At 27.0% G+C, this 56,844-nt stretch carries 64 protein-coding genes (2 of these 64 running past the window's edge); 34 read left to right on the forward strand and 30 right to left on the reverse strand.

Annotation, left to right across the window (positions count from 1 at the left end; translation table 11 throughout):
- Positions 1-222 carry the 3' portion of a holo-ACP synthase gene (acpS, locus tag AAQM_RS01425; RefSeq protein WP_129094481.1) on the forward strand. Its footprint begins 129 nt before the window's first position, so the window shows 222 of its 351 coding nt (coding positions 130-351); its start codon lies beyond the left edge, outside the window; it ends in the stop codon at positions 220-222.
- Here the strand turns inward: acpS and ruvX are convergent.
- Together ruvX and AAQM_RS01435 are read right to left on the reverse strand one after the other, a co-directional pair.
- Positions 214-603, reverse strand: coding sequence for a Holliday junction resolvase RuvX (ruvX, locus tag AAQM_RS01430; protein ID WP_129094480.1), 390 nt, complete (start codon positions 601-603; stop codon positions 214-216). The genes acpS and ruvX overlap by 9 nt on opposite strands.
- The gene (locus AAQM_RS01435) at positions 600-1,511 is read right to left on the reverse strand and encodes a methylenetetrahydrofolate reductase (protein ID WP_129094479.1); all 912 of its coding nucleotides are present in this window, start codon (positions 1,509-1,511) and stop codon (positions 600-602) included. The genes ruvX and AAQM_RS01435 overlap by 4 nt, the downstream gene beginning before the upstream one ends.
- 81 nt (positions 1,512-1,592) lie before the next feature.
- Here AAQM_RS01435 and serB point away from each other — a divergent pair, with 81 nt between their 5' ends.
- The 4 genes from serB to AAQM_RS01455 all read left to right on the forward strand — a co-directional run bounded on the left by serB (position 1,593) and on the right by AAQM_RS01455 (position 5,718).
- Positions 1,593-2,216: a phosphoserine phosphatase SerB gene (gene serB / locus AAQM_RS01440; RefSeq protein ID WP_129094478.1), complete on the forward strand. Its 624-nt coding sequence runs from the start codon at positions 1,593-1,595 to the stop codon at positions 2,214-2,216.
- Between the two features lie 154 nt (positions 2,217-2,370).
- Positions 2,371-3,363 carry a transaldolase gene (locus AAQM_RS01445; protein WP_129094477.1) on the forward strand — a complete coding sequence of 331 codons (993 nt, stop codon included), beginning with the start codon at positions 2,371-2,373 and terminating at the stop codon, positions 3,361-3,363.
- Between the two features lie 65 nt (positions 3,364-3,428).
- Positions 3,429-4,790 carry a class II 3-deoxy-7-phosphoheptulonate synthase gene (locus tag AAQM_RS01450; protein ID WP_129094476.1) on the forward strand — a complete coding sequence of 454 codons (1,362 nt, stop codon included), beginning with the start codon at positions 3,429-3,431 and terminating at the stop codon, positions 4,788-4,790.
- An 88-nt stretch (positions 4,791-4,878) separates the two neighbouring features.
- A complete protein-coding gene (locus AAQM_RS01455) occupies positions 4,879-5,718 on the forward strand; it encodes a nucleoside-specific channel-forming Tsx family protein (RefSeq protein ID WP_129094475.1) in 840 nt (279 codons plus the stop codon).
- 22 nt (positions 5,719-5,740) lie between these two features.
- Here AAQM_RS01455 and AAQM_RS01460 read toward each other — a convergent pair whose 3' ends face one another.
- From AAQM_RS01460 to tgt, 3 genes are all read right to left on the reverse strand, one after another.
- Positions 5,741-6,085, reverse strand: coding sequence for an arsenate reductase family protein (locus tag AAQM_RS01460; protein WP_129094474.1), 345 nt, complete (start codon positions 6,083-6,085; stop codon positions 5,741-5,743).
- Between the two features lie 9 nt (positions 6,086-6,094).
- Positions 6,095-6,385 (reverse strand): Asp-tRNA(Asn)/Glu-tRNA(Gln) amidotransferase subunit GatC, encoded by a 291-nt coding sequence (gene gatC, locus AAQM_RS01465; protein ID WP_129094473.1) that lies wholly within the window; start codon positions 6,383-6,385, stop codon positions 6,095-6,097.
- Positions 6,386-6,540: 155 nt separating this feature from the next.
- On the reverse strand, positions 6,541-7,662 hold the full coding sequence (tgt, locus tag AAQM_RS01470; RefSeq protein ID WP_129094472.1) for a tRNA guanosine(34) transglycosylase Tgt: 1,122 nt from the start codon (positions 7,660-7,662) through the stop codon (positions 6,541-6,543).
- Positions 7,663-7,767: 105 nt separating this feature from the next.
- On the opposite strand from tgt, the gene AAQM_RS01475 reads away from it, so the two are divergent.
- The 4 genes from AAQM_RS01475 to murC are packed head-to-tail and all read left to right on the forward strand — an operon-like array spanning position 7,768 to position 12,227.
- Positions 7,768-9,195 carry a COG3400 family protein gene (locus AAQM_RS01475; protein WP_129094471.1) on the forward strand — a complete coding sequence of 476 codons (1,428 nt, stop codon included), beginning with the start codon at positions 7,768-7,770 and terminating at the stop codon, positions 9,193-9,195.
- A gap of 19 nt (positions 9,196-9,214) precedes the next feature.
- Positions 9,215-10,345 (forward strand): succinyldiaminopimelate transaminase, encoded by a 1,131-nt coding sequence (locus tag AAQM_RS01480; protein WP_129094470.1) that lies wholly within the window; start codon positions 9,215-9,217, stop codon positions 10,343-10,345.
- A complete protein-coding gene (locus tag AAQM_RS01485; RefSeq protein WP_129094469.1) occupies positions 10,338-10,919 on the forward strand; it encodes a hypothetical protein in 582 nt (193 codons plus the stop codon). The genes AAQM_RS01480 and AAQM_RS01485 overlap by 8 nt, the downstream gene beginning before the upstream one ends.
- The gene (murC, locus tag AAQM_RS01490) at positions 10,920-12,227 is read left to right on the forward strand and encodes a UDP-N-acetylmuramate--L-alanine ligase (protein ID WP_129094468.1); all 1,308 of its coding nucleotides are present in this window, start codon (positions 10,920-10,922) and stop codon (positions 12,225-12,227) included.
- A gap of 7 nt (positions 12,228-12,234) precedes the next feature.
- On the opposite strand, the gene AAQM_RS01495 is transcribed toward murC, so the two are convergent.
- The 3 genes from AAQM_RS01495 to ilvC form a co-directional block, all read right to left on the reverse strand.
- Positions 12,235-13,008, reverse strand: coding sequence for a DNA-processing protein DprA (locus AAQM_RS01495; protein ID WP_129094467.1), 774 nt, complete (start codon positions 13,006-13,008; stop codon positions 12,235-12,237).
- A 41-nt stretch (positions 13,009-13,049) separates the two neighbouring features.
- Positions 13,050-14,114 (reverse strand): divergent polysaccharide deacetylase family protein, encoded by a 1,065-nt coding sequence (locus AAQM_RS01500; protein WP_171920636.1) that lies wholly within the window; start codon positions 14,112-14,114, stop codon positions 13,050-13,052.
- Between the two features lie 175 nt (positions 14,115-14,289).
- Positions 14,290-15,312, reverse strand: coding sequence for a ketol-acid reductoisomerase (gene ilvC, locus AAQM_RS01505; RefSeq protein ID WP_129094465.1), 1,023 nt, complete (start codon positions 15,310-15,312; stop codon positions 14,290-14,292).
- 119 nt (positions 15,313-15,431) lie between these two features.
- Here ilvC and AAQM_RS01510 point away from each other — a divergent pair, with 119 nt between their 5' ends.
- Positions 15,432-17,279, forward strand: coding sequence for an RNB domain-containing ribonuclease (locus tag AAQM_RS01510; protein ID WP_129094464.1), 1,848 nt, complete (start codon positions 15,432-15,434; stop codon positions 17,277-17,279).
- Here AAQM_RS01510 and fliW read toward each other — a convergent pair.
- Positions 17,269-17,643 carry a flagellar assembly protein FliW gene (fliW, locus tag AAQM_RS01515; protein ID WP_129094463.1) on the reverse strand — a complete coding sequence of 125 codons (375 nt, stop codon included), beginning with the start codon at positions 17,641-17,643 and terminating at the stop codon, positions 17,269-17,271. The genes AAQM_RS01510 and fliW overlap by 11 nt on opposite strands.
- Positions 17,644-17,704: 61 nt before the next feature.
- On the opposite strand from fliW, the gene holA reads away from it, so the two are divergent.
- The 5 genes from holA to AAQM_RS01540 all read left to right on the forward strand — a co-directional run bounded on the left by holA (position 17,705) and on the right by AAQM_RS01540 (position 20,209).
- Positions 17,705-18,685, forward strand: a complete 981-nt coding sequence (holA, locus tag AAQM_RS01520) for a DNA polymerase III subunit delta (protein ID WP_129094462.1) — start codon at positions 17,705-17,707, stop codon at positions 18,683-18,685.
- An 82-nt stretch (positions 18,686-18,767) separates the two neighbouring features.
- A complete protein-coding gene (rpsF, locus tag AAQM_RS01525) occupies positions 18,768-19,124 on the forward strand; it encodes a 30S ribosomal protein S6 (RefSeq protein WP_129094461.1) in 357 nt (118 codons plus the stop codon).
- 19 nt (positions 19,125-19,143) lie between these two features.
- Positions 19,144-19,656, forward strand: coding sequence for a single-stranded DNA-binding protein (locus AAQM_RS01530; RefSeq protein ID WP_129094460.1), 513 nt, complete (start codon positions 19,144-19,146; stop codon positions 19,654-19,656).
- A gap of 14 nt (positions 19,657-19,670) precedes the next feature.
- The gene (gene rpsR, locus AAQM_RS01535; protein ID WP_014473094.1) at positions 19,671-19,937 is read left to right on the forward strand and encodes a 30S ribosomal protein S18; all 267 of its coding nucleotides are present in this window, start codon (positions 19,671-19,673) and stop codon (positions 19,935-19,937) included.
- 74 nt (positions 19,938-20,011) lie between these two features.
- A complete protein-coding gene (locus AAQM_RS01540) occupies positions 20,012-20,209 on the forward strand; it encodes a hypothetical protein (RefSeq protein ID WP_129094459.1) in 198 nt (65 codons plus the stop codon).
- Here the strand turns inward: AAQM_RS01540 and cysS are convergent.
- Positions 20,204-21,607, reverse strand: a complete 1,404-nt coding sequence (cysS, locus tag AAQM_RS01545; protein ID WP_129094458.1) for a cysteine--tRNA ligase — start codon at positions 21,605-21,607, stop codon at positions 20,204-20,206. The two genes, AAQM_RS01540 and cysS, sit on opposite strands and share 6 nt — an antisense overlap.
- Positions 21,608-21,612: 5 nt before the next feature.
- On the reverse strand, positions 21,613-22,782 hold the full coding sequence (gene nusA / locus AAQM_RS01550) for a transcription termination factor NusA (RefSeq protein ID WP_129094457.1): 1,170 nt from the start codon (positions 22,780-22,782) through the stop codon (positions 21,613-21,615).
- 152 nt (positions 22,783-22,934) lie between these two features.
- Here nusA and AAQM_RS01555 point away from each other — a divergent pair, with 152 nt between their 5' ends.
- Genes AAQM_RS01555 through AAQM_RS01570 form a run of 4 tightly spaced genes read left to right on the forward strand, consistent with a single transcriptional unit; the run spans position 22,935 to position 26,731 of the window.
- Positions 22,935-23,177, forward strand: coding sequence for an HP0268 family nuclease (locus AAQM_RS01555; RefSeq protein ID WP_128986950.1), 243 nt, complete (start codon positions 22,935-22,937; stop codon positions 23,175-23,177).
- A gap of 23 nt (positions 23,178-23,200) precedes the next feature.
- On the forward strand, positions 23,201-24,508 hold the full coding sequence (miaB, locus tag AAQM_RS01560) for a tRNA (N6-isopentenyl adenosine(37)-C2)-methylthiotransferase MiaB (RefSeq protein WP_129094456.1): 1,308 nt from the start codon (positions 23,201-23,203) through the stop codon (positions 24,506-24,508).
- Between the two features lie 2 nt (positions 24,509-24,510).
- Positions 24,511-25,122, forward strand: coding sequence for a lysophospholipid acyltransferase family protein (locus AAQM_RS01565; protein ID WP_129094455.1), 612 nt, complete (start codon positions 24,511-24,513; stop codon positions 25,120-25,122).
- Positions 25,123-25,141: 19 nt separating this feature from the next.
- Positions 25,142-26,731 carry a hypothetical protein gene (locus AAQM_RS01570; RefSeq protein WP_129094454.1) on the forward strand — a complete coding sequence of 530 codons (1,590 nt, stop codon included), beginning with the start codon at positions 25,142-25,144 and terminating at the stop codon, positions 26,729-26,731.
- A 7-nt stretch (positions 26,732-26,738) separates the two neighbouring features.
- Here the strand turns inward: AAQM_RS01570 and mqnE are convergent, their stop codons facing one another.
- From mqnE to AAQM_RS01610, 8 genes are all read right to left on the reverse strand, one after another.
- The gene (gene mqnE / locus AAQM_RS01575) at positions 26,739-27,800 is read right to left on the reverse strand and encodes an aminofutalosine synthase MqnE (RefSeq protein WP_129094453.1); all 1,062 of its coding nucleotides are present in this window, start codon (positions 27,798-27,800) and stop codon (positions 26,739-26,741) included.
- A 6-nt stretch (positions 27,801-27,806) separates the two neighbouring features.
- Positions 27,807-28,124, reverse strand: a complete 318-nt coding sequence (locus tag AAQM_RS01580) for a hypothetical protein (protein WP_129094452.1) — start codon at positions 28,122-28,124, stop codon at positions 27,807-27,809.
- Positions 28,114-28,767, reverse strand: a complete 654-nt coding sequence (locus AAQM_RS01585) for a carbonic anhydrase (RefSeq protein ID WP_129094451.1) — start codon at positions 28,765-28,767, stop codon at positions 28,114-28,116. Before AAQM_RS01585 ends, AAQM_RS01580 begins: the two co-directional genes overlap by 11 nt.
- The gene (locus AAQM_RS01590) at positions 28,754-29,857 is read right to left on the reverse strand and encodes an aminotransferase class I/II-fold pyridoxal phosphate-dependent enzyme (protein ID WP_129094450.1); all 1,104 of its coding nucleotides are present in this window, start codon (positions 29,855-29,857) and stop codon (positions 28,754-28,756) included. Before AAQM_RS01590 ends, AAQM_RS01585 begins: the two co-directional genes overlap by 14 nt.
- A 181-nt stretch (positions 29,858-30,038) precedes the next feature.
- Positions 30,039-30,371 (reverse strand): YraN family protein, encoded by a 333-nt coding sequence (locus AAQM_RS01595; RefSeq protein WP_129094449.1) that lies wholly within the window; start codon positions 30,369-30,371, stop codon positions 30,039-30,041.
- A 17-nt stretch (positions 30,372-30,388) separates the two neighbouring features.
- A complete protein-coding gene (gene thiS, locus AAQM_RS01600; RefSeq protein WP_129094448.1) occupies positions 30,389-30,589 on the reverse strand; it encodes a sulfur carrier protein ThiS in 201 nt (66 codons plus the stop codon).
- A 52-nt stretch (positions 30,590-30,641) separates the two neighbouring features.
- A complete protein-coding gene (locus tag AAQM_RS01605) occupies positions 30,642-31,649 on the reverse strand; it encodes an SAM-dependent methyltransferase (RefSeq protein WP_129094447.1) in 1,008 nt (335 codons plus the stop codon).
- Positions 31,646-32,371, reverse strand: a complete 726-nt coding sequence (locus AAQM_RS01610) for an OmpA family protein (RefSeq protein ID WP_129094446.1) — start codon at positions 32,369-32,371, stop codon at positions 31,646-31,648. The genes AAQM_RS01605 and AAQM_RS01610 overlap by 4 nt, the downstream gene beginning before the upstream one ends.
- A 134-nt stretch (positions 32,372-32,505) precedes the next feature.
- On the opposite strand from AAQM_RS01610, the gene pyk reads away from it, so the two are divergent.
- Complete coding sequence (pyk, locus tag AAQM_RS01615) at positions 32,506-33,966, forward strand: pyruvate kinase (protein ID WP_129094445.1); 1,461 nt, start codon at positions 32,506-32,508, stop codon at positions 33,964-33,966.
- Between the two features lie 29 nt (positions 33,967-33,995).
- On the opposite strand, the gene AAQM_RS01620 is transcribed toward pyk, so the two are convergent.
- The 3 genes from AAQM_RS01620 to AAQM_RS01630 all read right to left on the reverse strand — a co-directional run bounded on the left by AAQM_RS01620 (position 33,996) and on the right by AAQM_RS01630 (position 38,759).
- A complete protein-coding gene (locus AAQM_RS01620; RefSeq protein WP_171920637.1) occupies positions 33,996-35,189 on the reverse strand; it encodes a TolC family protein in 1,194 nt (397 codons plus the stop codon).
- Entirely contained in the window at positions 35,161-36,360 is a 1,200-nt protein-coding gene (locus AAQM_RS01625) for an aspartate aminotransferase family protein (protein WP_129094444.1), read from the reverse strand. Before AAQM_RS01625 ends, AAQM_RS01620 begins: the two co-directional genes overlap by 29 nt.
- 71 nt (positions 36,361-36,431) lie before the next feature.
- The gene (locus AAQM_RS01630; RefSeq protein WP_129094443.1) at positions 36,432-38,759 is read right to left on the reverse strand and encodes a fatty acid cis/trans isomerase; all 2,328 of its coding nucleotides are present in this window, start codon (positions 38,757-38,759) and stop codon (positions 36,432-36,434) included.
- 97 nt (positions 38,760-38,856) lie between these two features.
- Between AAQM_RS01630 and AAQM_RS01635 the strand changes: the two genes are divergently transcribed.
- The 3 genes from AAQM_RS01635 to AAQM_RS01645 are packed head-to-tail and all read left to right on the forward strand — an operon-like array spanning position 38,857 to position 41,288.
- Positions 38,857-39,735: an aspartate carbamoyltransferase catalytic subunit gene (locus AAQM_RS01635; RefSeq protein WP_129094442.1), complete on the forward strand. Its 879-nt coding sequence runs from the start codon at positions 38,857-38,859 to the stop codon at positions 39,733-39,735.
- A 3-nt stretch (positions 39,736-39,738) separates the two neighbouring features.
- Positions 39,739-40,704, forward strand: coding sequence for an aminodeoxychorismate synthase component I (locus tag AAQM_RS01640; RefSeq protein ID WP_129094441.1), 966 nt, complete (start codon positions 39,739-39,741; stop codon positions 40,702-40,704).
- A gap of 11 nt (positions 40,705-40,715) precedes the next feature.
- Positions 40,716-41,288 (forward strand): aminotransferase class IV family protein, encoded by a 573-nt coding sequence (locus tag AAQM_RS01645; RefSeq protein WP_129094440.1) that lies wholly within the window; start codon positions 40,716-40,718, stop codon positions 41,286-41,288.
- On the opposite strand, the gene AAQM_RS01650 is transcribed toward AAQM_RS01645, so the two are convergent.
- Positions 41,270-41,911: a transglutaminase-like cysteine peptidase gene (locus AAQM_RS01650; RefSeq protein ID WP_129094439.1), complete on the reverse strand. Its 642-nt coding sequence runs from the start codon at positions 41,909-41,911 to the stop codon at positions 41,270-41,272. The genes AAQM_RS01645 and AAQM_RS01650 overlap by 19 nt on opposite strands.
- 41 nt (positions 41,912-41,952) lie before the next feature.
- Here AAQM_RS01650 and AAQM_RS01655 point away from each other — a divergent pair, with 41 nt between their 5' ends.
- From AAQM_RS01655 to AAQM_RS01665, 3 genes are read left to right on the forward strand one after another with little or no spacing between them, the layout of a single operon-like run.
- Positions 41,953-42,387: a hypothetical protein gene (locus AAQM_RS01655; protein WP_129094438.1), complete on the forward strand. Its 435-nt coding sequence runs from the start codon at positions 41,953-41,955 to the stop codon at positions 42,385-42,387.
- An 11-nt stretch (positions 42,388-42,398) separates the two neighbouring features.
- Positions 42,399-43,085, forward strand: a complete 687-nt coding sequence (locus AAQM_RS01660) for an AzlC family ABC transporter permease (protein WP_129094437.1) — start codon at positions 42,399-42,401, stop codon at positions 43,083-43,085.
- A complete protein-coding gene (locus tag AAQM_RS01665) occupies positions 43,078-43,401 on the forward strand; it encodes a branched-chain amino acid transporter permease (RefSeq protein WP_129094436.1) in 324 nt (107 codons plus the stop codon). The genes AAQM_RS01660 and AAQM_RS01665 overlap by 8 nt, the downstream gene beginning before the upstream one ends.
- Positions 43,402-43,419: 18 nt before the next feature.
- Here the strand turns inward: AAQM_RS01665 and AAQM_RS01670 are convergent, their stop codons facing one another.
- The 6 genes from AAQM_RS01670 to AAQM_RS01695 form a co-directional block, all read right to left on the reverse strand.
- Positions 43,420-44,418: a beta-ketoacyl-ACP synthase III gene (locus tag AAQM_RS01670; protein WP_129094435.1), complete on the reverse strand. Its 999-nt coding sequence runs from the start codon at positions 44,416-44,418 to the stop codon at positions 43,420-43,422.
- Between the two features lie 27 nt (positions 44,419-44,445).
- A complete protein-coding gene (gene plsX, locus AAQM_RS01675; protein ID WP_129094434.1) occupies positions 44,446-45,450 on the reverse strand; it encodes a phosphate acyltransferase PlsX in 1,005 nt (334 codons plus the stop codon).
- Positions 45,450-45,602, reverse strand: a complete 153-nt coding sequence (rpmF, locus tag AAQM_RS01680; RefSeq protein WP_128985221.1) for a 50S ribosomal protein L32 — start codon at positions 45,600-45,602, stop codon at positions 45,450-45,452. The genes plsX and rpmF overlap by 1 nt, the downstream gene beginning before the upstream one ends.
- A gap of 11 nt (positions 45,603-45,613) precedes the next feature.
- Positions 45,614-45,991 carry a hypothetical protein gene (locus tag AAQM_RS01685; RefSeq protein WP_129094433.1) on the reverse strand — a complete coding sequence of 126 codons (378 nt, stop codon included), beginning with the start codon at positions 45,989-45,991 and terminating at the stop codon, positions 45,614-45,616.
- Positions 45,992-46,017: 26 nt separating this feature from the next.
- Positions 46,018-46,431 (reverse strand): nucleoside-diphosphate kinase, encoded by a 414-nt coding sequence (gene ndk, locus AAQM_RS01690; RefSeq protein WP_129094432.1) that lies wholly within the window; start codon positions 46,429-46,431, stop codon positions 46,018-46,020.
- Between the two features lie 107 nt (positions 46,432-46,538).
- Complete coding sequence (locus tag AAQM_RS01695; RefSeq protein ID WP_128985223.1) at positions 46,539-46,811, reverse strand: NADH-quinone oxidoreductase subunit I; 273 nt, start codon at positions 46,809-46,811, stop codon at positions 46,539-46,541.
- 246 nt (positions 46,812-47,057) lie between these two features.
- On the opposite strand from AAQM_RS01695, the gene AAQM_RS01700 reads away from it, so the two are divergent.
- From AAQM_RS01700 to AAQM_RS01735, 8 genes are all read left to right on the forward strand, one after another.
- Positions 47,058-47,654: a peroxiredoxin gene (locus AAQM_RS01700; protein ID WP_129094431.1), complete on the forward strand. Its 597-nt coding sequence runs from the start codon at positions 47,058-47,060 to the stop codon at positions 47,652-47,654.
- Positions 47,655-47,808: 154 nt separating this feature from the next.
- A complete protein-coding gene (rho, locus tag AAQM_RS01705; protein ID WP_128985225.1) occupies positions 47,809-49,137 on the forward strand; it encodes a transcription termination factor Rho in 1,329 nt (442 codons plus the stop codon).
- 127 nt (positions 49,138-49,264) lie between these two features.
- Positions 49,265-50,617 (forward strand): NADP-specific glutamate dehydrogenase, encoded by a 1,353-nt coding sequence (gdhA, locus tag AAQM_RS01710; RefSeq protein WP_129094430.1) that lies wholly within the window; start codon positions 49,265-49,267, stop codon positions 50,615-50,617.
- 114 nt (positions 50,618-50,731) lie between these two features.
- Complete coding sequence (gene murI / locus AAQM_RS01715; RefSeq protein ID WP_129094429.1) at positions 50,732-51,517, forward strand: glutamate racemase; 786 nt, start codon at positions 50,732-50,734, stop codon at positions 51,515-51,517.
- Entirely contained in the window at positions 51,514-53,460 is a 1,947-nt protein-coding gene (locus AAQM_RS01720) for a DNA polymerase III subunit gamma/tau (RefSeq protein ID WP_129094428.1), read from the forward strand. Before murI ends, AAQM_RS01720 begins: the two co-directional genes overlap by 4 nt.
- 63 nt (positions 53,461-53,523) lie before the next feature.
- The gene (locus AAQM_RS01725) at positions 53,524-54,357 is read left to right on the forward strand and encodes a DsbA family protein (RefSeq protein ID WP_129094427.1); all 834 of its coding nucleotides are present in this window, start codon (positions 53,524-53,526) and stop codon (positions 54,355-54,357) included.
- Positions 54,358-54,375: 18 nt separating this feature from the next.
- On the forward strand, positions 54,376-55,314 hold the full coding sequence (gene hemC / locus AAQM_RS01730; protein ID WP_129094426.1) for a hydroxymethylbilane synthase: 939 nt from the start codon (positions 54,376-54,378) through the stop codon (positions 55,312-55,314).
- 23 nt (positions 55,315-55,337) lie between these two features.
- Positions 55,338-55,880, forward strand: a complete 543-nt coding sequence (locus tag AAQM_RS01735) for a hydrolase (protein WP_129094425.1) — start codon at positions 55,338-55,340, stop codon at positions 55,878-55,880.
- 6 nt (positions 55,881-55,886) lie between these two features.
- Here AAQM_RS01735 and AAQM_RS01740 read toward each other — a convergent pair whose 3' ends face one another.
- A protein-coding gene (locus tag AAQM_RS01740) for a GGDEF domain-containing protein (RefSeq protein WP_129094424.1) crosses the window boundary here: on the reverse strand, positions 55,887-56,844 show its 3' portion. Its footprint extends 47 nt past the window's final position; only the last 958 of its 1,005 coding nucleotides appear in the window; its start codon lies beyond the right edge, outside the window; the stop codon is at positions 55,887-55,889.

The raw sequence follows: 56,844 nt of genomic DNA on the forward strand, positions 1-56,844 counted from the left end.
GGATTTTGGGCTGCAAAAGAAGCAGCCTCTAAAGCACTTGGAACGGGAATTGGCTCATCTTGTGGTTTTCATGATATAAAAATATCAAAAGGAGAACTTGGAAATCCAAAGATTAAATATAGAAAAAAAGTTAGAAAAGCTTTTGGAATAAAAGATTCTTATCTTTCAATTACACATGATGCAGGTTTTGCAATAGCTGTTGTTGTAAATGTTTTAAAGTGAGGTTTTTTTAGCTAAGAATCTCTCAAGTATGATTTTAGCAGCAAGGCTATCAACTCTTCCATCTCTTTTATATTTTATTTCACCTTTTATCATCTCTTCTGCTTCTATTGAACTCATATTTTCTTCTTGAAATTCAAAAGGGATTTTAAGTTCAAGTAAATTTACAAAATGTTTTATTCTATTTTGTGTATCTTCAGAAGAGCTAGGAAATCCAACAATTAGTTTTTCAATTTCCCACTCTTTTAAAAAAGTATTTACATCGTTTGCAGCTTGATTTCTATTTTTTCTTAAAATTGCATTTTGAGGAGTTACAATATTTGAAGTTAAGCAAATAGCAACTCCAATTCTTTTAAGTCCAATATCAATAGAAGCTAATTTCAAGAGATAATCTCATTTGCTATATCAAATCTATTTGCAGTCATAAGATGAATTTTTGGATGAAGTTTGTTTATCTCTTTAAATAAATCAGAACTTAGTTGTAGACCTACTTTATGCTCTTCTTCTTCAGAAATATTATGTGCATTTTCAAGAGCATCAATCCAAAACTGAGGTACATGAATACCTGGAACTTGTGCAGATAAAAATAGAGCAGTTCGTAGTTTTGTTACTGGAAATAATCCAAAAATAAGTTGAGCTTTTTGTTTATCTCCTTCTACGTCTTGTTTTGCAATATTAAATGATTCTAATAATTTTTTTGCATTTTCAATATCAAAAACAGGTTGAGAGATTATTCCAATTGCTCCATTTTGAATTTTTTGATTCATTTTTCTTTCAAGAGTTGAAAAATTTTTTGCATAAGAGTTTACAACTGCAAATGGAAAAATTTGTTTAGGTTCTATTTTAAAAGGACGCCCTGCAAAATCCATACCATAATTAAATGATTTTATAATTTTTAAAAGCATTAAAGAGTTTGCTTCAAAAACTCCTTTTGCATGAGGTTGGTCACTCATTTTTGCAGGATCTCCTGTTAGAGCCAAAATTGCTCTAACATCGAAATCATTTGCTCCCATTAAATCTGATTGTAATGCAATTTTATTTCTATCTCTCATACTCATTGTTGCAATTACTGGTTTATTAAACTCTTGTTGTAATTTTAATGAAGCAAAAAGTGCGTTATATTTTAATTTTGCTAAGGGATTATCTGTACAAGAAAAACCATCAACTTTTTCATGTAATTTAAATTTTTTTATTCTTTCAATAATATTGTGCATTGATGGTTCATGTTGAGGTGTTGTTTCAAGTGTTAAGTATTTATCTTCTTGAAGTTTTTGTATAAGTGTTTCAAACATTGAAAAAAAGTTTCCTTTTTAGATATTTAGTTAAATTTAGATAATATTATACCTTTAAAAGACTAAAACTAGGGAAAATTAATGAAATTAGCTGTTTTTGATTTCGATTCAACTTTAATGGATGGAGAAACTATAGATTTTTTAGCTGAAGAGCTAGGTATTGGTGATGAGGTTAAGAAAATTACAGAAGAAGCAATGAGTGGAAGATTAGATTTTTTTGAATCTTTAACTACGAGAGTTGCACTTTTAAAAGGAATGGATTATCAAAAAGTTGTTGATATTTGCTCAAATCTTCCTTTAATGCCAGGAGCTGTAGAGCTTGTTCCACAATTACAAAAAATGGGTTATAAAGTAGTTTGTTTTTCAGGTGGATTTAGATTAGGAACAACACCAGCACGTGAAAAGTTAGGATTAGATGCTGATTTTTCAAATGTTTTACACGAAAAAGATGGAAAATTAACTGGGCTTATTGGTGGAGATATGATGTTTGGATATTCAAAAGGTGATATGCTTCAAAGAATTCAAAGTTTAATGGGTATTACAAGAGCTGAAACTTTAGTTTGTGGAGATGGAGCAAATGATTTATCTATGTTTGCACATGCTGATACAAGAGTTGCATTTTGTGCAAGAGAAGTTTTGAAAAAAGAGGCAAATATAATAATTGATGAAAAAGATTTAACAAAAATTTTAGATTATATTAAATAGGCTTTATTCTTAAAGCCCTTTAGAGTTTGCTTCTTTAGATGAAATTTATTTTCATCGCTTTTCATAGCGTAGTCTTGTGACAAACGAAGTGAAGGCAAAAAGAAGTTAAAAATAGATAGGTCCCTTTAAAATGGGACATTTTAAAGGAATAAAAATGGGATTAAAAGAAGATATTAACTACTCTTTATGGTGTGATTTTATTGAAAGAGATTTTTTAGAAACAAGATTTAAAGAGATTATTAAAAAAGGGATAATTCAAGGTGCTACTTCAAATCCTGCAATTTTTGAATCATCAATTACTAACTCTGTTGCATATAAACAACAACTTGATATGTTACAAGCAAATAATGCAAAAACTATTTATGAAGAATTAGCTTTAACAGATATAAAAAGAGCAGCTTTTTTATTAGATGATTTGCATAAAAAAGATGCAGATGATGGGTTTATTTCTATAGAAGTTGATCCATTATTATGTGATGATGCAGCTGGGACTATTGATGAGGGAGTTAGACTTTATTCTTTAATAAATGCTGATAATGTAATGATAAAAGTTCCAGCAACTGAAGCTGGATATATAGCAATGAGAGAATTAACTTCAAAAGGAATAAATGTAAATGCAACTTTAATTTTTTCACCATCTCAAGCTATAAAATGTGCTCAAGCATTAGATGAAGGAATTAAAGATTCAAATAAAGATATTAAAGCAGTTATTTCAGTATTTGTGTCAAGACTTGATAGATTAACTGATGCTGATTTCGTGTTAAAAGGTTTACAACCATCAAAACTTGGAATTATAAATGCAACTAAATGTTATCATGAAGTTAATAAGTTTCAAAATCCTAATATAAGAACATTATTTGCAAGTACAGGAGTTAAAGGAAATGAATTGAGTCCTAGTTATTATGTTGATAACTTAATTTATCCAAATTCAGTAAACACAGCACCACTTGCTACTATTGAAGATTGGTTAAAAGAGGGTTCTAAAGTAGAAACTCCATTAATGAGTGAAACGGATTGTGATAAATATTTTGAGCTTTTAAAAAATAAAGGAATCAAAATGGAATCAGTTTATGATAAACTACTTATTGATGGTTTAGAAGCATTTAAAGTTTCATTTAGAGATTTACTTTCTAAACTAGTAAATTAAAAAAGATTTAAGATTTATTGGATAAAATTTTTCCAATGATAAAATAATAATAAAAGGTTAATAATATGAATAAATGGACTCCAAATAGCTGGAGAGATTTCCCAATAAAACAACAACCAACATATAATGATTTAGAAAAATTAGCAAAAGTAGAATCAGAATTAGCTTCTTATCCTCCATTGATTTTTGCAGGGGAAGCTTTAAATCTAAAAAAACAATTAGCAGATGTTGTAAATGGAAAAGCTTTTTTACTTCAAGGTGGAGATTGTGCTGAATCATTTGCTTCATTTAATGCACAGAATATAAAAGATTTATTTAAAGTTATGATGCAAATGGCAGTTGTTTTAACTTTCTCAGGTGGTTGTCCTGTTGTAAAAGTTGGACGAGTTGCTGGACAATTTGCAAAACCAAGAAGTGATGATTTTGAAAATAAAGATGGAATATCTCTACCTTCATATAGAGGAGATATCATAAATGATATAGATTTCAATGAAAAATCAAGAAATCCAAAAGCTAAAAAGTTATTAAAAGCATATAACCAAAGTGCAGCAACAATGAATCTTTTAAGAGCTTTTTCAAGAGGTGGAATGGCTGATTTAAATCAAGTTCATTTATGGAATTTAGATTTTGTTAAAGATAATTATTTAGGTGCAAAATATGAAGAGCTTGCAAATAAAATAAGTGAAAGTTTAACATTTATGAAAGCTTGTGGAATTACAAGTGAAAATACTCCACAATTAAATCAAACAACACTATTTACTTCACATGAAGCATTGTTGTTAAACTATGAACAAGCACTTACAAGACGAGATTCAATAACAGGTGATTGGTTTAACTGTGCTGCTCATATGTTATGGATTGGTGATAGAACAAGAGATTTAAAAGAGGCTCATATTGAGTATTTTAGAGGGATAAATAATCCAATTGGTTGTAAAGTTGGTCCTTCTATGAAAGAGGATGAATTAATAAAATTAATTGATGCTCTAAATCCAAATAATGAAGCTGGAAGATTGAATCTTATTGTTAGAATGGGTGCAAACAAAGTTGGTGATTTCTTCCCAAAACTTTTACAAAGAGTAAAAGCAGAAGGTAAAAATGTACTTTGGTCAAGTGATCCAATGCATGGAAATACAATAAAAGCTGATAATGGATATAAAACTAGAGATTTTGAAGCAATTTTAAGTGAAGTAAAACAATTCTTTGAAATTCATAGAGCTGAAGGAACATATGCAGGTGGAATTCATCTTGAAATGACAGGTCAAAATGTAACTGAATGTACAGGAAGTGCATCTTCTGCTGTTACACAAGAGAGTTTATCAAGTAGATATCATACTCAATGTGATCCAAGATTAAATGCAGACCAAGCTTTAGAGTTATCATTTATGATAGCAGATACTTTAAAAGAGGCAAGAAAAAATCTAATATAATTTTATTAGAATAAATAAGTTTTAAAAAGGAGAAAGTATTTTACTTTCTCCTTTTTTTATGATTAAAAAAATGGGGGAATAGTTTTTTATGAGTAATTTGATTTTAAAAATATTAGTTATTGTGACTTTTTTTACTCTAAATATTTTTGCAAAAGATATTAATAATATAAATAATTCACAATGGGCAAATTTACATCTTTATAAAGGAGTAAATCAAAGAGGTGGACCATTTGTTTTTGATGATACTTATGTAGAGTTTGAATTTGGAGGAAGATATGAATGGCTTGATTTATATGGATATGTAGATTTTATAGATGCTTTAAATAGTAAAAGTAGTGATAAACATGGAGGGAATAATTTTTTTATAGATATAGAACCTAGAGTTTCTATTGATTATTTACTCAATAAAGATTTATCTTATGGAGCATTAAAAGAGTTGTTTTTTGCTTTTGATATCTATTATGCAGATGAACCAAATGCAAATGGTTTAAAAGTTATATGGATGGGATTAGGAAGTGATATTGACATTCCTTGGCTAGGAGTTAGTGGAGTGAATTTTTATACAAGATTTATAGAAGAAAATTATGGAGCAAGTAATGAAAATAGTTTTGATGGTTATGTTGCTCATATAAATTGGTTTAAACCAATTTATAATTTTTCAGAAAATAGATTTTTATCTTTTCAAGGATATTTAGATTATGAATTTGGAAGTGATTTAGATAATAATAGTTTTGAAAGACAATACAGAACAAGTGATTCTTTTCAATCTTATTTAGGGTTTTGGTTACACGATAAAAAATGGGCTTTGGGATATGGCTTAAAAGTTTATAAAGATATGACTCAATGGAAAAATGGTGAAATTTTAAATAATAGAAAAACTGACACAACAGGTGTTGCACATTATTTTAATGTGGCTTATAAATTCTAAAATAGGGTAGAAATTTTCTACTCTATTTTAAAAAAGTATTTTTATAAACTTCTTCATCCCAAGCAACTACTAATTTGTCACCAAATTCAATAACAGGTCTTTTAAATAAAAGAGGTTCTTTACAAAGCCACTCATATTTTCCATTTGAATCAAGGTTTAACTCTTTTAGATTTAGAGTTTTATATTTTGTTCCTTTATTATTAAAAAGAATATTTATATCAGCTTTTGTAGTCCAATCTTTGATTTTTTTTGCACTTGGAGTTTCTTTCTTGAAATCAAAAAATTCAACTTCTATGTTATTATCTTTGAAAAATTTCAAAGCATTTCTAACACTTCCACAAGTTTTTATTCCGTAAACTGTAATCATGAAATTTTCCTATTCAATAATTTTTGGAACTATAAAATAACCATCCTCAGATTTTGGAGCATGTTTTAAAATATGGTTTGATAGTTCTAAATCTTGATTTGAAATATCTTCTCTTAAAGGAGTTCCACCTTCAATTGTACTAAATGTAGCTTCAATTCCTGAAACATCAATTTCGTTTAGATTTTCAACAAAGTTTATGATATCACCTAATTCTGATTTTAATTTTTCTTTTCTTGAGTCATCTATTTCTAAGCTTGAAAGTTTTGCTAATTTTGCTATTAAGTTATCATCAACAGTCATAATATAATCCTTTAAAAGGTTACCCTTTAAAAGGGAACCAAAATATTTTACTACTACTTTTCAACGTTGAAATAAATTCAACTAAAAGTAGCAAAATCCTAAAGAGAACAAAGAATTGTTCTTTTTTATTTGTTGATATTTTATCCAAAAAGAGTTTATTTACTTCTTTTAGCGTAAAACTCTTTTTTAAATTCAACCCAATTATCATTTAAAATTGCGGTTCTTGCTTGTTTCATTAGGTTTAAATAGTAATGAATATTATGGATAGAACCAAGTCTGAAATATGTAATTTCTCCTGCTCTATATAGATGATTTAAATAAGCTCTTGAAAAGTTTTTACAAGTGTAACATTCACATTCACTATCAATTGGATTTTCATCCTCTTTAAATTCTGCTTTTTTTATATTCAATCTTCCAAAACTTGTGAAAAGCGTACCATTTCTTGCATTTCTTGTTGGCATCACACAATCAAACATATCAACACCACGTTCGATATTTTCTATTAAATCCTCAGGTGTTCCAACTCCCATAAGATATCTAGGTTTATTTTTTGGCATAAATTGTGTTGTCCACTCAACTGTATCATACATATCTTGATTTGGTTCACCAACACTTAATCCACCTATTGCAAAACCATCATAATCACTTAATGCACAAAGTTGTTCAGCACTCATTTTCCTAAACTCTTTGTCTGTTCCACCTTGAATAATTGCAAAAATATTTTGATTTACTCCAATACCTTTTTCTTTTTGAGACATATGGTATTCAATAGCTTCTTTAGCCCATTTAGTTGTTCTTTCTATTGATTTTTGGATTCTCTCTTTTGTATTTGGAAGAGCTACTAAATCATCTAAAATCATCATAATATCAGAACCTAAATCATATTGTGTATCTAAAACACTTTGTGGTGTAAAGTAGTGTTTACTTCCATCAATATGAGATTTGAACATAATTCCATTTTCATCAGGTTTACTATTGTCACTTAGTGAAAATGCTTGAAAACCTCCACTATCTGTTAAAAATGAGTTTGGAAATTTTGAAAAACCATGAAGTCCCCCAAATTTTTTGATTAGTTTGCTTCCTGGTCTTAAATATAAGTGATAAGTATTACCAAGTATTATTTTTGCTCCAAGTTCTAACATATCATTTGCATCAAGAGCTTTTACAGTTCCTTGAGTTCCAACTGGCATGAAAACAGGAGTTAATATTGTACTATGAGCTGTCTTTATTGTACAAGCTCTAGCACCTTGTGAAGTTGCGTCTATTTTAAATTCCATAAATATAAAAAACCTTTTTTTAGATAATTAATATTGTATCTAAACTTAGATTTATATCTAGTAATTCAAATCTACAATTAATTTTTTTAGGATATAATTTTAGCCATGAAAAAAATATTGATTATACTAGATGGTATTGTTGCAAAAAAATTAATGCAAAGAATTATTGAAGCTAATACAGGTGACAATAGTTATGATGTGATATATGTAAGTGATGCTATTTTACCTGTACAAAAACCTTCAAATTTTACATTTTACAAATTTGACCCAACATCAAAATCTAAGCTTGCAATGGTTTTAGATAAAAATATTCATACTGAAGTTTTAATTGCTCTTAACTCAAAAGATGAGATGTTAAATGTAATTAAAATTATTAGAGAACATACAAAAAATCTTCAAATGACAGTACTTGATTATTGGGGAATTAAAGTAAATGATCCTTTAGTTAATATTTATCGAGGAATAGAAGTTTTAGCAAATGGAATGGTGGAAAAACTTCCAAATGTTCCAGTTTTAGCTCAAAATATTGGATTAAAACAGGGTGAAATTATGGAGATAAGAATTCCATTTGGAAGTTCTTATGCTTATAGATATATTGGTTCAATTGAGCAAAAACAGTGGAGAATTTTTGGACTTTATAGAAATCAAAAAATGATAGATATAAAACCTTCATTGGTTTTAAAACCAAATGATGTAATTTTGGTTATTGGCAAGCCTGATGTTTTGATGCAAATTTATAATGTAATTGGAAAAACACAAGGTCAGTTTCCTATGCCTTTTGGGAGTAATATTTATCTTTATTTAGATTTATATTTAGAAAATGAAGAGAGTGTAAGAAAAACTATTGAAGAGGCAAAATATTTAAATCAAAAATTAAAAAATAGTTTATTAGTTGTAAGAGTTACAAGACCTACAACAGTTCAAATAATGGACATAATAAAAAGTGAATTAAAGTATTTTCCAACAGTTATTTTACAAATAGATTATGCAAATAAAGGCTTTTCAAAAATTATAAAAGATGATTATAGAAAATATAATATTGGTATGATTATGCTAACTCAAGAAATTTTCAAAAATAAAGAGGAAGCAAAACTTGTATTGGAGTTGAAAATACCTATTTTGAAACTTGGAAAAGAAAATTTAAAATCTGTAAAAAGAACAGCTATTATTTTAAATGATACCCATTCTTATGAACAAATTTCACCGATTGTATTTGATATTTCAAGTCAATTAAAAGTAAAAACTAAAATTTTTGATTTAGATCCAATTGGTGAAAAAGATGGAAAATCTCCTTTATTAGACCATTTTGAAAATCTCGCAAAAATATTTAACCAAAAATTAGAAATAGTTACAAGTAGTGAAAATCCAATAAGAGAGCTTAAAAAACAAAAAAATATGCTTCAGATTTTACCTTTAAAAGAAGAGATGTTCAAAAAAAGGTTATCATTTAAATTTTTCTATACAAATAGTGATTTTATAGCTTTTGATATGAATAGATTTAATCAACTTTTAATCCCAATCTCTGAAGAATAAAAATAAGGAAATAAATTTTATGAATTTTGAAAAATACCCATTTGAAAAATTAAATGAATTATTAGCAGGAATAGTTCCAAATGAAAAATATGAGTTGTCAGCTTTAACAATAGGTGAGCCAAAATTTGAAACACCTCAGTTTATACAAGATAAATTAAAAGATACAAGTTCAAGTTTAAGAAAATACCCTTCAACAATAGGTGAACCTTTTTTAAGGGAATCAATGATTAATTTTGTACAAAATAGATTTAATATAACTTTATCATTGAATCAAATTGTTCCAACATTTGGAACAAGAGAAGTTTTATTTAATTTTCCTCAATTTGCTCTTTTTGATAAAAAAAATCCAGTTATGGCATTTACAAATCCTTTTTATCAAATTTATGAAGGTGCGGCAATTGCAAGTAGAGCTGAGGTAATTCATATAGATTTAGTAAAAGAAAATAATTTTAAAGCATATCTTAGTGATGAAGATTTAAAAAGATGCGATTTAGTTATTTTGAATTTTCCAAATAATCCAACATCTGCTTCTATGGGAGTTGAAGAATTGGGAGAATGGGTTAAAAAAGCATTAGAATTTGATTTTATTCTTGTAAATGATGAGTGTTATTCAGAAATTTATTTTGATGAAACTAAAAAACCAGCTTCACTTCTTGAAGCTTCAATTTTAGTTGGAAATAATGATTTTAAGAATGTTTTAGTAATGAATTCTATTTCAAAAAGAAGTAGTGCCCCAGGTTTAAGAAGTGGTTTTATTGCAGGTGATGCAGCTATTTTAAAAGATTATTTACAATACAGAACTTATGTTGGATGTGCAAGTCCTGTTCCACTTCAAGAAGCAGCAGCTGTTGCTTGGAATGACCAAAATCATGTTGCTGAATTTAGAAAAATATATAAAAAGAATTTTGAAATAGCTAAAGAGATTTTAGGAATAGAAACTCCTGAAGCTACTTTTTATATTTGGTTAGAAGTTGAGGATGAATTAGAGTTTACAAAAAAATTATATAAAGAAAAAAATATTAAAGTACTTCCAGGAAGTTTCTTAGGAAGAAATGGTTTAGGAAAAAATTATATCAGAATAGCACTTGTTGAAAATGAAGAGAAAACAAGGGAAGTTCTTACAAGATTAAAGGATTTTATAAATGGATAAAGAAGCATTATTTCAAGCAAGAACAAACCCTGATTTCTTAAAATATTTAGAAGAAACAAGAGTTAATTCTATGAAAGCTGGTGATATTGGATTGATGTACGAAACATTGGATTCAATGTTGATTCTTGATTTAGATGAAGAAAATATTCATAAACTTTATGAGCAAATCTTAAAAACTTCATTTGAAAATGTAGAAAAAATAATAGGTAATAATGAGAAGTTAAAACTTGAAGGTGATAATTTATTATACGTAAGAGCTTTGTTTGAGCATGCAGTTGAAAAATGGTCTTATGATAATTTTGATGGTGCAAAAGAGCTGTTTTTTGTAATTGCAAATATAATAGATGATGAAATTCTTGAAAAATCTTTAAATATTTTGATAGTATTTTTATCTTCAAAAATTCAAATAGATGATTTTTATGATACTAGAGTTGATTTAGACTCAAATATTGATGATGAAAAATATGGATATTTTATAACTAATTTTAGATTTGATAAGCAAGAATTTTTAAATGAAAATAAAAATATTTTAGAAACAGAATATAAAAATTTAAAACACTTATTAGGAAATTAATTGAAAGTACATTTTATAGGAATTGGCGGAATAGGTCTTTCTGCTTTAGCTAGATTTTTGAATTTTGACGGACATGAAGTTTGTGGTTCTGACATGAAGAGCTCTTTAATTACAAAAGCTTTAGAAGAAGAAGGGATTGAAATATTTACTCCACAAGATGCACAAAACATAAAAGATGATTTAGATTTAGTTATTTATTCTGCTGCAGTTACTGATGAAAATCCTGAGTTAATTGAAGCTAGACTTAAACAAATTAGAACACTTTCAAGAAAAGAGGCTTTACCTATTATTTTAGGTGATAAGAAGAATTATTGTGTAGCTGGAGCTCATGGGAAATCAACTACAACAGCAATATTGGCTTCTATTTTACAAAGTAGTGCTTTAATTGGAGCAATTTCAAAAGATTTTGGCTCAAATTTTAGATATGTAAATGACCTAATAGCTTTTGAAGCAGATGAATCAGATGCTTCTTTTTTACTTTCAAATCCTTATTGTGCAATAGTTACAAACGCAGAGCCTGAACATATGGAATATTATCACTATGATTATGATAAATTTTATGAATCTTATGAAAAGTTTTTGAGTCTTGCAAAAAAAAGAGTTGTAAATGCTGAAGATAAAGATATAGCTAAACTAAAAATTGAAGATGCAGTTTATTTATATCCATCAAAAGATATAAAAAATCTTTCTTATACATTAAAAGATAATCAACCTTGTACTAGGTTTGATTTAAAAGATTTAGGAACTTTTGAAGTTTGGGGCTTTGGTTTTCATATGGCTTCAAATGCTTCACTAGCTATACTAGCAGCTCATAATGAATTGGATATTGAAACTATTAGAAAAAATCTTTTAAATTATAAAGGAATTAAAAAAAGATTTGATATTGTTCAAGCAAATGAAAAATTTGTAGTGATTGATGATTATGCTCACCATCCAACAGAGATAGAAGCAACTATGAAATCAGTTGAATTGTATGATAATCTCACAAATTTAAATAAAAGAATAGTTCTTTGGCAACCACATAAATATTCAAGAACAAGTGATAATCTTGAAGGTTTTAAAAAATGTTTTAGAAGATGTGATGAACTTATAATTTTACCTATTTGGACAATTCCTGGTGAGAAAAAGATAGATATAGATTTTGAAAAAGAGTTTGCTTCTTATAATCCAATTTTTGCTGATAAAATTATTACAACAAATGGAAAAATTGAACTTATAAAAGATGAAAAAATTATTAAAACTTATGATGAAGGAATTTTTTTAGGTGTTGGTGCAGGAGATATAACTTATCAATTAAGATATAAATAAAAAAGGATTAGTTTATATAAACTTTTCCATTTTCTATTTTTATTTTTCCTTCAAGTTCATATTCAAATATTTTATTTGAATATTTTGCAAAGGCATCTTCATAAAGTGGATTAGAAGAGCAATAGTTTAGAACTTCATCTTGCATTTGAATACTCTTTTTTCCACTTAATTTCTCCACAAACTCATCAATATCATAAATAACTTCTATTAAACCCTTTTGTAAAAGTTTTTGAGTACCTAAACTCTCATTTATTCTATGGGGAATAGTATATATTTTTTTACCCATTTTAAGTGCATAATCAACAGAACTTAAACTTCCTGAATCAATATCCGCTTGGGTTACAATCAAAATTTCTCCTAAAGCAACAACTATTTCATTTCTTAAAACAAAAGTATAGTTTTTCGCTTTTTCTTTCTCTTTATAAGCAGATAATACTAAACCATTATTCTCAATATCAATAATTAAGTTTTTATTTACACTTGGATATTTTATATCTAATCCATTTGCAACAACAGCTATTGTATTATTTGATTTTGCTCCTTGATGAGCAATTGCATCAACACCCATTGCCGCTCCACTTACAATACAAATATTGGCACTTGATAATTTAGATGCAAGTTTGTGTGTAAATTCTTTAGAGTATAAGTTAGGCTTTCTACTGCCTACAATAGAGACTTTTTTTCTTTTTAAAAGTTCAGTATTTCCTATATAAAAGATTTCATTGGGATATTTTTTCATTAATGAAAATTCATCTATTTTAAAAGTTAGTTTGTTAATCATAAAAATCCAATATAATAAATAAAATTATTATACTAGATTTTTTATAAATAAGGAAGTTTGTTTAAAAATACAGGTTCTACATCTTTTAATAGATGCTTTGATTCTTTTAAAACTTTAAAAGTTACATCATAAGGATGACCAATTGCAATAGCATAGCCCTGTTTTTTAGCTATTTCAATTGCTTTTTTTAGTTGAGTTTGAACACTTTTAAAATCTCTTTCATTATCTAAAAAAGTATTTCTTACAATATAAGGCATATTATATTTGTTAGCATATTTTTTTACAACAGATTTTGCAGTTGTTCTACTATCTACAAAAATAAAGTTATGTTTTTTTAAAGCACGAAATAATTTATCCATCGCTTCTTCATTTTCTGTAAATACAGAACCTGTATGATTATTTGTATAAATTGCATTTGGATACCACTGTCTTAGTTGCTTAACTCTTTGTTCTATTTTTTCATAAGAATCATAAATTTTTAGAGTATTTTCTTCTTCTCCTTTGAAAGCACTTGATGCTTGCATTGGAAAATGTATCATATAAAATGGCAAATCTAAAGCAATTTTAGCAGAATTAGAATGCGCTTTTGTTGGTGGCAAAAAAGCCATTGTAATTGGATATCCAATATTTAATATTTTTTCTTTTTGTGTAGTTGTACTTACATCATCTATTATTATTATAATTTTAGGTTTTTTATTTTTATCATGAATATAAGTATCTTTCGAAGTAATAATATTTTTATCATCAATTTTTTTAGGAACTTCTTTTTTTTCTGTTTTAATTTCTTCTTTTAACTTTTCTTCTTTTATTTCTTCAACTTTTTTTATTACTTTATCATTGTTTTCATCAATTTCTTTTTTAGATTTTGTTTTTTCAATATAATCTTTTTCTAGTTCTTTTGTATATTCTTCAAATTTATCATATTTACTTTCAGATTTAATAATATCATCAAAATAATCTTTAGGTTCTTTTTCTTTAAAGTCAGTAAATTCTTCAATATCTTTATAACTTTCTTCAAATTTTTTTGTAAATTCTTTTTTAGTTTCTGTTAATACAGTTGAAATTTCTTCTTTTTTAGTTTCTATAATTTTTTCTTTATTATTCATAATAAAATAACTAGCTAAGGAGATTAGAGAAGTAAAAAGTAATATTAAAAGAAAAATTTTTACTATATTTTTTTGAGTAAATTTTTTAATTCTTCTTTTTCTTGAGCGTTTTTTCTTTTGATTCATTAATTTATATTTCTATAAAGGAAGAGATTTATCTCCCTTTATATAGTTTTTAGTTAGTTTCTTGGTTAACGATTTTTTTAGCTGCAATCCATGGCATCATAGATCTTAAGTTTGCTCCAGTTTGCTCAATTAAAGAAGCTTTAGAGTTCTTTCTTTCAGCATTCATTCTTGGGTATCCAGCTTGACCTTCTAAGATGAAATCTTTTGCAAATCTACCATCTTGAATCTCTTTTAAAAGTTCTCTCATTGCTTGTTTAGACTCATCATTGATAACTCTTTTACCAGCAATATAATCACCATATTCAGCAGTATTTGAAATAGAGTATCTCATATCTGCAATACCACCTTCATACATTAAGTCAACGATTAATTTTAACTCATGTAAACATTCAAAGTATGCCATCATTGGATCATAACCAGCTTCAGTTAAAGTTTCAAATCCAGCTTGAACTAATGCAGTTGCTCCTCCACATAATACAGCTTGCTCACCAAAAAGGTCAGTTTCTGTTTCATCTTTGAAAGTAGTTTCAATAATTCCAGTTCTTCCTCCACCAATAGCTGAAGCATAAGATAATGCTAACTCTTTAGTGTTTCCTGTTGCATCTTGGTGAATTGCAATTAAATCAGGAATTCCTCCACCTTTTGTAAACTCTGATCTTACAGTGTGACCAGGAGCTTTTGGAGCAACCATCATAACATTGATATTTTTCTTAGGAGTGATTCTTCCATAATGAATGTTGAATCCATGTCCAAATGCAACAGTAGCACCATCTTTTAAGTTTGGAGCGATTTCATTTTTATAGATATCAGCTTGATTTTCATCTGGTAATAAAATCATAATTACATCACATTCAGCAGTAGCTTCAGCTACAGTTAAAACTTTGAAACCTTTAGCTTCAGCTTTAGCCCATGAAGAACCATCTTTTCTTAATCCAACAATAACTTCAACACCTGAATCTCTTAAATTTTCAGCGTGTGCGTGTCCTTGAGAACCAAATCCAATCATTGCAACTTTTTTAGATTTGATTAACTCGATATTACAATCTTTATCGTAGTAAACATTTAATGCCATTACTTATTCCTCTAATAAAATTTTGGCTGATTATACTAAAACGTAACTAAATATTAGGTAATTGAATAGATTTATCATTATTTAGATAGGATTATTCTATATTTTTCAAAGGATTAATTTTGCTAAAAGAGCTTTTTAAAAAAATTCAAACAAATAATAATAACTATACAGATGAAGAGTTAGGGGCTATAAAAAGATTTTTAAAAGATGAAATAATTATCATAAACAATGATAATTATGAGTTAAATTCAAAATATAAAGTTGCTACAGTAAAAATTGGAAAAAATTTAGTAATTCTTGAAGATTTAGTAAGTGAATTAAAAAATATAAAAATTGAGTTTGAAGATTTAAATGGAGCATATGATGGAGATTTGGTTTTAGCAAAAAGAGTATTTAATCCAAGAAGTAAAACAAAAGCAAAAATTATAAAAATTTTAGATGGCAAAAAAGCAGAGATTTTAGTTTATATAAAAGATAAAGCATTTTTTACAGTAAAAGAAAATATTAAAATAGAGAATAAAAATGCTCTAAAATATGAAGATGGTGATGTTTTAATTATAGATAACAAATCTTTTGAGTTAATAAAAAATGTTGGAAATATAAAAGATTCAAAAATAGATGAATTTATCTCTTTGTATTTATATGAAGAAACTTATAGATTAGAAAAGCATTTAGATATTGTTGCAAATATGGATGACAAAAAACAAAGAGTAGATTTAAGAGAGCTTCCATTTTGTACGATTGACCCAAATAGTGCAAAAGACCATGACGATGCAATTTATTTTGATAAAAAAGAAAATGTTTTATATGTAGCTATTGCAGATGTTTCATATTTTGTAAAAGAGGGTAGTCCGCTAGACTTATTGGCTTTTAAGAAATCAACTTCAATTTATTTACCTACAAAAGTTTTACCTATGCTTCCTCCAATTTTAAGTGAAGAGATGTGTTCACTAAAAGAAGGAGTAGATAGATATTCTTATGTTTTTAAAATGTATTTGGATTTGGAAAATTTTAATGTGAAAAAAGCTGAATTATTTGAAGCAATTATAAATTCTCATAAAAATTTCTCTTATGGAAGAATTGATAGAGTGATAGATGGACATTTAGACCAATATTCAAAACTTGAAAAAGAGATATTTGATTATCTAATTCCATTATATGAAATCACTAAGAAGTTTAGAAAAAATAGACTTATTAAAGGTTATGATTTTAGAACAAGTGAAAATAGATTAAAACTGAAAAATGGAAAACTTGAATCAATAGAAGTAGAAACATCTACAGCTTCTCATCAATTAGTTGAAGAGTGTATGCTTTTAGCAAATATTGAAGCCAGTAAAAAAGTAAATAAAATTGGAATTTATAGAATTCATGAAGAACCACCTTTTAAAGCTATCTCAAAACTTGTTGACGATGTGAATATTTTAGGAGTTAATGTTAAACTTCAAAGTGATGTGCACGATACAATTACTCATATTCAGCAAAAAGCAAAAATATCTATGATGGGTTCTGAAATTGATGAATTAATAATTCAAGCTCAAACACAAGCAAAATATTCTTCAAAGAATTTAGGACATTTTGGTTTAGGTTTCTCTTCTTATTCTCATTTTACTTCTCCTATTAGGAGATATTCAGATTTAGTGTTACATAGAATTTTAAAAACAAAACAAACACCAAATAATATAGATGATATTTGTGAACATATTTCTTTAAATGAAAGAAAAGTTGATCAACTTGTTTGGGATTTTGAAGATAGAGTTTATGCAAGATGGGCAGCATCACACATAGAAGAAGAGATAAAAGTTAAAGTTGTAGATACTCAAAAAGCTAAGGCTGTGTGTTATGAAAAAATTGTGGGAATGAAAGTAGTTTTAGAAAATTATAAAGGACAGAAATTATTTTCAAAAATGAAAGTGAAAATAAAATCTGCCAATATTATAACAAAAGTTATAATCGCTACTATAATTTAGCACACTCTTTAATTGAGGCAAATAGTGGATCAACTTTTTCTACAGTTATATATTGTCCTACTAATTTGTCTTTTTCATTAATGAAAATTGGCGAAACAAGATTGATGATTGAGTTTTCAACAGGTTCTTGAGAAACAACACAAAAATAAATATCAAAATCATCTTTTGAGTTGATGTTCATTTTCTTTAATACCTCTTGGTCTATTTGGAAATCAAATTTAACTTTATTTAAATAGTTAATATTAACAACTGCAATTTTAGTCTTTTCATCAAAAACTAAGAATGATGCAAAATCATCAATTTTCTCAACTTTTAAACTCTTAAAATCTTCAAATCCTGCTATAGGAAGAACTACGTTATACATACCAAAACCCCTTTCAAATAAAAAAATTGTATTAAAAGTAAACTTAGGATATTATTTTATTATGTATAAAAATGAATTTGATAATTATTTAAAACAAAATAAAAGATTTAAATCCTATCTGTTTTACGGACAATCTACTTTTTTAATTGAACAATATTCATTGGCAATTGCCCAAATGTTTGGAAATTCAGATGAAATTGAAAAGATGTATTTTGAAGAGTATGATTTTAAATATGCAAAAGATAAATTGTTACAATCATCACTATTCTCTTCAAATAATATATTGTTGATAAAAGTTGAAAAAAAAATACCTAAAAAAGAAGTAGATAGTTTAGTAGATGCTTGTAATAAGAATCCTGATAGTACGCTTATTTTTGCTTGTTTGGGAGATAGTGAATTTAAAACAATGGAAAATAGTTTTTCTTTAAAGACAAATTCAGTTGCTGTTAGATTTTTTTTACCAACAGATTTAGAAGCTCTAAAATTTTTAGAATATGAAGCTAAAATGCTTCAGATTAAGTATGAAATAAGTGCTTTGAATCATCTATATTTTATGCATAAAAGTGATTTATCTTTATGTGTAAATGATTTAAGAAAATTAGCAATTTTAGATGAATTATTAACAGTAAATGTAATTGACAATAATTGTTTTGGAATAGGAAGTGTGAATTTTGAAGAATTTTTGCATGATTTAATAAGTGGAAAAGATATTAGTGATGATTTAAGTTTAATTTTAGAAGAAGGAATGAATGAGATTTTTTTACTAAATCAAGTTACTTCTTTTGTTCAGCAACTTTTTATGATAAGCTCGTATGCAAGAACTATTGGACAACCAAATCCTAAGGATATTTTAGGATTTATTCCTCCAAAAAATGTTTGGGAAAAAAAATCAAAACTTGCAATTAATATCAAGCCAGAAATATTTCAAGAGATATTAAATTATTTATTAAATATAGAATTAGAATTAAAATCATCAAAAATAGATAATCAAAGTTTATATCTTCAGTCATCTCTAAGAAAGTTTACAGTTTTATTTAGATAGAATCACAAACTTTACAAAAAAAGAAATCCTTGCTGATATTAGGAAATGTAAAGAATACCGGCACAATCTATAAGGAGAATTAATGTCAAAAATCAAACATTACGAAACAATGTTTATCTTAAAGCCTACATTAACTGAAGAAGAAACTGTAGCACAAATCGATAGCATCAGATCTATCATTGAAAAAAATGGTGGAGAAATTGCAGCATTTGAAAACGTTGGAATCAAAGAATTAGCTTATGAAATCGAGAAATGTAAAAGAGGTTACTACTATGTAATCTATTTTAAAGGTAATCCATCTGGTATTGCAGAAATCGAAAGAAATTACAGAATCAATGAAAACTTAATTAGATTTATTTTCATTAAGTATGATAGTAAAAAAGAAGTAGCTTCTTGGACTAAAATGAGTGAAGAGGCAGCTAAAAAAGCTAGCAAATAATAAAATTTAGGAACCTTATATGTATAATAAAGTAATAATGGTAGGAAATTTAACTAGAGATATTGAATTAAGATATTTACCATCAGGTTCAGCAATTGCTAAATCTGCAATAGCTACATCTTATAAGTATAAATCTGCAACAGGGGAACAAAAAGATGAAGTTTGTTTTTTAGATTTTAATATCTTTGGGAGATCTGCTGAAGTTGCTAATCAATACTTAAAAAAAGGTTCTAAAGTTCTATTAGAAGGAAGACTTGTTTTTGAGCAATGGACAGCACAAGATGGAAGTACAAGAAGTAGACACTCATTAAGAGTTGATGCTATGAAAATGTTAGATTCTAAAGGTGCTTCTGATATGACAGGTGATACCCAAAGTTATACTCCTCAGGGAGGTTATAATTCACCTGCATCTATCTCTTATGATGAACCTTCACATGATAGTTATGGTGGTATGAATAATTCTCAACCAAAACAAAAGATTGAGCAAAGAATACCTGAAATTGATATAGACGAAGACGAAATACCGTTTTAGAAAAGGAAAATCAAATGGCTGAAAGAAGAAAATACGGAAAAAAATATTGTAAATATACTGAAATGAAAGTTGATTTCATTGATTATAAAAATACAGATTTATTAAAATTATCTATGAGTGAAAGAGGTAAAATTATGCCTAGAAGACTTACAGGTAACTCTAAAAATGCACAAGAAATGGTAGAAAAAGCAATCAAAAGAGCTAGACATATGGCATTAGTTCCTTATATTGTTGATACAAAAAATATCACAGATTCTGCATACGCAAGATCATTCTATTAAGAATTAATTTTATTAATTTAAAAGGGAAGAAGTTTTACTTCTTCCCTTTTTTTATTTATATAAAAAAGAGAACTATGGAAAATTTATTAAAAAGTGCATTAAAATTGCGTTATGAATATTATAATTTATATGAAAAAAAAGAAGAAGAATGGCATAAAAAATATAAAAATAATAAGTTATATAATGTTGTAGTAAAAAGTTTTGATTATGATTTTAAAGAAATAGCACAGAAAATGCCAGAATTATTAAAGCAGTATGAGAAAAGTTTATAGCTTTTCCCAAACTGTTCCATTTATTGTATCCATCAAAGATATTTCCATAGAAGTTAATTCATCTCTAATTTTATCTGCATTTGTAAAATCTTTATTTTTTTTAGCTTCATTTCTTTGATTTATTAAATCTTCTATTTTATCTTTAGTAGATTCATCGATTCCAAATTGAAAATATGAATAAGCATCACTTCCTCCAACTCCTAAAATTTCTTCTATAAAATTTATATTTGAAATTAGCTCTTTTTTTAGATTTTTATCTTTTGGATTTACATCTAACCTATCATTTGCGATATTTATCATTTCATCAATTATAGATAAAGCCATAGAAGTATTCATATCATCATTTAAAGCGCTTAGCATATCTTCTTCGAATTTTTTATTTACAGAAGAAATTTCTATACCATAAACTCTTTTTTTGACTCTATAAAGTTTGTCAAGTCTTTTTTTAGAAGCAATTAAATCTTCTTCATTGAAATTAAAATTAGCTCTATAATGTGCAGACATTAAATAAAATCTAATAACTTCACCACTATATGATTTTAGAACATCTTTTAGGAAAAATGAATTTCCTAATGATTTAGACATTTTTTCACCATCAATATTTACAAAACCATTATGCATCCAGTATTTCGCTAGATTTTGTCCTGATGAACATCTTGTTTGCGCTGCTTCATTTTCGTGATGTGGGAAAAGTAAATCAGCACCGCCACCATGAATATCTATTTGATAAGTAGTATTTTTATAAGCCAAATGCTTTTCAATCATAGCAGAACATTCAATATGCCATCCTGGTCGACCCAATCCAAAAGGAGCTTCAAAACTAACATCATTTATTTTTGCGAATTTCCAAAGTGCAAAATCAGAAGGATTTCTTTTTTCATTATTAATTTCAACTCTAGCAATAGAGTTTTCATCACTTGACTTATGAGAAAGAGTTCCGTATGAACTATCTTTAGATGTATCAAAATATACACTATCACTAGTTTTATAAGCAATATCTTTTGAAATAAGGTTTTCAATCATATTTTTCATTACTTCTAAGTTTTCAGTGGCTTTTGGCTCAATCGTATTGTCTAGAATATTTAAGGCTTTCATATCAGCTTTATAGGCATCTATATAAGTTGTTGTAATCTCTTCTAATGATTTTGAAGTATCATGCATTTTTTTTATGATTTTGTCATCAATATCAGTAAAATTTTTAGTCATGATAACTTCATAATTATTTGCTTTTAAAACTCTATGAAGTAAATCAAAAGCTATTGCACTTCTTGCATGACCTAAATGAGAATCATCATAAACAGTAGGTCCACAAACATAGATTTTAACCTTACCTTCTATAATAGGGTTAAATTCTACTTTTTCTTTTTTTACTGAATCATATATGTGTAATTTATTCATCTTTTTTACTTAAATAGGGCTTCTAAAGAGGCTGTATCAGTAGTTTTTTCTTCAATATTTTGTGTTTCAGTTGAATTTGAATTTAAAGATGCAATTTCAACTAATTCTATATCATATTTAGTAAGCATAGAAGCAAGTCTAATATTTAGTCCAGCTTTTCCAATAGCCTTTGATTTTTGGTCACTAGGAATTGTTACTATTGCTTTTCCTTTTTCACCATTACTTGGAGCTTTTTCTATTTTAACACTATTTACCATTGCAGGTGATAGTGCTCTTGAAATAAACATTTCAGGAATTGTTGAAAATTCAACGCAATCAATATTTTCTCCATGAAGTTGTTTTGAAACTGAACCAATTCTAACACCTTTTACTCCAACAACAGCACCAATTGGGTCAATTTGTCCATCAATTGTTGAAAGGGCAATTTTAGATCTAGTTCCAGGAATTCTAGCACTTGCTTCAATAGTTACTTTTTTGTCTTTTAATTCAGGCACTTCCAAAGTCAATAAGTTTTCTAAAAATTTTGGTGAAGTTCTTGAAATATCAACTAGTAATCCATTAGCTTTATCAATACTAACACCTTTTACAACAGCTTTAAGTGTATCTCCTACTTTAAAACTTTCACCTTTTATTCTGCTTTTTCTTTGTAGGATACCTTTTACTTCACCAATTTCAATATATGTATTATCTTGTTTATCAATTCTTGTAACTACACCAGAAACTGTTTTTCCAATTTTTTCTTTATACTTACTTACAATATTTTCTTCAATAAATCTTTGCAGTCTAAATTCGAAATTACTATGCAATATTGTTGCTGCATTTCTTCCCATGTTTTCAAATTCTAAATCATAGTTCATAAAATCACCGATTTCTAAATCTGGGTCAATTTCTTTTGCTTCTTCTAAAGTAATATAATTTTCATAATTTAAAGGTTCTCCATATTTGTTGACAGCATTTGCAAGTAACCTTTCGTCATCTTCAGAAACTACTTCAATTTTTTGAAATAATTCAAGTCTTTTATTTGCTCTATCAATATTCGCATCAAAAGTTAATGTAGCATCAACCATTTTTTCTGCAGTTTTAATTAAAGCTTCTTTTAGTGCATTTTCAACATCATCAATTTTGAGACCTTTCTCATATGCGATTGAATCTAAAATATCTATTATTTTATCCATTAAATAACCTCTTGTTTGTTGACATTGAAATGATTGATTTGATTTTCAATGTAGTAATAGGTCAATAGTATATCCAATATAGCCTTTTATAGAAATTAAAGTAATTTTGAGATAGAATTTAGGACTAATAAACAAAACAAAAGGCTTAATATATGGAATTATTATTTGCAAGAAATGAGTTGAATGAAAAACCAAAAAAAGTGCAATTAGAAAAAATAAAAGAAGAATTAGCTAAGAATGCTCAGAAGATATTCTATTTTGATAGGGATAATTCTCATAAAGATATGATGGCATTGGTAGATGCTTTAGAAAAAGATGGATTTAACGTATATTTTAGAGAAATAAAATATGGTTTAGCAGAAGATGAGTATATGTATGAGGTTCATGCACTTTAACTTTTAATTGTGCATATAAAATTATGAGTCAAAATAAAAAATTATTTATACAAACTTTAGGGTGTCAAATGAATGACACTGATAGTCAACATATACAAGCTGAACTTGAAAAACACAAAGGTTATGTGGCAACTGACAAATTAGAAGATGCTGATTTGATTATTATTAATACTTGTTCAGTAAGAGAAAAGCCTGTTCAAAAACTTTTTTCAGAAATTGGACAATTTAATAAAAAGAAAAAAGATGGTGCAAAAATTGGAGTTTGTGGTTGTACAGCTTCACATTTAGGTCAAGATATTATAAAAAGAGCACCATATGTTGATTTTGTTGTTGGTGCAAGGAATATTTCAAAAATAAAAGATGTAGTTGATGTAAAAGGTTCTGTTGAAGTATCAATTGATAATGATGAATCAACTTATGAATTTTCAACGGCAAAAACAAATCAATACAGAGCAAGTGTAAATATTTCTGTTGGTTGTGATAAGAAATGTACTTATTGTATTGTTCCAAGTACTCGTGGTGAAGAGATATCTATTCCACCTGAAATGATTGTTGAACAGGTTAGAAAATCAGTTGAACAAGGTGCTGTTGAAGTTATGCTTTTAGGACAAAATGTAAATTCTTACGGAAGAAGATTTAGTGATAAAAGAGAAAAATATACTTTTACAAAACTTTTACAAGATGTTTCAAAAGTTGAAGGTTTAGAAAGAATTAGATTTACATCTCCTCACCCTTTACATATGGATGATGAATTTATTGAAGAATTTGCAAAAAACCCAAAAATTTCAAAATGTATTCATATGCCTTTACAAAGTGGTTCAACTGAAGTTTTAAAAGCTATGAAAAGAGGATATACAAAAGAATGGTTTTTAAATAGAGCTTCTAAAATGAGAGAATTAATTCCAAATTTAAGAATTACAACAGATATTATTGTAGCATTTCCTGGAGAAACTCATGAGGATTTTCTTGATACTTTAGATGTGGTAAATCAAGTGAAATTTGACCAAATTTTTAATTTTAAATATTCTCCTAGACCTGGAACAGAAGCTTTAAATTTAAAAGATAAAGAACTTCCAGATGAAATTGGAAGTGAAAGACTTATCGAATTAATAGAACTTCATAAAAGACATCTTGAAGAGACAATGCCAAGTTATATTGGAAAAACTTTAAATGTATTGGTTGAGAGTTTAAAACCAAATGGTGAAGTTTGTGGATTTACTGATAGTTATCTACAAGTATTTACAAAAGGAAGTGATGAACTTTTAGGAAAATTTGTAGATGTTAAAATCACTGAAGCAACTAGAACTTCTTTGAAGGGTGAAATTTTATAATAATGCTTAAATACTTTAAATTAAATATTCTACCTTATATTTTATATTATCTAGTTAGAGTTATTTATTTAACTAATAAAAAAGTATATCATCATCCAAAAGATGATGGTAAACCTATTATTATATGTATGTGGCATGGAGATTTATTATCTCAAATTTATAATTATTTTACTTTTAGAAAAGATGGAAATGTAAAAGCTATGATAAGCCATAATAAAGATGGAGAAATAATAGCTAAATTAGCAGCAAATTTTAGAATTGGTGCAGTTCGTGGTTCTACTTCAAAAGGTGCTGCAAAAGCTCTTATAAGTGCTATAAAAGAGCTTAAAGAAGGTAATGATTTAGCAATAACTCCTGATGGACCAAGAGGTCCTAGATATAGTGTTGCTGATGGAATTATTGCTATTGCACAAAAAACTGATTCAAAAATTGTTTGTTTTAATACTGTTCCATCAAAATATTGGCAATTTAATTCATGGGATAAATTTGTTTTACCAAAACCTTTTGGTAGAATAGACTTTTATATTAGTGAACCTTTTGATATAAAGAACTTGCAATTTGAAGAGGCAAGAGAAGTTATCAAAACTAAAATGCTAATACATGCACTACCTTAAATCAACTAAGTAGGAATCTATGTTTACTAAAGAGTCTTTATATATCAATGCTATTAAGTATGATTCTCAATTAAAACTTGAACATAAAAAGTTAAAGAATGAAGAGATAATTGAGACGAATAATTCAAGTCATTTAGTAGATGATGATATATTACCTTTAGAAATTGCTGAAAAAATAAATAAATTACAAGAAGAGATAGATCTTAGTTATATATCAACTCTTTTAATTAGTGATACTACTAAATTAGTTCCAAAAGCATTATCATCTAAATTAACTGATTGTGAGATTGCAAAATTTAATAATGAATTTGATATAGCTGTTTTAAAAACAACTCTTTTTGAAACAAAGAATTATTTTGTTAAAACGGGAATAGATTATATATATTCAGCTTTTCATATTATGAATTTACATATTGAAAAAAAAGTATGTAGAAATGAACTTTTAATTCTTTTGTATAATAATAAAGCATTTATAATGATTCTTAATAAATCAGGTATCATAGCTTTTCATGAAACAGTTGATTTACCTACTTTTGAATCAGTTAAAAAAACACATTTTTATGAAGATGATTTAGAAGGACAAAAACTTTTTGATGAAATATATTATTTAGAATTAAATGAAATAATCCACAAAATATTAGATGAATTTTATTCTAAAAAGAATGATGTATTTGTTGAAAAAGTATCTATTCTTTATGTTGTAAAACAATTGACGAATGAGAATATAGAACAATTATCAGAAGATTTAATGTTAAAAGTTGAACATCAACCAATTAATGTTGATGAAGAAATTTTTGAGTTATCAAGAGATAAACATTTAAAAAAGAGTTTTATAAAGCCTAGAAAGAAAAAGAAAAAAAGAGATTTCAAATATTTGTATTTTATATTATTAATAGCAGTCTTGGTTTTTGGTGCTTATAAAATCTATACAATGATTGATTTTGATAAGTTTTTCCCAAAAAAAGAAAATAATAAAATAGAAGTAGTAAAAGAAAAACCTTTTACAACTATTCTTCCTGATCATGTTAATATGAATGATAAAATTGAACAGAGAATAAAAGCAATATTTAATACTATTCCAAATAATATGATGATTAATGAATTATCTATAAATTCTAACTATTTAGAATTAAAAATGTTTTCAAAAAATTTAGAATCTTTGAATCAATTAAAAAGTTCTTTAGATACATTATATAAACAAAGTGAATTTAATATTATAAAATCAAATGAAGATAAAGATATAGATTTTGTAGTATTACTAAAAGATGAAATAGATTTACCTATTGAATATAAAAAATTTGATAAAGAATATATTGTTGATGAAGTTATTCCAGTAGAAAGAGTAACAGAACAATTAAAAATTTTGATGCCTGAAAACACATTGATTAAATTTGTTTCAAATAACATTAATGGGATAGTGCGATTTACTTATACAATAAATATTTTAGTAAAAGAACCAAAGGAGTTCTTTAATTTATTAGAAATTTTAAATAGTGAATTGTATTCAATAAATATTTTATATCCAGTTTCTATGGTTAATACAGCTGCAGGAATTGAAGTAGAATTTAATTTAGAGTTTAATCAGTTAGAAAATTATAAAGTTGACTAAAAACTTGTTACCAAGTTTTTAGCTCATTATAAATAGAATCTCTTTCAACAGGAATAAATCCAGAATTTTTAATTAAATCAACAAATTCAAGTTGTGCAATACCATTTGCACTAGAAGCACCTGCTGCACTTTGTATTGACTCTTTTTCAATAGTTCCATCAACATCATTTGCTCCAAATTCTTGAGCTATTAAAGCTAACTTTACAGTAGAAGTTGCCCAATAAGCTTTTATATTTGGAATATTATCAAGTAATATTCTTGCTATTGCGTATGTTTTTAGAATCTCTTGTCCTGTCAAAGGTTCTTTTACTTTTAAGTAATTATTTTCTGTTTGGAAAACTAAAGGAATAAAAGCATTAAATCCTCCTGTTAAATCCTGTAAATTTCTAAGTCTTAACATATGGTCAATTCTATGATTTCTATCTTCTACATGTCCAAAAAGCATAGTTGCATTTGATTTTCTTCCTTTTTGATGCCAAAGCTTATGGATTTCTAACCATTGCTCTGAAGTAACTTTTCCACCACAAATCTTTTTTCGTACTTTTTCATCAAAAATTTCAGCTCCACCACCTGGCATGGAATCGATACCATGTTTAATCATCATATCTATCAACTCTTCATAGGTGAGTTTATACTCTGTACTTAAAAAGTGAATTTCTGCTGCTGTTAGTGCTTTTACATGAATTGATGGAAAATTATCTTTAATTTTTTTAAAAACATCCATATACCATTGTAATCCAGTATGAGGATTATGAGCTGATACAATATGTACTTCTTTTATATTATTTTTAGATGAATTTTTAACAATTTCAAGTATCTCTTCATGACTTAGTGTATATTGATGAGGATTTTTTCTACTTGCACTATATGCACAAAATTGACAAACATCTTTACAAATATTTGTGGGATTAATATGTCTATTTATATTAAAATAAGTCTTTTTACCATGTTTTTCAACTCTAATTTTATTTGCATAAGTTGCTAGAGTAAAAAGATCTAAATCATATAATTTAATTGCGTCTTCATATTCTAGTCTTATATTTTTTTCTAATTTTTCTATAATACTCATTTTCCCCTACTTACAATCTATATCTTTTGTATAGTGTGAATTTTTTTCTTTGTGTATAAAACCTATACAAGTTTTATTTAAAGTATTGTCAAAAAACATAACTTTAAATACAGTACTTTTATATCTTGTTTGTGTATCTTCTACACTTAATTTATTAATAACTGTTAAATCTTTTATATCACTATGACCAATTGTTTGTAAAACTTCAGTTAATTTGGCTTTTTTTAAAAAACTTAATCCTGAAAAAATTGCAACAGCTAAAAGAACCATAAAAGTGATTATAAATATTGTTTTTTTAGGTAGTTTTCTAACTTCAGTTTGCATTTTTACTCTCTTTTAATTCTCTAAATGAACACTCTTCTCCATCATAGTACTCTATTGTACCATCTTCAATTTTATAATACCAACCATGAATTTGAAGTTCACCTGATTTTACTCTTTTTTCTACATAAGGAAAGGTTAAAAGATTTTCTAGTTGATGAACTATTGAAATTCTCTCTGTTGCTCTATATAATTTTTCAGGGTCACTTTTATCTTGAATAGCTAAAAGAGTATATTCTTTAGCTTTTTTCCCTAATTCTAGCCATTTTTTTACATTTATTAAATCAGGTGAATCACCTAAATCTTGATATAAACTTTTACAAGCTCCACAATGTGAATGTCCACAAACAATAATATGTTTTACATCCAAAACACAAACTGCATATTCAATTACAGCTGAACTTCCATGATAATCGTTATCTGGATTATATGGTGGAATAAAATTTCCAACATTTCTTAAAATAAACATATCTCCTGGTTTTGTGTCAAGCATTAAATCAGGGGTAACTCTACTATCACTACAACCAATAAATAAAACTTCTGGTTTTTGCCCTGTTTCTACTAATTGTTTTAAATCATCTTCATATTTTGGAAAACGAGCTTCTCTAAATTTTTTATTACCTTTTATTAAATCATTTATTAACATTTAACTCCCTTAATAAGTTACATATTTCAATTAAATCTTTTTCATTAACATCAATTTTTGCAATTAATCTAATAATTGCACTTTTAACCGTTGGTTGCCTAATGGCTCCTACTAAATATCCTTTTTCTTTTAAAATTTCTTGAATCTCTTTTACTTTTTTATTATTTCCTATTTCTATAGGTATGATTAAACTATTTGATTTTATTTTTAAAATCTCATAAATAATTTGAAGATTTTTTTCAATTTGTTTTTTTAAATTTTTTTTGTTATTTATAATATGTTGTAAAGATTCATTAGCTAAAGCTATATCAAAAAGCGAGGGAGCAGTTGAGTATATTATAGGTTTAGCTCTATTTGTTAAAAAGTCAATAATTTGTTTTGAAGCTAAAATATAAGCTCCATAAGAACCATAAGCTTTTCCTAAAGTTCCCATTTTTATATGATATTCATTAGGTTTTATTTTATAATAATCAAAAATACCTAAAAGATTTTCTCCTATTACTCCAGAACTATGTGCTTCATCAACAATTAAAAGAGATTTATATTTATCTGCAATTTGGAATATTTCAATTGGTGCTAAATCACCACCCATTGAATAAACTCCTTCAATTGCAATTATTTTTCTTCCTATTTTATCATTTTGTAAAATTTTATTTTCTAAATCTTCAAAATCATTATGTTTAAAAATTATTACTTGTTCGGGCTTTAAAAGTTTAGTTGCAAGAATTCCACTAGCATGATACTCTTCATCAATAAATAAAATATCATTTTTTCTAACAAGTGCTTCAATCATAGAAATATTCGCTAAAAAACCAGAACCAACAGTAATGGCTGATTCAAAGTTATTTACTTCACATAGTTTATCTTCAAACTCTTTATGAATGAGGGTATAACCATTTACTAACATTGAAGCACGAGGGGAATGAAAATTTTGAGTTAAAACTTTTTTATAAGCTTTTTGAAAAAGATTTTTATTTATAGAAAGACCTAAATAATCGTTTGAAGCAAGGTCTATAAGATTTTCATCAAAAATCTCTCTTGTTCGAAAACGGTTAGATTTTTTAATGGATTCAAGTTCTTTTGAGTACAAAAAATTCTCCGTAAGTATTGTGGAAGAATAGCTAATAATTACTAAGAAAAAGTTAAATTTTAAAATTTCTTCTAATTGCTAGTTTATTGCTATTTATGATAGGTATAATTTCATTCTACTAATTTTAAGTACATATTTAAAGTTGTAAAAGGGGATGTTTTTGCGACCTTCATCCCCTTTATTATAAAGTTATATTTTCAATCAACTCTATATTTTCATCTGTTATTATGATTGCATCAATACAATATTCTGTATTTAAATGTTTGATTTGAATATAGTATTCAGTACTTCTTTTTATTTTTGATAATTTTGATTTTGTTATATTATTTATTGCAGTTTCATAATCTAAAGCAGATTTTACTTCTATGAAATGATATGTTTGATTTTTTTTTGCGATGATGTCAATTTCGCCTAGTTTTTTTGCATAAAAATTAGTTTCAATTATTTTAAAATTTAAATCTTCTAAAAAAGAGATAGCTTTTTTTTCAGCAATCTCTCCTTTATCTCTACTCATATTTTTTTACTTCTATCTCACCCACCACCAACAAATTGAAGAAGTTCTATTTTATCGTCGTTTTTTGGAATGAAATTATTCCAATCATCTTTTTTTACAATATTCATATTAACAGCTGCTGCCATTACTTTGTTTTCAATTTGCAAGTTTGTTATTATATCTTGAAGTGAAAAAGAGTTATCAAATTCTTTTATTTCACCATTTATTACTAAAGTCATAATTCATACCTTTTTATATTTTTTATAAACACAGATTATACAAGCACTTAACTTATTTTCTTATATTTAAAGTTTTAAATCTGTCTCCCATTCCAGTTGGTTCTAATAAAATTTTTACTTTTTGAGTCTCTTTTAAATAAGCTTTTTCATTTACATTTGCTTTTAGAATCTCTAATAGATCTAAAATACCAAATTCTACAAGGGATTTTAATTGAGTATTAAATTTTATATCTTTGATATTATTTTCTATAAAACAATCATTTAAATAATTAAAATGAACATCATAAGTAATATCAGATTTTTTAAAGAGTTTTCCTAAATCTAAATTTTCTTCAAAAATTGGATAAACAGCATGTTTTTCATAAATTCTTGCAGAAAAATCATTTCTTGGAAATCTATCTCCATAGTCAAATGTTAAAAATTCAAAACTATCTATATTTGAACAAATTGTATTTACAAAATTTTTATATGAAAGTGCAACTTCTCCTTTTGTAATTGAGTATTTTTTGCAATGATTTATTATTTTTTCATCTATACAATCAATAAATTTTATTTCATGATTTATAATAAATGCTTGTTGTAAAACATCATTTTTATTGGTATAAACTAAATCACAAGCAAATGCATCAAATATCTCATTTGCAATAATATAAGCATTTTGAAGTTTAACTTCGTTTATATCATTAAAATGTTTTATTTTTATACTATCTCCAAAAGATTCTTTTAAATAGTTTTTTTGTTGAATCTGAAGATTTTCAAATCTTTCAACTATCGCAAAATTAAGCGTTTCAAGAAGTTGTGGTTTTAGTGTGTAGATATATTGAATAATATCAGCTAAAAGATAGCCATGATGAGCCCCAATTTCTAAAATAGTAGTATTATTTGGTAAAAATCCTTCTTCAATTGAAGATATTATTTTTTTAGCAATTGAACCACCAAAAAAAGAGGAAGTGGAAACGCTGGTGAAAAAATCACCATCTTTCCCTATTTCTTTATAGTTTGAATAATAACCATCTTTTCCATAAAGCCAGTCATTAAAATAATCACAAAATTTTATCATTTACAAACATCAATAACTGATTGTTGATTTGGATATAAATATACTTCAACTCTTCTATTTAATCCCATATTTGCTTCATTATTATTTAGTGCAACTGGTTTATCAAAAGAACAACCTCTTGAGAAAATTTGATTAGAAACACCAGAATTATAAATAATATTACCTACATTACTAGCTCTTTTTTCAGATAAATTTTGATTATAAGCGTGAGTTCCTCTATTATCTGTGTGACCTACAACTTGAACTAAAGTATTTGGATATTTTTGTAAAACAGAGTTTATTTTAGATATTTTTGTTTGAGCACTATAAGTTGGATTTGCTGAATTTGTTTCAAACATCATATCATCTCTAAACATTACTTTTACATAGTTATCTGTATTTGAAACAATTAAATCTTGATTTGGGTCTAGTGCTGCATTTGGATTATTGTTTACATTTGTATTTAAACTTTCAGCAACTTCTTGAGCTTGTTTATCCATACTATAACCAATAGCTCCACCAATAGCAGCACCTGCAACTGCTCCTATTACTTTATTTCTACTTTTACTTCCTCCACCAACATTATTTCCAAGAACAACACCTGCAATAGTTCCTAATGTTGCACCTATAATAGCATTTTGATTGTTATCAAATGTTTGGTTTCCAGTTGTTGTAGCACAACCAGTAATCATTGATGCAATAACTGCTGTTGATAAAATAGTTTTTAAATTTATAAATTTCATAATGAACCTTTTTTAATAAGTTTTAATTCTATCATATTTAACATATTAATTGTGAAAAAATAGTAGAGTCTTTATGGTTACATTAATGTAATAATTTTATGTTATAATAAAAATAACTTAAATAAGGAGTTTCTATGGAAAAAAGAACAAAAATATTAGCAACTTTAGGCCCAGCAAGCCATAGTATAGAGATGATTGAAGGATTAATTAAAGCTGGTGCAAACATGTTTAGATTAAATTTTTCACATGGAAGTCATGAATATCATTTAGAAACGTTAAATAATATTAAAGCAGCTATGAAAAATACAGGTAAAACTGTAGGTATTTTACAAGATATTTCAGGACCAAAAGTAAGAATTGGTGATTTAAAAGAGTCTTTTGAACTTTTTAGAGATGATATTATTACATTTTTAAAAAATGAAATAGTTGGATATAAAAGAGGTGATAAAGATTATGTTGTATCTATTAATTACCCAGATATTTTAGATAAAGTTAAAATTGATGAATATATATATTTGTATGATGGAACAATTAGAGCAAAAGTTATTGAAACAGGTAAAGAGGTAAAAGCAAAAATTGAAAATCATGGAACTTTATCTTCAAAAAAAGGTGTGAATTTCCCAAATACAGTAATTGATATTGATGTAATTACAAAAAAAGATGAAAAAGATATAGCTTGGGGAGTTGAAAACGAAGTTGATTATTTTGCTATCTCATTTGTTCAAAATGCAAAAGATATGAAAAATGCAAGAAAACTTTTAAATGGATATAAAGGTAAATTAATTGCAAAAATTGAAAAATTTGATGCAGTTGAAAATATTGATGAAATTATAGAAGCTAGTGATGGATTAATGGTTGCAAGGGGAGATTTAGGAATAGAAGTTCCATATTATGATGTTCCAACTATTCAAAAAATGCTTATAAAAAAAGCAAATTTAAAAGGAATACCTGTAATTACAGCAACTCAAATGCTTTTATCTATGACAGAAAACGAAAGAGCAACAAGAGCTGAAATCTCAGACGTAGCTAATGCTGTTTTAGATGGAACTGATGTTGTAATGCTTTCTGAAGAGAGTGCTGTTGGAACTGATCCTGTAAATGTTGTTGATACAATGAAAAATATCATTGCAAAAACAGAAGATATTTATAATTATGATAAACAGTATAAATTTCCATATTTAGATGAATTTGATGTTATTCAAGCAACTGTAACTAAACTTGCAGATGATTTAAAAGCAGATGGAATTTTAGCACTTACAAGTTCTGGAAGATCAGCTGTTAAAATGTCAAGATATAGACCAAAAACTCCAATCTTTACATTTACTCATAAGAAAAAAGTGTTAAATTCACTAACTGCTGTTTGGGGAGTTGAACCAGTTGGAACTATAAAAGAGGCACAAGCTTCTAAAATGTTTCAAAAGATGTTGAAATCTTTAGATGAGATTGGAAAATTAAAGAAAAATGGTTTATACGTAGCAACAGTTGGTTATCCGGTTGGAATGCCAGGAAGTACTAATACTATCAAAATCTTAACTCCATCTGAAATAGAGTATTATTTAAATTTTAAAGAGAAAAATAATAAAGATAAGAAGTAATTTAAAAATATTCAGCATAGTATGCAAAACTATTGAAGTTTTGCATACATTTCAAGAAGTTCTATTTGTTTTTCTATTTCATAGATTTTTAAATCTAAAGATTTAATTTTTTGTGAGTTTTGTAAAGTATCCACATCACTTTGAGTTTTGATTTGAGCCTCTTTTTCTTCATTTATGATTTTCAAAATTGAGTCATAAACTTCTAAATCATCTTTTGTGATTTGTAGTCTCTCATCAAGCATAGATATTTTTTCAAGTTTTGTTTTAAAAAAAGTTTTTTCATCATCAATGCTATTTTCAAGATTTAGTTTCGATTTTAAATAATCTATTTTTTTACTTTCTATATCATTGAAAGTTCTTGTATCAAGAGGAATATTTAAACTTAATCCAAAAGTTTGTTCATTTTCTTTATCTAGTCCATTTTTATTATCAGTTTCATGATATTTTGAATAAGTATAAAATGCATTTACACTTGGCAGATATTTTGCCATTGTCATGTATGAATAATTTCCTTTTTTTTCTATATCCGCTTCTAATTTTTTTAGTTCAATATTATTTTCCATAAACTCTTTTTCATTAAATAGTTTAAAAATAGGAAGTTCAAATTTTGTGTAATCTTGTGAAGAGATATTATTGAAGTTATTGATTAATTCTTGTTTTTGGTACTTTAAATCTACAAGATTATGTTTTGTTATATTCAATGTTAAAAGAGCATCATCCAAAAATGAAGCATCTAAAAAACCATTTAAAACTTGTTCTTTTTTTCTAGTTACATCAATTTTTGCATTTTCTAAAGTATATTTTGCTTTTTGCAGATTTAAGTTTGTTTTTTCAATATTATATAAAAGATTCAAAGCTTGCTTAATAAGCTCTTTTTTTTGTTGTTCTAATTCGATAGAAGCATAATCATACGATGAATCAGCATATTTAATAGCTTTATATATTCCACCACTTTGGAAAATTGGTTGATTTATTGAGATTATTGATTGAGCTGTTTCATACTCTTCCCCAAGATTTTTTTTGTATTGATAAGTTATTGGATTTATCCAATCTTTTCTTAATTTTGAACTATCTTGTTCTATTTGTTCTTTCGTTAAATTAAAAGTTTCTAACCTTTTATCAGAGATTATTTTTTCATCAAAAAGTTCATTTGAAGCGTACAAATTTATGGAGATTAAACTACAAAGAAGTAGTTTAACCTTGCTTGATTTTATCAAGTGCATTTTGTAACCTTTTAAAACCTTCATTTATTTCTTCTTTTGAAATAGTTAAAGCAGGAAGAAGTCTTAAAGTATTTTTACCTGCTTTTAAAACTAAAACACCATTTTCAAAAGCAGTTTTAATAATAAGTGCTAATGTATCAGCATCTTTTACTCTTAATCCTCTCATTAATCCAAGACCTACGTTATCAGTGAAAAATTCTTTATTATTTTCATAAATTTCATTTAGTTTAGTATTAAAATAGATAATAGTTTCATCTAAAGCTCCACTATCTTTTACCTCTTCTAAAATATCTAAAACTTCTAAAGCAGCAGATGTTACAAGATAGTTTCCTCCAAAAGTAGAACCATGGTCACCTGGACTAAAAATATCTTTTAAAGTAGTCATAATAGCTCCAATTGGAACACCACCACCTAGACCTTTTGCAAGTGTTACAATATCAGGTTCAATCTCATAAAGATTTGATGCTAAAAATTCACCAGTTCTAAAAACACCTGTTTGAACTTCATCGATGATTAATAAAATATCATTTTCTTTTAAAAATTTTGCTAATTCTTGAATCTCTTTTTTATCAAATGGCTGAACTCCACCTTCACCTTGAACAAGTTCAATCATAACAGCAACTGTTTCATTATCTATTGCATTGTAAATATCATCTATTCTATTATGATATGAAAAACCATCAGGATATGGAGCAAAATTTGGAGTATGCATTGATTCTTGACCAGTTGCTTTTACTGTTGTGATAGTTCTTCCATGAAAAGAGTGCTCTAGTGTGATAACTTTATATCTTTTATTTTCAAATTTAGTTTCACCATATTTTCTAGCAATTTTTATAGCACCTTCATTTGCTTCAGCACCACTATTTGAGAAAAAAGTTCTAATATCATAACCACTTAACTCTTTTAATTTTTTAGCAAGTTTTGCTTGTGGTTCAATTGCGTATAAATTTGAAATATGTGTGATATTTAAAATTTGTTCATAAATTTTATCTGCTACTCTTTTATTACCATGTCCAACGCTACAAACAGCAATTCCTGATGTGAAATCTATGTAATCTTTATCATTTTCATCAAATAAAGTTGCGTTTATACCTTTTTTGAAATTAACATAATTTCTAGCATATGTATGTAAAACATACTCTTTATCCATTTGTTCTAATAGTTCGTTCATTTTTTTCCTAAAAAACTAGATTATTTTTAAGGGCAAATTATATCTAAAATATTTAAACCAATCATTAATAATTATTCATTAATAGCTTGACTTAGATATCTATTTAAATCAAATAATCCATATTCTAAAAAATCATACTTTTTAAATTCTTTATCGAACCAATCAAAAACTTCCCAAAAGTTTGGATTAGCCCTATTAATAGCATATTTTAGTATTTTTTTATCATCTTCACTTGAGTTGTAATTTTGTAGTAAATTAAAAAATTCATCTAAGTCATTTTGTTTTACAACCATAAAAAGATTTGGATAAGAGCCTATAAACCCTTCAACAAAATTTATTCTATCTTTCGTTGGGTCAAGTCTTGATTTTTCATCAAAAAGTAGGGCTACATTATTATGCCATCTATTTACTACCATTGAATAAACTAGATTTTGACCTGAATTTAACTCTATTTTAATAAATGCTACATTTGATTTTTCACCATTAAAATGTTTTATTAACTCAGAACTATTTGGTAAAGTTAGAGTTTTAAAACTCTCTTCAATTTCTTGTTTTGTATTATAAAATTCTTTTATTTCACTTCTTTTATAATCATCTTCGATAAAATTTATTGAATCTCTTTTATTATTTGTATAATTTAAAACTTTGTTTACAAACTCTTTTTTAAAATCTTTAGTTTCATATTTTATATTAACATTATTATTTGAAGGTGTATAAACTGTTAAATATTGAGCTAACCAACCAATATACCAAGAATTAAAATAATTAATTCTTGAATCTTTTGGTAGAAATTCTAAGAAATTACTCTCTCCTTCAATTCTTAATCTATCCATATGAGTTCGCACCAAAAGCTGATGAGCTGTATTTCCAAATATATCAAAACCTGCAACTAATGAATAATAAATTCTTTCTAATAGTGGAAAATCAATAACCCATAAAGTCTTAGGAATATCCCCTAAAGCACCTTTATGAACTGATGCAGAGTCAAAATGTCTATAAATTGTCAAAATAGAATCATTTTGTTCTTTTTTATTTCCTTTCCAAATAGCATCAATATTTAATCCATTAGGATAATGTTGATTATAAATTGAACCTCTATTTTTGTGGTATTTTTTAGCTAACTCATAATTATCTAAAGCTTTAAAAGTTTTGTATAAACTAGGATCTTCTCCATACTCATTTGGGATTGATAAATTTGGAATATTATTATGTAAAAAATATTTATCTTGCAGACTTAAATCATATTTTGGATCCATAAACATAACCCAAAAATGATCTTGAATAACATTTAATGCAATTTGCCCTTTACAAACAGGTCCTCTAATAAAAGTCATAATAATATAGTGAATATCATCAAGTAAAAATTGGTATCTGCTACTTGCTGGAATTTGTTCAAAAGTTCTTAAAGCATTTGCAGAAATTTTACTATCGTATGGAGGTAAATATGGTTTTTGATCCCAAATTGCTTTAATAAAAAGTTCATTATATCTTTCCAATTTTTTATCATCTAATTTATAAACCATATGTGTTTTATGAACAATTGTTGATTCTATTTTTTTAAATCTATAATAAAAAGGTTCTTCTACTTTATCATAAGGAAATCTAGTTGCTATGATTTTAGGTTCTTGATTTGTTGGAGTAGTTGAACGAATTAGTTCAAAAAAATTTCCACTTTTTTCATCAAAAGATATATGTGCTAGAAACAGATGCTCATAGATATATCTTGAAGTTACTTGATGTTTTATATTTTTGTTATTAAGAAATTCCTCGAATTTTTTAATTTGTTTTTTTTCGAAATTAGTTATTTCATCTTTTTTTGTATCATCTATAGCACCTTGTTTTAACCAAGTCATTAAAAGATTGTATTCTTCTTTTTTAAGTGCTGGAAATCCATAGGGCATTCCTTTATGAGGATTTTCATCAAAATATTTTGCTAATTCATCTTTATTTTTTACACAGCTTAACTTATCAGTTTCAGGAGAATATTCTCCAATATTTAAAGGATTTGTTTGTTTTTGGAAAAGATATTGCATCATAATAGATTCATTTGAATCTTCTAAAAAATCAACAACAGAAAAAAATCCTTTTTCTCTCCACTCTTTTTCACTTGTTGCATCAATAAATAATCTTGTAGGATTATCAGCTCTTAATCTATTTGCATAAATATCAGCTTTTGAGCCTCCTCTTTCTATCCCTTCAAAAGAAGAGAGTTTTAATTGACAAGGTGAGTTATAGCACGAATGACAAGAAACACATCGATTATCTAATATTGGTTTTATATCTTTTATAAATGATATTTCTTTATTTACTGTTTCAAATTGTACGGGTTCAAGTGGTTTAATTGAACAAGCTGTAAATAAAAAAGTAATTAAAAAAAATAGTATATGTTTGATTTTCATAAAAATTCCCAAAAAAGTAAAGTTTTACATTATACAGAAAAGTTTTATTTTTTAAAGAGCTTTTTGCTAAAATCCAAACTAAAATTAAAGGAAAAAAATGCAACACTTGATTAGAACTTCCGATTTTACAAAAGAAGAGATTTTAGATATTTTTGATGATGCTAGAGGTTTTTTAGATTTTAAACCTTGTGATATTTTAAAAGGTAAAATTATTGTTACTTTGTTTTTTGAAAACTCTACAAGAACTAGAAGCTCATTTGAAATTGCTGCAAAAAGGTTAGGAGCAGAGGTTGTAAATCTTGATGTTGGAACATCTTCACAAAAAAAAGGTGAGACGATGTATGATACAGTTGCAAATATAAATGCAATGAAACCTGATGCAATTATTATTAGACATAGTGAATGTGGTTTACCTGAAAGTTTAATAGGATATGTTGATTGTCCAATTATAAATGCAGGTGATGGAAGACATTCTCATCCTACTCAAGCTTTTCTTGATTTGTTTACAATTTATGAATACTTTGATGGAGAAACTGAAGGTAAAAAAATTGCTATTGTTGGAGATGTTAGAAATTCAAGGGTTGCAGGAAGTAATAGAAGATTACTTCCTAGATTTGGAATAGATGTAAATTTAGTTGCTCCTGATTGTTTTAAATATGAAGGAGATGAATTTAAACAGTTTAATACTGTTGGTGAAGTAATAGATGATATGGATATTGTAATGAGTTTAAGAAGTCAGTTGGAAAGACATAACATTACATATTTTGAATCTTTACAAGAATATGCAAGAGATTTTTGTATAACTTCTGAATTGATGGATAGAAAAGAGTTTTTACTTTTACATCCAGGTCCAGTGAATAGAAATATAGATATTTCAGATGATGCTTTAAAACATCCAAGATGTAAAGTTCTTGAGCAAGTTACAAATGGTGTTGCTATTCGTGCTGCTATTCTTAAAAAATTAATACTAAAATAAGATTTGAGTAAACAACTAATAAAAGATAAATTAAATAAATTTGGCTCTTTAAAAGAGCCATTTTTATTTGTACTATCATATGACTTGAATAAGTTTTATATTGAAAAACTATCATCTCTTCCTCGTGATATAAAATTTCAAATAAATGAAAATCAAGATATAAGTAATATGACTAAAAAAATTGATTTACAAAAATTGCCTATATCATTTTTAGAGTATAAAAAGAAATTTGATATTTTACAAGAAGAGATAAAAAATGGAAACTCTTATCTTTTAAATCTAACTGCAAAAACAAAAATAAAAACCTCTTATTCTTTAGATGAGATTTATGAAAATACAAAGAGTAAATTTAAATTAAGATTTAAAAATAAAAATGATAATTTCGTATGTTTTTCTCCAGAAAGATTTGTTCAAATAAAAGATAATAAAATTTCAACATTTCCTATGAAAGGGACAATAGATGCAACAATTAAAGATGCAAAAAAGAAGATTTTAGCAAATAAAAAAGAGATGGCTGAACATACAATGGTTGTTGATTTATTAAGAAATGATTTGGGAATAATTGGCTCAAACGTAAGAGTTGAAAACTTTAGATATATTGATAAGATAAATGCGGGAGATAAAGAGTTATTGCAAGTTAGTTCAAAAATTTCTGCCTCTTTAGAAAGTAATTGGCATGAAAAATTGGGTGACATTTTAATTTCAATATTACCAGCTGGTTCAATAACAGGAACACCAAAGAAAAAAACAATTGAAATTTTAGAAAAAGTTGAAGATTACGAAAGAGATTTTTATACAGGAGTTTTTGGAATTTTTGATGGAAAAAATCTTGACAGTTGTGTGATGATTAGATTTATTGAAGAAAAAGAATCACAGTTATATTATAAAAGTGGTGGAGGTATTACTTGTGATAGTGAAGCTTCTTTAGAGTATGAAGAACTTTTGGATAAAGTATATCTTCCATTTTAAAAGGATTGTTTTTGGAAAGTATAAAATATTTTGAGACTATTAAGTGTGATGATTTTGAAGTTTTTAATTTAGAATATCATAATAAAAGAGTTGCAAATACAATAGGCTTAAATGTAAATTTACAAGAGTATATTTATCCAATTTCAGACGAACTTCTAAGATGTAAAGTAATTTATGATGAAAGTGGAATTATAGATGTTTTGTATTATCCTTATAAAAAAAGAGAGATAAAAAACTTTAAGATTATTTTTGAAGATGAAATTGATTATTCTAAAAAATATTTAGACCGAGAAAATCTTGATAAACTTTTTGAAAAAAGAGGTAGTTGTGATGAGGTTATTATTGTGAAAAACGGTATTGTTACAGATACTAGTATTGCTAATATTGCTATTTTTTATGAAAATTTATGGATAACTTCAACAAATTGTTTATTAAATGGAACTACAAAAGCTAGATTAATTGAAGAAAAAAGATTAATACAAAAAGATATAACTCTTGAAATGTTAAAAAAGTCATCTAGGATAGCTTTAATGAATGCAATGATAGGTTTTGATGAAATAGAGGATTACTCTTTTAAAGTATAAACTCTATTTAGAAGTTTTTCCCACTTATTATCTTTTCCCCAATTTATATCTATTTTCTGAGTAAATTTATTTGGAGTAAATTTGTAAGAATCTATTTCATTGAAGGCAAATTTAGGTATTAATTTTGGTCTTTTTGTTAAAGCTATAACTTTTGAACTAAGATTATCTAAAACTAAAGGCGATGATTTTTTATCTTCAACATACAATAAAACCATGTGAGCATCTCTTTGTCCTTTTACATTTACAACTGCAAAATAAAGATTTTCTTTTTTTATTCCTAATTCTAAAAGAGTGAAATATTTTGCAATTGCATAATCTTCACAATCTCCATGACCTTGAAGTAAAAACTCTTTAGGTGTTGCCCAATAGTCAATTGATGAAGTAGTAGAAATATCATGAGCTGGTAAAATTTTATTTATAAATGAATTTATATGAGATAATTTTCTAATTAACTCATAATTTTTTACTTTTGTTTTTAAGCTTTGATATTTTTCTAATCTATTAAGAATAAAAGATTTCTTAGTTGAATTATTTATATAAGCTAAATCTTTTTGATTTAGTTCAAATTCATAAGAAAACAGTGGCGTTGAAATTATAAAGATAAGTAAAATTAGTTGTTTCATAGGTTATAATAGCATCTAAAATTTGAAATAAGGATTAATTCATGATAAAAGATATTATAGAAAATGAAGAGTATAAAGTATTAGTAGAAAAACAAATAAAAGAGAATATTTTATTTTTATTAGAAAAGAATCAAGAGTTTTCCATAACAGCAAATATTCAACCAATTACATTCAATCCTGAATTACCAAATGTTATAAAAGAGCAAATGCATAAATTTTCACTTTTTATTTTAAGTAACTATACATATACAACTGTTCAAATTGATGATGATTTTTTAAGTTTTGAAGCAGGTTTTGGAAGTGAAAATTTTGGAAGTGTGGTAAAAATACCTTTACACGCAATTTTCCAAATAATTGTAGATGAATCAATTTTATACCTAAATTCTGTAGCAACTGTAGATAAATTTAATACTGATTTAAAAAAGAACTCATTTGATGTATTTAAGAAAAATCCAAATAATAAAAAATTTAAATAAAGAAAAAAATATTGAAATATAAAAATGAATTGTCAATTGCCTTTAAGGTATCTATTCCAATTATGATGGGATATATTGTTTTAGGTTTTGCTTTTGGTTTATTATTAGTCTCTTTTGATTACTCTTGGTATTTAGCACCAATTATGTCTTTTTTTATTTATACAGGCGCATTACAATTTGTTGCAATTAATTTTTTTAATATAAAAGCAGGTTATGTCGATATAGCAATTGCTTCTTGGTTTATAAATATAAGACAAGCTTTTTATGGTTTATCTTTAATAAAAAGATTTAATAAAACAGGAAAATTAAAACCATATTTAATTTTTGCATTAACTGATGAGACTTATGCACTTTTAACTTCAATTAAAGATGATGAAAATCTAAATAAGAAATGGTATTACTTCTTTTTACTCTTTTTTAGTCAATTTTATTGGTTATTAGGTTCAACATTAGGAGCAATTTTTGGAAGTAATATTAAGTTTAATACACAAGGTTTAGAGTTTTCATTAACTGCATTGTTTGTTGTTTTATGTATTGAGCAATATAAAAGTCTTAAAAATATTTTTCCATTTTTTATTGGTTTTCTTTCCTCAATTTTTGCTTTAATTTTTATTCCTAGTGATAAAATGCTACTTGTGTCAATTATTTTTGCTTTGATTTTATTATTTATATTTGAAAAAAAGATTGAAAATGAATAATTATGAAATATTTATAGCAATTGCAATTATGTCAATAATTAGTTATTTTACAAGAGCTTTACCATTTATTTTTTTTAGGAATAAAGAAGAATTACCTTATTATTTTTTATTTATTGGAAGATATTTCCCCTCAATAATTATAACTATATTGATTGTTTTTACTTTAAAAGATATAGATTTTTCTATTGCACCTTATGGTTTAAAAGAGATAGCAGGAGTTTTTGCAACAGCTGTTTTACATTTAGTATTTAAAAATTATTTGATTTCTATTTTTTTAGGAACAGTTTTTTATATGAGTTTGGTTCAGTTAATATAAAATAGGTAAAAACCTATTTTATTTTTTAGGTGCGAATTTAAATAGAGCAGAACCCCAAGTTAATCCACCACCAAAGGCATCAAAAAGTACTGTATCACCAGCTTTTATTCTACCTTGCTCAAAGGCATAGTTCATTGCCATAGGAATAGATGCAGCTGAAGTATTACCATAGATATCTACAGTAACAACAGTTTGGTCATCATTAAATCCTAAAGCTTCACCTACAGCTTTTATGATTCTGTAATTTGCTTGATGAGGAATAAAATGATTAATATCTTCATTTGAAAGATTATGTTTTTGCATCATTACTTGAACATCAGAAGTTAGTGTCTTAACGGCTAGTTTGAAAGTTTCATTTCCTTTCATTTTAATACAAGCCATTTTATTTTCTAAAACTTCCTGACTACAAGGATGTTTACTTCCTCCACCTGGAGTTTTTATTAAATCTTCATAATTTCCATCACTAGAACAATTAACATCAATAATAGCTTCATCTTTATTTGATGTAGCAGATATAATTGCTGCACCTGCACCATCTCCAAAAATGAAACAAGTTCCTCTATCTGTATAATCTAAAATTGAACTGTACGTTTCTGCACCAACAATTAGTACATTTTTTTTCATTCCAGACTCAACAAATGCTTTTGCAATTGAAACGGCATATACGAATCCAGTACATGCAGCACTTACATCAAATGCCATAACAGGAGGAAGTCCTAGTTTTGATGCTATTAAACAAGCAGTTGATGGCATACATAAGTAATCAGGTGTAACAGTTGCACAAATAACTAAATCGACTTCTTCTTTAGATATTCCTGCTCTTGAAATTGCTACTTCTGCAGCACGAGCACCTAAATCAGATGATGCTTCATCCACTTCAGAAATTCTTCTTTCTTTAATACCAGTTCTTTTTGTAATCCACTCATCACTAGTATCAATAATCTTTTCAAAATCTGCATTAGTCATAATCTTTGGTGGAACATAAGCTCCAATAGATCTAAAAGCTGCATATGTCATTTACATATCCTTAATTTTATATAGTAATTAATTTTCTTCTATACTACTATATTTTGCTAATCTTTGTTCAATTATATTATCTAAATTTGAACTTGCTGCATTAATTGCTTGAAATATTGCATTTTGAATTGCTTTTGGATTAGATTTTCCATGGGCAATAATTACAGGTGCTTTTACTCCAAGTAATGGTGCACCACCATATTCAGCATAGTCAACTCTTACTTTTAGATTCTTAAAAACTTTTCTCATTAAAACTGCACCAGCAATTGATATTAAAGAACGTTTTAGATTTTTTTTGATAATTTTACCAATAGTATCAGCAACACCCTCTGCAGTTTTTAATAATATATTTCCTACAAACCCATCACAAACAACAACATCAACTGTTCCTTTAAAGATATCACTACCTTCAACATTCCCAGCAAAATTTGGAATACTTGATAATAATTTGTAAGCTTCTTTAGTAACTTCATTTCCCTTACTATCTTCTTCTCCATTACTTAATAAACCAACTATTGGTTCATCAAGTCTTAAAGCATATTGTGCATAAACTTGACCCATTATTGCAAACTGAAATAAATTTTTTGCATCACTATCTACATTAGCTCCAACATCTAATACTAAAGTATTTTGATTTTCACTTGTAGGCATAAGTGTTGCAATTGCAGGTCTATTTACACCTTTAATTCTTCCTATTCTTAATGTTGCTAATGACATTGAAGCACCTGAATGACCTGCTGACACTACAGCATCAGCACTACCTTCTCTTACTAATTCAATAGCTTTATAAATAGTGGAATTTTTTCTTTTAAGTGCATCAGTTGCAGAATCACTCATACTAATTACATCATCTGTATCTAATATTTCTATTCTTGACAATAAACTTTGTGGGATTAATGGTGTAAGTTCAGTTTTTTTACCGACTGCTATGGCAGTGAAGTTGTTGTTTTTTTTAAGAGCTGCTATTAAGCCTTCCATTATAGGCTCAGGACCAAAGTCCCCGCCCATAGCATCTATTGCAATTCTTAGCATTAGTTTTTATATTCACCAGTATTTGGGTTAACCATATGAGGCATTTTCCAAGAACCATCTACATCTTTAACAGGTTTTTTTAATGTTATTTTGTAGTGAGTTCTTCTTTTTGCCGATCTAGTATGAGATACTCTTCTCTTAGGTACTGCCATTTTTATTCTCCTTAAAATTCTTTTTCAAAATTGTCACCATATTTTTGACATTCATCACAAATATGATAATCACTCTTAATAGAGTTTAATTCACTTTCAATTATTTCATCGAAGTCAATTAAACTTTTTTCTATTTCTATTACTAAATATTCCTCTTCATTACCACTATAGATACCATCACTAAGTAATAAGTTTAACTCTTCATTAACTTCCAAAACCTCAGTAATTCCACATCTACAACAATCAATATCAGTTTTACCTTTTAAAACCGCATTAATTTTAACTAATGATGACGATATTCTACAAAAAGTACCTTCAATTTTTACTGAATTGTATTCAACAACCAACTCTTTGGTAGTTTGAGGTACTTTTCTAAATTCAATTTTCATTATAAACTTGATTAATTAATTAAGAATTAACAAATTTCTTTTTGTGCAAAGAAGAAATTAATCTCAATTGCTGCATTTTCTAATGAATCAGAACCATGAACAGCATTTGCATCAATTGATTCTGCAAAATCTGCTCTGATTGTACCAGCAGCAGCTTCTTTAGGATTAGTTGCTCCCATTAGTTCTCTGTTTTTAGCCATTGCGTTTTCACCTTCTAAAACTGAAACTACAACAGGACCTGAAATCATGAATTCAACTAAATCTTTAAAGAAAGGTCTAGCTGCATGAACAGCATAAAAAGCTTCAGCATCAGCTTTACTTAATTGCATTTTTTTAGTTGCAGCGATTCTTAATCCAGCTGACTCAAATCTGTCTAAGATTTTTCCAACAACGTTTTTTGCTACAGCATCTGGTTTGATGATTGATAATGTTTGTTCCATCGCGTATATTCCTCAATTTTTTTTAAGTCGCGGATTATAGCTAAAAAATAAAAAAAAGGCAAGCAGTTAAAACTACTTGCCTTTTTTAGGTATAAAATTGAAGTTAATTATTCAACTACAGGAGTACCTGGAGTCCCTCTATCTTCTTTTTCAACAGAACCTGAACCTACTTCGTCCCATACAATACAACCTTCAGTTGGACATGCATCAGCACATGCAGGAGCATCATTATGTCCTACACACTCAACACATTTATCAGCGTATACATAATATGTATCTTCACCTGTTGGGTTCTCATCATTATCAACGATTGCTTCTACTGGACACTCATCTAAACAAGCATCACAACTAATACAGATATCAGTAATTTTTACTGCCATTGTATATCTCCTTTTAAAAATTTAGAAAACTCTATCACAGTAAATATAAAAATTTCTTTAAAATCATTCAATTATTAAAATGCTTTTTGAAGGTGTATCTTTTTTATATATAAATTATAGAGGATAATTTTTATTATAAAATAAATATTTTCATAAATTTAAAAATTTAAGGTGATTTACAGTTTATTTTAAAAAAATTGTTATATAATTTCACAACAAAAAATATTATATTAAAAGGATTTAAATATGTTAGTAACAAAAAAAGCTCCAGATTTTACAGCAAAAGCTGTACTTGCAGATGGTCAAATTGTAGATAATTTTAACTTATATGAAAACATTGGTGAAAAAGGTGCAGTATTATTCTTTTATCCATTAGACTTTACATTTGTTTGTCCTTCTGAAATTATTGCATTTTCAAAAAGAATTGAAGAGTTTGCTTCAAGAGGAATTTCTGTAATTGGTTGTTCAGTTGATTCTCAATTCTCTCACTTCGCATGGAGAGAAACACCAGTTGAAAACGGTGGAATTGGTAGAGTTAAATTCCCATTAGTAGCAGACTTATCAAAATCAATCTCAAGAGATTATGATGTATTATTTGGTGAATCAGTAGCTTTAAGAGGATCTTTCTTAATTGATGCAGATGGAACAGTAAGACATGCAGTTATCAACGATTTACCACTTGGAAGAAACGTAGATGAAATGATTAGAATGATTGATGCAATGTTATTTACAAATGAGCACGGTGAAGTTTGTCCAGCTGGTTGGGCAAAAGGTGATGAAGGTATGAAAGCTAACACAGCTGGTGTTGCTGAATACTTAGCAAAAAATGAAGGTAAATTATAATATTTATTGCTATTTTAAAAAAGGTATCTATTCTTATAGGTGCCTTTTTTTATTGACAATTTTTCAAATAAACACTACAATTATGTCAACACTTTAAAACTACAAAACTACAAAACTACATATCTTAACTATGTAAATCAAAGGCAACATACTCATGGAAGAGTCTAAAGAAGAAACTAAAGTAAAAACAACGAACTCAAAAAAAACAAGAACACATATTCCTGTTGAGGGATATAAAATAGAACAGTTAAGGGAATTTCCTTTAGAAGAATTAATTAATATTGCAAATGAATTAGAAGTTGAAAACCCACAAGAATTAAAACGACAAGATTTAATGTTTACGATTTTGAAATCTCAAATTGATGCTGGAGGATTTATTTTATTCACTGGTATATTAGAGATTAAAGAGGGTGGATTTGGATTTTTAAGAGCAATAGATGGAAATTTTTCTGATACTTCAAATGACTCTTATGTAAGTGCTACACAAATTAGAAAATTTGCACTTAGAACAGGAGATATTGTCTCAGGGCAAGTTCGACCTCCTAATAAAGAGAGTGAAAAATATAACGCATTATTAAAAATAGAAGCAATTAACTACCTACCTGTTAAAGAGTCTAAAAATAGACCTTTATTTGACAATTTAACTCCCCTTTACTCAACAAAAAGATTTAATTTTGAATATGAATCAACAAGAATGACAGGAAGAATGCTTGACTTATTTGCTCCAATGGGTAAAGGTCAAAGAGGTCTTATTGTTGCTCCTCCTAAAACTGGAAAAACTGAACTTTTAAAAGAGTTAGCACATGCAATTGCAAGAAATCATCCTGAAGTTACTTTAATGGTTTTATTAATTGATGAAAGACCTGAAGAAGTTACAGATATGCAAAGAAGTGTAAAAGGAGAAGTTTATAGTTCTACTTTTGATTTACCTGCTCATAACCATGTAAGAGTTGCAGAAATTGTTATTGAAAAAGCAAAAAGACTTGTAGAAATGAAAAAAGATGTAGTTATTTTACTTGATTCTATCACAAGATTAGCAAGAGCGTATAATACTGTAACTCCAAGCTCTGGAAAAGTTCTTTCAGGAGGAGTTGATGCAAATGCACTACATAAACCAAAAAGATTTTTTGGAGCTGCTAGAAATATAGAAGAAGGTGGAAGTTTAACTATTATTTCAACTGCACTTATTGAAACTGGTTCAAAAATGGATGAAGTTATTTTTGAAGAGTTTAAAGGGACAGGAAATAGTGAAGTAGTTCTTTCAAGAAATGCTGCAAATAAAAGAGTTTATCCTGCTCTTGATATTACAAAATCAGGAACTAGAAAAGAAGAGTTACTACTTTCTAATGATATTTTACAAAAAACATGGATTTTAAGAAATGCTATTTCTCAAATGGATGAAGTTGAAGCACTTAAATTCTTGTACTCAAAAATGCAAAAAACTAAAGATAATGAAGAATTCTTTAATTCAATGAATGAATAAAAACTAAACAACTGTAAAAAAAGTATAAAAAATTTTAAAATTGTATACTTTTTATACAGTTCTACTATGAAATAACCAATTTATTTTTGCTAAAATATTTCTTCAAAATTAGAACGAAGGAAGAAGCATGTCATATTTAGAAGAAGTTTTTAATTATCTTAAAAGAACAAGTCCCGCACAAACTGAGTTTTATCAAGCTGCAGAAGAAGTTTTATACTCACTACAACCAGTATTAGAAAAATACCCTCAATATAGAAAGCACAAAATTATTGAAAGAATTGTTGAACCAGAAAGACAAATTATGTTTAGAGTAAATTGGTTAGATGATAATGGTGAAATTCAAGTTAATAAAGGTTTTAGAATAGAGTTTAATTCTGCACTTGGACCATATAAAGGTGGATTAAGATTTCATCCAAGTGTAAATGCAGGAGTTATTAAATTTTTAGGATTTGAACAAATTTTTAAAAATGCATTAACAGGTCTTCAAATTGGTGGAGGAAAAGGTGGAAGTGACTTTAATCCAAAAGGAAGATCAGACAATGAAATCATGAGATTTTGTCAAGCTTTTATGAGTGAATTATATAGACATATTGGTGCAAATACTGATGTTCCTGCTGGAGATATTGGAGTTGGTGCTAGAGAAATTGGATATATGTTTGGTATGTATAAAAAACTTGCTAATAAATATGAAGGTGTTTTAACAGGAAAATCTTTAAAATGGGGTGGTTCATTAGTTAGAACAGAGGCAACAGGATATGGGTGTGTTTATTTTGCAAAAAATATGTTAGCTGCAAGAGGAGAGTCTTTAGAAGGAAAAAGATGTGTAGTATCTGGTTCTGGAAATGTTGCAATTTATACAATAGAAAAATTATATCATTTAGGTGCATTACCAATTACATGTAGTGATTCAAAAGGTATGATTGTAGATGAAGAAGGAGTTGATTTACTTTTATTAAAAGATTTAAAAGAGACTCAAAGAGCTAGATTATCTGAGTATATTAAATATAGACCAAAAGCTAAATATATTCCTGTAGAAGAGTATCCACAAGGTAGAAATGCTGTATGGTCTGTTCCTTGTTATGCAGCTTTCCCAAGTGCAACTCAAAACGAATTAAATTTAGAAGATGCAAAAGCATTATTAGCAAATGGATGTAAATGTGTAAGTGAAGGAGCTAATATGCCTTCAACTGCTGAAGCTGTAGATTTATTTGTTGAAACAAAAATTGCTTATGGTCCAGGAAAAGCTGCAAATGCTGGTGGAGTTGCAACAAGTCAACTTGAAATGGCACAAAATGCTTCTATGGTAGCTTGGACTTTTGAAGAAGTTGATGCAAAACTTGAGCAAATCATGAAAAATATTTATGATACAGCAAGTGCAACAGCAGCTGAATTTGGACAACCAACAAACTTAGTTTTAGGTGCTAATATTGCAGGATTCAAAAAAGTAGCTGATGCTATGATTGAGCAAGGATTAGTATAATCTTCTAATTTACAATACTCCATTTTAGGAGTATTGTAACTCTTAACTCTCTTATAATTATTTTATTTAAAAACTTATGTTAAAATTCTCACTTATTATTAAAAAAGGTATAAATTGAAAGTTGGAATATTTGATTCTGGGCTTGGTGGATTAACGGTTTTAAAATCTATTTTAAAAGTTTTTAAAGGTGCTGAGATATTCTACATAGCAGATACGGCTTATGCTCCTTATGGAGAAAAAAACTCTTTTGAAATTTTAGAAAGATGTGATTATATTACTGAATTTTTATTAGAAAATTATGGAATTGAAGCATTAATAGTGGCTTGTAATACAGCAACAAGTGCTGCAATTAAACATTTACGAGAAAAATTTCCTTTTTTAATTGTAATAGGTACAGAACCAGGAATTAAACCAGCTATTTTAAATACGAAAACATCAACTATTGGGATTTTAGCAACTCCTACAACATTAAAAGGGGATAAATACCAATTTTTAGTTAATGAATTGTCAAATATAAAAAAAGTAAAATTGTATGAACAAGCTTGTGTAGGATTAGTTGAGCAAATTGAAAAGGGAGAAATAAATAGTTCAAAAACTTTTTCAATGTTAGAAAATTGGCTAACTCCTATGAAAGAAAATGGTGTTGATACAATCGTACTTGGATGTACTCATTATCCCTTAGTTGGAAAACTAATAGAAAATATTATGGGAAAAGATATTAGTTTAATTGAAACAGGAGATGCAATAGCAAACAGGCTTTTATTTTTAAGTGAACAAAAAGGTCATATAAATCAAGGTGAATTAAAAATTTTGATTTTGCATACTGGAATTATAAATACAAATATGATACAAACAATTTTAGAAGATAATAATATTGAAATTAGGAAATGTGAAATATGAATAAAGAAAAATTAGAAGATAAAGTTTTAGCTTTAAAATACAGACCTCAAAGATTTGAGGATTTAGTTGGGCAAAGTACAGTTTCTCAAACTTTATCTTTAGCTTTAGATTCAAATAGATTATCACATGCTTATCTTTTTTCGGGATTAAGAGGTTCTGGAAAAACTTCAACAGCAAGAATTATGGCAAAGGCACTTTTATGCTCAAATGGTCCAACTTCAAAGCCTTGTGAAGTTTGTCCAAATTGTATTAGTGCAAATTCTAATAGGCATCTTGATATTATTGAAATGGATGCTGCAAGTAATCGTGGAATTGATGATATAAAAGATTTGATAGAACATACAAAATACAAACCAAGCAGTGCTAGATTTAAAGTTTTCATCATTGATGAAGTTCATATGCTTACAACTCAAGCATTTAATGCTTTATTAAAGACTTTAGAAGAACCTCCTGGTTTTGTAAAATTTATACTTGCAACAACAGACCCGCTAAAACTTCCTGCAACAATTCTTTCTAGAACTCAACATTTTAGATTTAATAAAATAGCTTTTAGTGATGTACTTCATCATCTTTCTCATATTTTAAATGAAGAGGGAATTGATTTTGAAAAAGAGGCTTTAGAAATTATTGCAAGAAGTGGACAAGGAAGTTTAAGGGATACATTAACTTTACTTGACCAAGCAATTATTTTTTCAAAAGGAAGAGTAAATACAACAAGTGTTGTTGATATGTTAGGCTTAATTGAACCAAAACTTATGGATAATATTTTTTCTATAATCTTAAATAAAGGTGATGTAAACGAAATCATAAAAGAGCTAGAAACTTATGAAGTTTCTCAGATTTGTGACGAAATGACAATTTATTTAAGAGATAAAATGTTATCTAAAGATAGAAGATTTGATTTACTTTTATTTGATAGATTTTTTAGAATATTAAGTGATGCAAAACATCTTTTAGCAATAAATAGTGATGGAACTTTTGTTTTATTATTAACTTTTATGAAAATGATAGAAGCTACAAATTTAAAATCAATAGATGATATTATCAATCAAGTTGAAAAAATAGAAGTAAAAAAAGAGCAAATAGTTCAAAAAATAATAGAAAAACCAATAATAGAGGAAAATTCTAAAAAAGTAGAAGTAGTAGAAGAAAAACCTTTATTTATAGAAGAAGAGACTAAAATAGTTGAAGTTTCACCTTTTGATGAAGTTTTAATTCAATCAAATAATATAGTTGATTTACAAATTACAAATTCTATAGAAGTTTTAGATTTTTCTACACCTTTTGATGAATTACCTATGCAAAAAGTTGAAGAAGTAAATCAAGTTCAAGAAACTAAAGTTGAGGAGATTAAAGAATTAGAAATAGAACCTATTTTTGAAGAACACACTTCAATAAATTTAACTCAAGAAGTAGAAATTATTCCTTTAGAAGATGAAATAGATGATGAAAAAAATGAATTATATGAAAGATTAACTGCAAAAGTTTATGATAGAGATTTCACTTTAGGTGAATGTTTTGAAAAGAATTTTATATTTGATGGATTTGAAAACAACAAACTTCATATAATCTCTTATGCGCAAGATGAAGATAGAAAGCTTTTATATAAACATTTTGGAATTATAAAAACTTTTGCTCAAGACATTTTTGGTAATGATGTTGAGTTAGATTTTAAAAAGGAAGAACCCTCCGTACTAGAAGAGAGTAAAAATAATTTAGAAGAAAAATCTAAAGAAGAAGAGAATTTAGATATTGAAGAAACAAGTTCTATGCTAGAATCTATTGAAATGGGTTCAGGTTGTGTTGCTGATATGACTAAAAGTTCAGTAATTTTACCTTCTCAAAAAGAGTTAGAATTAAATGATATTTTAAATTCAAAAATGCTTGATAAATTTAAAGAGCTATTTGATATAAAAAAAATAACTGTAAAAGCTAGAAGTTAAATATTAACTTTTGATTAATAGATAATTGATAGACTAAAATATAATTATAAAAAGGAAAAATATATGAGAAAGTTTTCGAAGTTATTATCATTGAGTGTTTTATTATCAGTTTCATTATTTGCAAGTGATGATGTTGTTATTGAATTTGAAAAAAAAAGAGTCTCTTCTAATCCAAATATCAAAGTAAATGATATTAAAATTAATACAAAAAAAGAGTTAGCTCTTAGTGGGTGGAATGGTTATATTCTTGATGTTGAAGCTAATATTCAAGGGAAAGATATAAAAGTAAAAGATATACTTTTTAGTGATGGAAAGTTTATTGCTTTGGAATTACTTGATGCTAAAACAGGTAAATCATTAAAAGATTTGATGACACCAAACTTAACAGCTAATTATTATAATAAATCTAAATTAATTGCTGGAAATCATAATGCAAAAGATAAAATAGTTATTTTCTCTGATCCATTATGTCCATTTTGTATGGATTATGTACCTGAAGTTATAAAACATGTAAATAAAAATAGTGATTCTATAGCTTTATATTATTATCATTTCCCATTATTAGGATTACATCCAGCAGCAGCACCTTTATCTAAACTTATAGAAGTTGCAAGACATAAAGGTATAAAAGATGCTGAATTAAAAGTTTATAAAATTGATTGGGAACCACATTTTAGTTCAAAATCAACAGATGAAAAGAAAATTTTAGAAGCATTTAATAAAGAGTTAAAAACAGATATAAAATTAGAAGAGATTACTTCAAAAGAGATTAATGAGGCTTTACAAAAAGATATATTAATGGGTGAAGATGTTATGGTTCAAGGAACACCTACAATTTTTATAAATGGTGTTAAAGATGCAACAAGAGAAAAATATGAAACTTTAGGAAAAAAATAAATTAAATAAGAAGGTAATATGGAAAAATTAGTAATAGCAACAAGAAGAAGTCAATTAGCACTTTGGCAAAGTGAATATGTAAAATCATTACTTTTAGAGCATTATCCAAATATGCAAATTGAGTTACAAGAGTTCGTAACAAAAGGTGACAAGATTTTGGATGTGCCATTAGCAAAAATTGGTGGAAAAGGTCTTTTTACAAAAGAACTTGAAGTTGCAATGCTTGAAGGAAGTGCTCATTTAGCAGTTCATTCGCTAAAAGATGTTCCAACTCAATTTGAAGATGGTTTAATGCTTGCTGCTGTTACTAAAAGATTTGATCCAAGAGATGCATTTTTGAGTAATAAATATGTTTCTTTAGAAGATTTACCTCAAGGTGCAGTTGTTGGAACGACAAGTTTAAGAAGAAGAATGGCGCTAAAAATTTTAAGACCAGATATTGAACTTAAAGATTTAAGGGGAAATATTAATACTAGAATTGCTAAATTAAATGCAGGTGAATATGATGCAATTATACTTGCTGCAACTGGTATTCAAAAATTAAAAATTGAAAATGAAGTAAAATATTTTTCTCCAATTTCAACTGATGTTATGATTCCATCAATGGGGCAAGCAACACTTGGAATTGAAACAACAAATGACCCAAAAGTATTAGAAATTGTAAAGGTGTTAAATGATGAAAATGCTCATATTGAATCAACAATTGAGCGAAGTTTTGTAGATACACTTCAAGGAGGATGTCAAGTTCCAATAGGTGTAAAAGCTACAATTATTGATGAAAAATCTGTTAGAGTTCAAGCAATAGTAGGACTTCCTGATGGAACTGAATATATTAGTGAAGATATAACTGCTGATATTAATGATTTTGAAAAAATAGGAAGAAATTTAGCTCAAATGTTTATTGATCAAGGTGCGAAAGATTTACTTGATAGAGCTGAAAAATTAGCTTTTAAATAATATATTTTATAAGGAGAGATAAAATGAGAATAAATGTAGATGAGACACTTTTTTGTTTGGTTGATGTTCAAGAAAAACTATTTCCTCATATAGCAAATAAAGAAGAATTAGAAAAAAATTTATTAACTTTAGTAAAAGGTTTAAAAGTTTTAGATGTTCCATTTATTGTAAATGAACAATATAAAAAAGGAATTGGTGAAACAATTTCTTCTTTAAAAGAATTGGTTGATACTTATCCATCATTTGAAAAAACTACTTTTTCGTGTTGTCAAAATGAACCAACAATGGATGCAATTAAATCAGCCAATAAAAAAGTAGTTATTGTTGCAGGAATCGAAACACATGTTTGTGTTTTACAAACTTGTATTGATTTGATTGAAGCTGGTTATAAAGTGGTATTAGTTACTAATTGTTGTGGTTCAAGAAAGCAAATAGATAATGATATGGGAATTCAAAGATTGATTCAAGCAGGGGTTATTCCAACAACGTATGAATCAATTTTATTTGAATTAACATTAAATGCAAAGAATCCTTGCTTTAAAGAGATTTCAAATTTAGTAAAATAGAGTTTTCTATTTTACTATAGAGTTTTTCCCTTTATTTTTAGCCGTATACATTTTTTTATCTGCAAGATTTAATATCTCTTCATAAGAGTCAAGATTTTTATCAAATTCAACTAATCCTACACTTAATGTTATTTCGCCAAATTTTGTTTTTGAAAATTTGTCTGACGTTATTTTCATAATTCTTTCCAAATATTCTGTAGCATAATTCAATGGTGTATTTATACTAATGATACAAAATTCTTCTCCACCAAGTCTAAAAATAAAATCTACACCTTTTCTTGATTCTTCAAGTAAAATATCTGCAAAATATTTAAGCACATAATCTCCACCATCATGTCCAAATTTGTCATTTATACTTTTAAAATTATCAATATCTATGTAAGCCAAAGTTGCTTGTAAAAAATCTCTTTTTATTTGGGCAAAAACATTAGCACATACTTTTCCAAAATATCTTCGATTATATAAATTTGTAAGGGTATCGGTGATTGTTAATTCTTCTAATTGTTTTCTAATAAGTAAATTTTCATTTTCCAAAGCAACTCTTCTTAATTCTCTTTCAATTTTTCTTGAATAAATTAAGGCTATATCATCTAATTCACTTGGTAATTCTCTAATTTTGCAAGAATATATTGCAATATGTCCTATGCAATTTTGTTTCATATCAGTAATTGGTATTCCATAAAAACTTTCAAATTTTTCTTCTAATAAATCTAAAAAATTGTATTTTACATGTTCTTTAATTTTTATAATTTTATTATCAAATACAAATTTACCAGGAATACCATTTAGGTCAATAATTTTTGGAATTTTATTGTTTGTTGAATATATTACTTCAACTTGCGTTGTAGGATTAAAATCAATAGCTTTTGTAATATAAACTAAATCTGCTTGGAAAAGCTTTTTTATTTCAATTGCAGTATGTTCAATAAACTCATCACCAGTGTGATATGAGGTGATTTCAAGA

The organism is Arcobacter aquimarinus (assembly GCF_013177635.1).
GTDB lineage: Bacteria > Campylobacterota > Campylobacteria > Campylobacterales > Arcobacteraceae > Aliarcobacter > Aliarcobacter aquimarinus.

What these genes read in the sequence shown, in the direction of transcription:
- AAQM_RS01435 (WP_129094479.1), bottom strand. Translation starts at nt 1,511, where the DNA reads ATGTTTGAAACACTTATACAAAAACTTCAAGAAGATAAATACTTAACA.
- serB (WP_129094478.1), top strand. Translation starts at nt 1,593, where the DNA reads ATGAAATTAGCTGTTTTTGATTTCGATTCAACTTTAATGGATGGAGAA.
- AAQM_RS01445 (WP_129094477.1), top strand. Translation starts at nt 2,371, where the DNA reads ATGGGATTAAAAGAAGATATTAACTACTCTTTATGGTGTGATTTTATT.
- AAQM_RS01450 (WP_129094476.1), top strand. Translation starts at nt 3,429, where the DNA reads ATGAATAAATGGACTCCAAATAGCTGGAGAGATTTCCCAATAAAACAA.
- AAQM_RS01455 (WP_129094475.1), top strand. Translation starts at nt 4,879, where the DNA reads ATGAGTAATTTGATTTTAAAAATATTAGTTATTGTGACTTTTTTTACT.
- AAQM_RS01460 (WP_129094474.1), bottom strand. Translation starts at nt 6,085, where the DNA reads ATGATTACAGTTTACGGAATAAAAACTTGTGGAAGTGTTAGAAATGCT.
- gatC (WP_129094473.1), bottom strand. Translation starts at nt 6,385, where the DNA reads ATGACTGTTGATGATAACTTAATAGCAAAATTAGCAAAACTTTCAAGC.
- tgt (WP_129094472.1), bottom strand. Translation starts at nt 7,662, where the DNA reads ATGGAATTTAAAATAGACGCAACTTCACAAGGTGCTAGAGCTTGTACA.
- AAQM_RS01475 (WP_129094471.1), top strand. Translation starts at nt 7,768, where the DNA reads ATGAAAAAAATATTGATTATACTAGATGGTATTGTTGCAAAAAAATTA.
- AAQM_RS01480 (WP_129094470.1), top strand. Translation starts at nt 9,215, where the DNA reads ATGAATTTTGAAAAATACCCATTTGAAAAATTAAATGAATTATTAGCA.
- AAQM_RS01485 (WP_129094469.1), top strand. Translation starts at nt 10,338, where the DNA reads ATGGATAAAGAAGCATTATTTCAAGCAAGAACAAACCCTGATTTCTTA.
- AAQM_RS01495 (WP_129094467.1), bottom strand. Translation starts at nt 13,008, where the DNA reads ATGATTAACAAACTAACTTTTAAAATAGATGAATTTTCATTAATGAAA.
- AAQM_RS01500 (WP_171920636.1), bottom strand. Translation starts at nt 14,114, where the DNA reads ATGAATAATAAAGAAAAAATTATAGAAACTAAAAAAGAAGAAATTTCA.
- ilvC (WP_129094465.1), bottom strand. Translation starts at nt 15,312, where the DNA reads ATGGCATTAAATGTTTACTACGATAAAGATTGTAATATCGAGTTAATC.
- fliW (WP_129094463.1), bottom strand. Translation starts at nt 17,643, where the DNA reads ATGTATAACGTAGTTCTTCCTATAGCAGGATTTGAAGATTTTAAGAGT.
- holA (WP_129094462.1), top strand. Translation starts at nt 17,705, where the DNA reads ATGTATAAAAATGAATTTGATAATTATTTAAAACAAAATAAAAGATTT.
- rpsF (WP_129094461.1), top strand. Translation starts at nt 18,768, where the DNA reads ATGTCAAAAATCAAACATTACGAAACAATGTTTATCTTAAAGCCTACA.
- AAQM_RS01530 (WP_129094460.1), top strand. Translation starts at nt 19,144, where the DNA reads ATGTATAATAAAGTAATAATGGTAGGAAATTTAACTAGAGATATTGAA.
- rpsR (WP_014473094.1), top strand. Translation starts at nt 19,671, where the DNA reads ATGGCTGAAAGAAGAAAATACGGAAAAAAATATTGTAAATATACTGAA.
- AAQM_RS01540 (WP_129094459.1), top strand. Translation starts at nt 20,012, where the DNA reads ATGGAAAATTTATTAAAAAGTGCATTAAAATTGCGTTATGAATATTAT.
- cysS (WP_129094458.1), bottom strand. Translation starts at nt 21,607, where the DNA reads ATGAATAAATTACACATATATGATTCAGTAAAAAAAGAAAAAGTAGAA.
- nusA (WP_129094457.1), bottom strand. Translation starts at nt 22,782, where the DNA reads ATGGATAAAATAATAGATATTTTAGATTCAATCGCATATGAGAAAGGT.
- AAQM_RS01555 (WP_128986950.1), top strand. Translation starts at nt 22,935, where the DNA reads ATGGAATTATTATTTGCAAGAAATGAGTTGAATGAAAAACCAAAAAAA.
- miaB (WP_129094456.1), top strand. Translation starts at nt 23,201, where the DNA reads ATGAGTCAAAATAAAAAATTATTTATACAAACTTTAGGGTGTCAAATG.
- AAQM_RS01565 (WP_129094455.1), top strand. Translation starts at nt 24,511, where the DNA reads ATGCTTAAATACTTTAAATTAAATATTCTACCTTATATTTTATATTAT.
- AAQM_RS01570 (WP_129094454.1), top strand. Translation starts at nt 25,142, where the DNA reads ATGTTTACTAAAGAGTCTTTATATATCAATGCTATTAAGTATGATTCT.
- mqnE (WP_129094453.1), bottom strand. Translation starts at nt 27,800, where the DNA reads ATGAGTATTATAGAAAAATTAGAAAAAAATATAAGACTAGAATATGAA.
- AAQM_RS01580 (WP_129094452.1), bottom strand. Translation starts at nt 28,124, where the DNA reads ATGCAAACTGAAGTTAGAAAACTACCTAAAAAAACAATATTTATAATC.
- AAQM_RS01585 (WP_129094451.1), bottom strand. Translation starts at nt 28,767, where the DNA reads ATGTTAATAAATGATTTAATAAAAGGTAATAAAAAATTTAGAGAAGCT.
- AAQM_RS01595 (WP_129094449.1), bottom strand. Translation starts at nt 30,371, where the DNA reads ATGAGTAGAGATAAAGGAGAGATTGCTGAAAAAAAAGCTATCTCTTTT.
- thiS (WP_129094448.1), bottom strand. Translation starts at nt 30,589, where the DNA reads ATGACTTTAGTAATAAATGGTGAAATAAAAGAATTTGATAACTCTTTT.
- AAQM_RS01605 (WP_129094447.1), bottom strand. Translation starts at nt 31,649, where the DNA reads ATGATAAAATTTTGTGATTATTTTAATGACTGGCTTTATGGAAAAGAT.
- AAQM_RS01610 (WP_129094446.1), bottom strand. Translation starts at nt 32,371, where the DNA reads ATGAAATTTATAAATTTAAAAACTATTTTATCAACAGCAGTTATTGCA.
- pyk (WP_129094445.1), top strand. Translation starts at nt 32,506, where the DNA reads ATGGAAAAAAGAACAAAAATATTAGCAACTTTAGGCCCAGCAAGCCAT.
- AAQM_RS01620 (WP_171920637.1), bottom strand. Translation starts at nt 35,189, where the DNA reads ATGCACTTGATAAAATCAAGCAAGGTTAAACTACTTCTTTGTAGTTTA.
- AAQM_RS01625 (WP_129094444.1), bottom strand. Translation starts at nt 36,360, where the DNA reads ATGAACGAACTATTAGAACAAATGGATAAAGAGTATGTTTTACATACA.
- AAQM_RS01630 (WP_129094443.1), bottom strand. Translation starts at nt 38,759, where the DNA reads ATGAAAATCAAACATATACTATTTTTTTTAATTACTTTTTTATTTACA.
- AAQM_RS01635 (WP_129094442.1), top strand. Translation starts at nt 38,857, where the DNA reads ATGCAACACTTGATTAGAACTTCCGATTTTACAAAAGAAGAGATTTTA.
- AAQM_RS01650 (WP_129094439.1), bottom strand. Translation starts at nt 41,911, where the DNA reads ATGAAACAACTAATTTTACTTATCTTTATAATTTCAACGCCACTGTTT.
- AAQM_RS01655 (WP_129094438.1), top strand. Translation starts at nt 41,953, where the DNA reads ATGATAAAAGATATTATAGAAAATGAAGAGTATAAAGTATTAGTAGAA.
- AAQM_RS01665 (WP_129094436.1), top strand. Translation starts at nt 43,078, where the DNA reads ATGAATAATTATGAAATATTTATAGCAATTGCAATTATGTCAATAATT.
- AAQM_RS01670 (WP_129094435.1), bottom strand. Translation starts at nt 44,418, where the DNA reads ATGACATATGCAGCTTTTAGATCTATTGGAGCTTATGTTCCACCAAAG.
- plsX (WP_129094434.1), bottom strand. Translation starts at nt 45,450, where the DNA reads ATGCTAAGAATTGCAATAGATGCTATGGGCGGGGACTTTGGTCCTGAG.
- rpmF (WP_128985221.1), bottom strand. Translation starts at nt 45,602, where the DNA reads ATGGCAGTACCTAAGAGAAGAGTATCTCATACTAGATCGGCAAAAAGA.
- AAQM_RS01685 (WP_129094433.1), bottom strand. Translation starts at nt 45,991, where the DNA reads ATGAAAATTGAATTTAGAAAAGTACCTCAAACTACCAAAGAGTTGGTT.
- ndk (WP_129094432.1), bottom strand. Translation starts at nt 46,431, where the DNA reads ATGGAACAAACATTATCAATCATCAAACCAGATGCTGTAGCAAAAAAC.
- AAQM_RS01695 (WP_128985223.1), bottom strand. Translation starts at nt 46,811, where the DNA reads ATGGCAGTAAAAATTACTGATATCTGTATTAGTTGTGATGCTTGTTTA.
- AAQM_RS01700 (WP_129094431.1), top strand. Translation starts at nt 47,058, where the DNA reads ATGTTAGTAACAAAAAAAGCTCCAGATTTTACAGCAAAAGCTGTACTT.
- rho (WP_128985225.1), top strand. Translation starts at nt 47,809, where the DNA reads ATGGAAGAGTCTAAAGAAGAAACTAAAGTAAAAACAACGAACTCAAAA.
- gdhA (WP_129094430.1), top strand. Translation starts at nt 49,265, where the DNA reads ATGTCATATTTAGAAGAAGTTTTTAATTATCTTAAAAGAACAAGTCCC.
- AAQM_RS01720 (WP_129094428.1), top strand. Translation starts at nt 51,514, where the DNA reads ATGAATAAAGAAAAATTAGAAGATAAAGTTTTAGCTTTAAAATACAGA.
- AAQM_RS01725 (WP_129094427.1), top strand. Translation starts at nt 53,524, where the DNA reads ATGAGAAAGTTTTCGAAGTTATTATCATTGAGTGTTTTATTATCAGTT.
- hemC (WP_129094426.1), top strand. Translation starts at nt 54,376, where the DNA reads ATGGAAAAATTAGTAATAGCAACAAGAAGAAGTCAATTAGCACTTTGG.
- AAQM_RS01735 (WP_129094425.1), top strand. Translation starts at nt 55,338, where the DNA reads ATGAGAATAAATGTAGATGAGACACTTTTTTGTTTGGTTGATGTTCAA.